53 protein-coding genes, 1 tRNA gene and 1 pseudogene (2 of these 55 cut by a window edge) are annotated in these 56,721 nt (G+C 58.4%); 19 read left to right on the plus strand and 36 right to left on the minus strand.

Annotation, left to right across the window (positions count from 1 at the left end):
• From B195_RS12295 to B195_RS12345, 10 genes are all read right to left on the minus strand, one after another.
• Positions 1-416, minus strand: partial view of a PQQ-dependent sugar dehydrogenase gene (locus B195_RS12295; RefSeq protein ID WP_003445769.1) — the start only. Its footprint begins 733 nt before the window's first position; only the first 416 of its 1,149 coding nucleotides appear in the window; the start codon lies at positions 414-416; its stop codon lies beyond the left edge, outside the window.
• 422 nt (positions 417-838) lie between these two features.
• The gene (locus B195_RS12305) at positions 839-1,345 is read right to left on the minus strand and encodes a hypothetical protein (RefSeq protein WP_003445772.1); all 507 of its coding nucleotides are present in this window, start codon (positions 1,343-1,345) and stop codon (positions 839-841) included.
• A 199-nt stretch (positions 1,346-1,544) separates the two neighbouring features.
• Positions 1,545-1,859 carry an acid-activated periplasmic chaperone HdeA gene (hdeA, locus tag B195_RS12310; protein WP_003445774.1) on the minus strand — a complete coding sequence of 105 codons (315 nt, stop codon included), beginning with the start codon at positions 1,857-1,859 and terminating at the stop codon, positions 1,545-1,547.
• Positions 1,860-2,125: 266 nt separating this feature from the next.
• Positions 2,126-3,163 (minus strand): zinc-dependent alcohol dehydrogenase family protein, encoded by a 1,038-nt coding sequence (locus tag B195_RS12315; protein WP_003445776.1) that lies wholly within the window; start codon positions 3,161-3,163, stop codon positions 2,126-2,128.
• A 159-nt stretch (positions 3,164-3,322) separates the two neighbouring features.
• Positions 3,323-3,676, minus strand: coding sequence for a hypothetical protein (locus tag B195_RS12320; RefSeq protein WP_003445777.1), 354 nt, complete (start codon positions 3,674-3,676; stop codon positions 3,323-3,325).
• 245 nt (positions 3,677-3,921) lie between these two features.
• Entirely contained in the window at positions 3,922-5,256 is a 1,335-nt protein-coding gene (locus B195_RS12325; protein ID WP_238143928.1) for an MFS transporter, read from the minus strand.
• 150 nt (positions 5,257-5,406) lie between these two features.
• On the minus strand, positions 5,407-6,747 hold the full coding sequence (locus B195_RS12330) for an amidase (protein WP_003445780.1): 1,341 nt from the start codon (positions 6,745-6,747) through the stop codon (positions 5,407-5,409).
• A 7-nt stretch (positions 6,748-6,754) separates the two neighbouring features.
• Positions 6,755-7,432: a DUF2848 domain-containing protein gene (locus tag B195_RS12335; RefSeq protein ID WP_003445790.1), complete on the minus strand. Its 678-nt coding sequence runs from the start codon at positions 7,430-7,432 to the stop codon at positions 6,755-6,757.
• A 23-nt stretch (positions 7,433-7,455) separates the two neighbouring features.
• Positions 7,456-8,145: a GntR family transcriptional regulator gene (locus tag B195_RS12340; protein ID WP_003445792.1), complete on the minus strand. Its 690-nt coding sequence runs from the start codon at positions 8,143-8,145 to the stop codon at positions 7,456-7,458.
• 215 nt (positions 8,146-8,360) lie between these two features.
• Complete coding sequence (locus B195_RS12345) at positions 8,361-8,636, minus strand: DUF2798 domain-containing protein (RefSeq protein ID WP_003445794.1); 276 nt, start codon at positions 8,634-8,636, stop codon at positions 8,361-8,363.
• Positions 8,637-8,767: 131 nt separating this feature from the next.
• Here B195_RS12345 and B195_RS12350 point away from each other — a divergent pair, with 131 nt between their 5' ends.
• Together B195_RS12350 and B195_RS12355 are read left to right on the plus strand one after the other, a co-directional pair.
• Positions 8,768-9,697 (plus strand): LysR family transcriptional regulator, encoded by a 930-nt coding sequence (locus B195_RS12350; protein WP_003445796.1) that lies wholly within the window; start codon positions 8,768-8,770, stop codon positions 9,695-9,697.
• Positions 9,698-9,904: 207 nt separating this feature from the next.
• Positions 9,905-10,351 (plus strand): SRPBCC family protein, encoded by a 447-nt coding sequence (locus tag B195_RS12355; RefSeq protein ID WP_003445798.1) that lies wholly within the window; start codon positions 9,905-9,907, stop codon positions 10,349-10,351.
• Between the two features lie 66 nt (positions 10,352-10,417).
• Here B195_RS12355 and B195_RS12360 read toward each other — a convergent pair whose 3' ends face one another.
• Positions 10,418-10,771: a hypothetical protein gene (locus B195_RS12360; RefSeq protein WP_003445800.1), complete on the minus strand. Its 354-nt coding sequence runs from the start codon at positions 10,769-10,771 to the stop codon at positions 10,418-10,420.
• 97 nt (positions 10,772-10,868) lie between these two features.
• Positions 10,869-11,636, minus strand: coding sequence for a transporter substrate-binding domain-containing protein (locus B195_RS12365; protein ID WP_029612844.1), 768 nt, complete (start codon positions 11,634-11,636; stop codon positions 10,869-10,871).
• 156 nt (positions 11,637-11,792) lie between these two features.
• Here B195_RS12365 and B195_RS12370 point away from each other — a divergent pair, with 156 nt between their 5' ends.
• Positions 11,793-12,329, plus strand: a complete 537-nt coding sequence (locus tag B195_RS12370) for a GNAT family N-acetyltransferase (protein ID WP_003445803.1) — start codon at positions 11,793-11,795, stop codon at positions 12,327-12,329.
• A 202-nt stretch (positions 12,330-12,531) separates the two neighbouring features.
• On the opposite strand, the gene B195_RS12375 is transcribed toward B195_RS12370, so the two are convergent.
• From B195_RS12375 to aroE, 4 genes are all read right to left on the minus strand, one after another.
• Complete coding sequence (locus B195_RS12375) at positions 12,532-13,788, minus strand: hypothetical protein (protein ID WP_003445808.1); 1,257 nt, start codon at positions 13,786-13,788, stop codon at positions 12,532-12,534.
• A gap of 332 nt (positions 13,789-14,120) precedes the next feature.
• Positions 14,121-14,816 carry a hypothetical protein gene (locus B195_RS12380; protein WP_003445809.1) on the minus strand — a complete coding sequence of 232 codons (696 nt, stop codon included), beginning with the start codon at positions 14,814-14,816 and terminating at the stop codon, positions 14,121-14,123.
• A gap of 134 nt (positions 14,817-14,950) precedes the next feature.
• Complete coding sequence (locus B195_RS12385; protein ID WP_003445810.1) at positions 14,951-16,387, minus strand: MFS transporter; 1,437 nt, start codon at positions 16,385-16,387, stop codon at positions 14,951-14,953.
• A gap of 56 nt (positions 16,388-16,443) precedes the next feature.
• Positions 16,444-17,259 (minus strand): shikimate dehydrogenase, encoded by an 816-nt coding sequence (gene aroE, locus B195_RS12390; RefSeq protein ID WP_003445811.1) that lies wholly within the window; start codon positions 17,257-17,259, stop codon positions 16,444-16,446.
• A 303-nt stretch (positions 17,260-17,562) separates the two neighbouring features.
• Between aroE and B195_RS23075 the strand changes: the two are divergent.
• The 3 genes and pseudogenes from B195_RS23075 to B195_RS12405 form a co-directional block, all read left to right on the plus strand.
• Positions 17,563-17,855 (plus strand): annotated as a pseudogene (locus B195_RS23075) (site-specific integrase); the annotation flags it as partial.
• Positions 17,856-17,867: 12 nt separating this feature from the next.
• Positions 17,868-19,454: an ABC-F family ATPase gene (locus B195_RS12400; RefSeq protein ID WP_003445814.1), complete on the plus strand. Its 1,587-nt coding sequence runs from the start codon at positions 17,868-17,870 to the stop codon at positions 19,452-19,454.
• 342 nt (positions 19,455-19,796) lie between these two features.
• A complete protein-coding gene (locus B195_RS12405; RefSeq protein WP_003445815.1) occupies positions 19,797-20,984 on the plus strand; it encodes an MFS transporter in 1,188 nt (395 codons plus the stop codon).
• A gap of 18 nt (positions 20,985-21,002) precedes the next feature.
• Here B195_RS12405 and B195_RS12410 read toward each other — a convergent pair whose 3' ends face one another.
• The gene (locus B195_RS12410; RefSeq protein ID WP_003445823.1) at positions 21,003-22,034 is read right to left on the minus strand and encodes a hypothetical protein; all 1,032 of its coding nucleotides are present in this window, start codon (positions 22,032-22,034) and stop codon (positions 21,003-21,005) included.
• 170 nt (positions 22,035-22,204) lie between these two features.
• Positions 22,205-22,816: an FMN-dependent NADH-azoreductase gene (locus tag B195_RS12415; protein WP_003445824.1), complete on the minus strand. Its 612-nt coding sequence runs from the start codon at positions 22,814-22,816 to the stop codon at positions 22,205-22,207.
• Between the two features lie 126 nt (positions 22,817-22,942).
• Here B195_RS12415 and B195_RS12420 point away from each other — a divergent pair, with 126 nt between their 5' ends.
• Positions 22,943-23,851, plus strand: coding sequence for a LysR substrate-binding domain-containing protein (locus B195_RS12420; protein ID WP_003445825.1), 909 nt, complete (start codon positions 22,943-22,945; stop codon positions 23,849-23,851).
• Between the two features lie 8 nt (positions 23,852-23,859).
• The gene (locus tag B195_RS12425) at positions 23,860-24,204 is read left to right on the plus strand and encodes an MmcQ/YjbR family DNA-binding protein (protein WP_003445826.1); all 345 of its coding nucleotides are present in this window, start codon (positions 23,860-23,862) and stop codon (positions 24,202-24,204) included.
• Between the two features lie 4 nt (positions 24,205-24,208).
• Here the strand turns inward: B195_RS12425 and B195_RS12430 are convergent, their stop codons facing one another.
• From B195_RS12430 to B195_RS12470, 8 genes are all read right to left on the minus strand, one after another.
• Complete coding sequence (locus B195_RS12430) at positions 24,209-24,607, minus strand: DUF1294 domain-containing protein (RefSeq protein WP_003445827.1); 399 nt, start codon at positions 24,605-24,607, stop codon at positions 24,209-24,211.
• A 35-nt stretch (positions 24,608-24,642) separates the two neighbouring features.
• Positions 24,643-25,473 carry an undecaprenyl-diphosphate phosphatase gene (locus tag B195_RS12435; RefSeq protein ID WP_003445828.1) on the minus strand — a complete coding sequence of 277 codons (831 nt, stop codon included), beginning with the start codon at positions 25,471-25,473 and terminating at the stop codon, positions 24,643-24,645.
• A 1,155-nt stretch (positions 25,474-26,628) separates the two neighbouring features.
• Positions 26,629-28,476, minus strand: a complete 1,848-nt coding sequence (locus tag B195_RS12445) for a hypothetical protein (protein WP_003445835.1) — start codon at positions 28,474-28,476, stop codon at positions 26,629-26,631.
• Positions 28,477-28,492: 16 nt separating this feature from the next.
• Positions 28,493-29,842, minus strand: a complete 1,350-nt coding sequence (locus tag B195_RS12450; protein WP_003445837.1) for a TolC family outer membrane protein — start codon at positions 29,840-29,842, stop codon at positions 28,493-28,495.
• Between the two features lie 13 nt (positions 29,843-29,855).
• Entirely contained in the window at positions 29,856-31,178 is a 1,323-nt protein-coding gene (locus B195_RS12455) for an HlyD family type I secretion periplasmic adaptor subunit (RefSeq protein WP_003445839.1), read from the minus strand.
• Entirely contained in the window at positions 31,175-32,899 is a 1,725-nt protein-coding gene (locus B195_RS12460) for a type I secretion system permease/ATPase (protein ID WP_003445841.1), read from the minus strand. The genes B195_RS12455 and B195_RS12460 overlap by 4 nt, the downstream gene beginning before the upstream one ends.
• Before the next feature lie 122 nt (positions 32,900-33,021).
• Complete coding sequence (locus B195_RS12465; RefSeq protein ID WP_003445843.1) at positions 33,022-33,414, minus strand: AprI/Inh family metalloprotease inhibitor; 393 nt, start codon at positions 33,412-33,414, stop codon at positions 33,022-33,024.
• Between the two features lie 57 nt (positions 33,415-33,471).
• Complete coding sequence (locus B195_RS12470; protein WP_003445844.1) at positions 33,472-34,914, minus strand: serralysin family metalloprotease; 1,443 nt, start codon at positions 34,912-34,914, stop codon at positions 33,472-33,474.
• Between the two features lie 727 nt (positions 34,915-35,641).
• Here B195_RS12470 and B195_RS12475 point away from each other — a divergent pair.
• From B195_RS12475 to B195_RS12495, 5 genes are all read left to right on the plus strand, one after another.
• The gene (locus tag B195_RS12475) at positions 35,642-36,667 is read left to right on the plus strand and encodes a LacI family DNA-binding transcriptional regulator (protein WP_003445845.1); all 1,026 of its coding nucleotides are present in this window, start codon (positions 35,642-35,644) and stop codon (positions 36,665-36,667) included.
• An 82-nt stretch (positions 36,668-36,749) separates the two neighbouring features.
• Positions 36,750-37,532 (plus strand): sugar phosphate isomerase/epimerase, encoded by a 783-nt coding sequence (locus B195_RS12480; protein WP_003445846.1) that lies wholly within the window; start codon positions 36,750-36,752, stop codon positions 37,530-37,532.
• On the plus strand, positions 37,525-38,478 hold the full coding sequence (locus B195_RS12485; RefSeq protein ID WP_003445848.1) for a sugar kinase: 954 nt from the start codon (positions 37,525-37,527) through the stop codon (positions 38,476-38,478). Before B195_RS12480 ends, B195_RS12485 begins: the two co-directional genes overlap by 8 nt.
• Positions 38,479-38,541: 63 nt before the next feature.
• Positions 38,542-39,837 (plus strand): MFS transporter, encoded by a 1,296-nt coding sequence (locus tag B195_RS12490; RefSeq protein WP_003445850.1) that lies wholly within the window; start codon positions 38,542-38,544, stop codon positions 39,835-39,837.
• Between the two features lie 20 nt (positions 39,838-39,857).
• A complete protein-coding gene (locus tag B195_RS12495; protein ID WP_037001812.1) occupies positions 39,858-40,832 on the plus strand; it encodes an NAD(P)-dependent oxidoreductase in 975 nt (324 codons plus the stop codon).
• On the opposite strand, the gene B195_RS12500 is transcribed toward B195_RS12495, so the two are convergent.
• From B195_RS12500 to B195_RS12515, 4 genes are all read right to left on the minus strand, one after another.
• The gene (locus tag B195_RS12500) at positions 40,833-41,912 is read right to left on the minus strand and encodes a polyamine ABC transporter substrate-binding protein (protein ID WP_003445852.1); all 1,080 of its coding nucleotides are present in this window, start codon (positions 41,910-41,912) and stop codon (positions 40,833-40,835) included. It abuts the gene before it with no gap.
• Positions 41,913-41,982: 70 nt separating this feature from the next.
• Positions 41,983-42,324, minus strand: a complete 342-nt coding sequence (locus B195_RS12505) for a cupin domain-containing protein (protein ID WP_003445853.1) — start codon at positions 42,322-42,324, stop codon at positions 41,983-41,985.
• 30 nt (positions 42,325-42,354) lie between these two features.
• On the minus strand, positions 42,355-43,761 hold the full coding sequence (locus B195_RS12510; RefSeq protein ID WP_003445854.1) for an FAD-binding oxidoreductase: 1,407 nt from the start codon (positions 43,759-43,761) through the stop codon (positions 42,355-42,357).
• 49 nt (positions 43,762-43,810) lie between these two features.
• Entirely contained in the window at positions 43,811-44,629 is an 819-nt protein-coding gene (locus B195_RS12515) for an AraC family transcriptional regulator (protein ID WP_003445855.1), read from the minus strand.
• 258 nt (positions 44,630-44,887) lie between these two features.
• Here B195_RS12515 and B195_RS12520 point away from each other — a divergent pair, with 258 nt between their 5' ends.
• Positions 44,888-45,166 carry a DUF1652 domain-containing protein gene (locus B195_RS12520; RefSeq protein ID WP_003445856.1) on the plus strand — a complete coding sequence of 93 codons (279 nt, stop codon included), beginning with the start codon at positions 44,888-44,890 and terminating at the stop codon, positions 45,164-45,166.
• A 512-nt stretch (positions 45,167-45,678) separates the two neighbouring features.
• Here B195_RS12520 and B195_RS12530 read toward each other — a convergent pair.
• Entirely contained in the window at positions 45,679-48,156 is a 2,478-nt protein-coding gene (locus tag B195_RS12530) for a UvrD-helicase domain-containing protein (protein ID WP_003445857.1), read from the minus strand.
• Between the two features lie 258 nt (positions 48,157-48,414).
• Here B195_RS12530 and B195_RS12535 point away from each other — a divergent pair, with 258 nt between their 5' ends.
• On the plus strand, positions 48,415-49,110 hold the full coding sequence (locus B195_RS12535; protein WP_003445858.1) for a pirin family protein: 696 nt from the start codon (positions 48,415-48,417) through the stop codon (positions 49,108-49,110).
• Positions 49,111-49,200: 90 nt separating this feature from the next.
• On the opposite strand, the gene B195_RS12540 is transcribed toward B195_RS12535, so the two are convergent.
• Both B195_RS12540 and punC read right to left on the minus strand, forming a co-directional pair.
• Positions 49,201-49,737 carry a hypothetical protein gene (locus B195_RS12540; RefSeq protein WP_003445860.1) on the minus strand — a complete coding sequence of 179 codons (537 nt, stop codon included), beginning with the start codon at positions 49,735-49,737 and terminating at the stop codon, positions 49,201-49,203.
• 57 nt (positions 49,738-49,794) lie between these two features.
• On the minus strand, positions 49,795-50,976 hold the full coding sequence (punC, locus tag B195_RS12545; RefSeq protein ID WP_003445861.1) for a purine nucleoside transporter PunC: 1,182 nt from the start codon (positions 50,974-50,976) through the stop codon (positions 49,795-49,797).
• Between the two features lie 117 nt (positions 50,977-51,093).
• Here punC and punR point away from each other — a divergent pair, with 117 nt between their 5' ends.
• Positions 51,094-52,017, plus strand: a complete 924-nt coding sequence (gene punR / locus B195_RS12550; protein WP_003445862.1) for a DNA-binding transcriptional activator PunR — start codon at positions 51,094-51,096, stop codon at positions 52,015-52,017.
• 211 nt (positions 52,018-52,228) lie between these two features.
• On the opposite strand, the gene B195_RS12555 is transcribed toward punR, so the two are convergent.
• From B195_RS12555 to B195_RS12565, 3 genes are all read right to left on the minus strand, one after another.
• Complete coding sequence (locus B195_RS12555) at positions 52,229-52,765, minus strand: DUF4174 domain-containing protein (RefSeq protein WP_003445863.1); 537 nt, start codon at positions 52,763-52,765, stop codon at positions 52,229-52,231.
• A 231-nt stretch (positions 52,766-52,996) separates the two neighbouring features.
• Positions 52,997-53,584: a DedA family protein gene (locus B195_RS12560; protein WP_003445864.1), complete on the minus strand. Its 588-nt coding sequence runs from the start codon at positions 53,582-53,584 to the stop codon at positions 52,997-52,999.
• Between the two features lie 69 nt (positions 53,585-53,653).
• Complete coding sequence (locus B195_RS12565; RefSeq protein ID WP_003445865.1) at positions 53,654-54,700, minus strand: DMT family transporter; 1,047 nt, start codon at positions 54,698-54,700, stop codon at positions 53,654-53,656.
• A gap of 343 nt (positions 54,701-55,043) precedes the next feature.
• Here B195_RS12565 and B195_RS12570 point away from each other — a divergent pair.
• The 3 genes from B195_RS12570 to B195_RS12580 form a co-directional block, all read left to right on the plus strand.
• Positions 55,044-55,130: transfer RNA gene (locus B195_RS12570), tRNA-Leu, on the plus strand.
• A 296-nt stretch (positions 55,131-55,426) separates the two neighbouring features.
• A complete protein-coding gene (locus tag B195_RS12575; protein WP_003445866.1) occupies positions 55,427-55,927 on the plus strand; it encodes a sigma-70 family RNA polymerase sigma factor in 501 nt (166 codons plus the stop codon).
• On the plus strand, positions 55,927-56,721 hold the 5' portion of the coding sequence (locus tag B195_RS12580; protein ID WP_003445867.1) for a FecR domain-containing protein. Its footprint extends 147 nt past the window's final position; only the first 795 of its 942 coding nucleotides appear in the window; the start codon lies at positions 55,927-55,929; the stop codon falls past the right edge of the window. The genes B195_RS12575 and B195_RS12580 overlap by 1 nt, the downstream gene beginning before the upstream one ends.

Raw genomic sequence — 56,721 nt, forward strand, 5'->3', positions numbered from 1 at the left:
GTCAGATCATCCGACAAGCGCCCGCGTCCAACCGTGGTCCCCGCTTTGCCGTCCTCACCACCCCCTTCGGCGTAGGACAGGTACACCAGGCGATCCTCGACAAAACTCGGCGACAGCACCACATCCAGCAGGCCGCCCTGCCCTTTGGCCCATACCTGGGGAACACCGGATAGCGGGGCAGACAGTTTGCCGGACGGGCTCACCACCCGCAGGTTGCCCGGAAGTTCGGTAACCAGCATGCCCTGCTTTTCCGGGAGAAAGGCCAGGGCCCAGGGATGTACAAGGCCTTCGACAACTGGCGTTGCAGTGACTGTTCCGGACTCGGAGGCAAAGGTCCGCTGGGCATCGGCATGGGCCATGACAGCCACATTGAGCAGCGAGGTGGCGCACAGCGTGGCCAGGGTTTTTCTCAACATTGGCTGATCCTTGTTCGATTAACGATTGTCCCGCGGCTGAAGCGATGGCGCCGTTGGCTTGATGGTCCGGGGTGGGGGCTGGCTACGCGGGTAGCCATTGCCGATTTGCCCGTTCTCAATGGACGGCTGGCGTATCACAGGGGCCGTCGACGGGCTTCGTACCGCTGGCGTTGCGGGGATCGTGCCCTGCCGGCTGTTGGGATTGATGCGTCGCAGCGTATTGTCTGCAGGCGCAGAATTGGGGCTCAGGGTGTTTTGCGCCACCCGCCCGGGCTCTGAAGTCAAAGAGGTGCCGGCCTGCGCCTGGGCGACAAGTACAGCCCCCAGGAGCAAGCATAGATAGCTGGACCGGATAATATTCATCTTCGCCCCCATGGTTTGTTCATCACATGGCTCCTGTGCGGGGCCGTTCACTGGCAGGCTCAGTCTTCAGGACCGATCTCGATGACCACTGATTCCCGGGCCTCCTCCAGCAACGCCTGACGGCAGACCTGATAGCAATCCTCGATATGGCCGTTGCCGACCATTTTCATCACCCCAAAACTGATGGTTGCGGCGACCGCCTGCCCCACAAACGGCACGAAGCGGATCACCGACTTGGTCGCCACCTTGGTGCCCATCTTGCGTACCAAGGACATGACCAGTGTCCGGCTGATGAATTTACCGATGACTTCACTGCCGATCCCGGAAACCGCCACCACAATCAGGCGCCTGGACCGCGAGTCCAGCCGCTCGATCTGCTGCGGGGTCAGTCCGAACTTGCTGTTGATCGCCGGCAGCATTTCCACCAGCAACGCCACATCAGTGCCTATGTCGAGCCCGGGAATAGGGATGGCCGCGGCGCCTGCCGATACGGCCGAGCGTTTGGTGACCATGGATTTGCACTCGTCACGAATGCGATCAAGTTCGGCCAGTGACCTGATTAACATAAGTTACCCCCCGCCAATTAAAAATAACGCGAACCTAGTCTACTACGGCCTTCAGACCGCCAAGGCAGCTCTGCTTTTGATGTAGAGGATAGATGGGGCGAGAAATTCACAAGGCTGGAAAAGGTTTTTCGCCACGAACGGGCTCAGGCAGGAACAGAGGGGGTAAGCCTGTACTCTTGTGAAGTACAGGCCTGGCGCATTACACGTCTTTTTTGACTTTGGCCCACTCGGACTTGATTTTTTGCACGAAGGATTCTTTCGGCGTTTCCTTGCAGGCAGTGATTACCAGTGGGGTGATTTTGGCAACGCCGTCCACGTCCAGAACAGCATCCTCAACCTGGCCTTTCTTGTTCACTGCTTCACCCAGACCAACGGCGATCGGCTGATAGGTTTCATCAACCGCCAGGAAATCCGCGCACGTCCATTGCGCAACAGGCTGCTTGGCATCAGCTTGTGCCAGGCCCGACAGTGCGACAAGACTGACAGCGCTCAACAGCAGAATGTGCTTCTTCATATGAATATTTCCCTATTATCAAAAAGAGTTGATGTGTTTCTACCTGCCGCCAAGAACATAGTAGTGAATGCATTAGCTGTCAAAAAATCACTACAACTTATTTATTCTTTTAGCGCCTGAAACACCAGGGTTTTACATTTAAAAGACACACTAAACCTGAACGGATATCGCGTTATCCGTTCAGTACCTTCAGCAACTAAGGTCCAAGTTTCGCAGGCTCCCGACACTGGGTAAGAATGCCTGCTGAATTGGCTATGGCGGGCCGTTTATTGAGAAAGAATGACCTTCATTGCCTTCTCCTTTGCCGCATTGCCGAACACCTCATAAGCCTGAAGAATGTCGTTGAGTGCGAATCGGTGGGTAATCAGCTGGCCGGCATCTACCTTGCCGGACTGCACCGTTTTCATGAGCATGGGCGTGGTGTTGGTATTGACCAGCCCGGTCGAAATGGTGACGTTCTGGATCCAGAGTTTTTCCAGGTGCAGCTCAACACTTTTGCCATGCACCCCCACGTTGGCAATGCTGCCTCCAGGGGCTACAACCGACTGGCAGGTATCGAAGGATGCCGGGATGCCCACCGCCTCAATCGCCACATCCACCCCTACCCCCTGGGTCAACTCGAAGATGCGTTCAACGGCATTCTGCGTGTTGATATCAATCACATGGGTCGCGCCAAAACGCTGCGCAACTTCAAGACGATTGGTGTCGCCATCAACCATGATCAGCAAGGCGGGCGAGTAAAATTGCGCCGTCAGCAAGGCGGCCATGCCCACAGGGCCCGCCCCGACTATCACCACACTGTCACCCGGCTTGACCTTGCCGGCGAGCACGCCGATCTCGAAGCCGGTAGGCAAAATGTCGCTGAGCATCACCAGCGCTTCTTCATCCGCGCCGGCGGGCACCGGGTACAGGCTGTTGTCGGCATGGGGAATACGCACATATTCGGCCTGGGTACCGTCAATCGTATGGCCCAGAATCCAGCCGCCGTCAGCGCAATGGGAGTACATCTGCCGCCGGCAGTTGGGGCAACTGCCGCATGAGGTGATGCATGAAATCAGCACATGATCACCGGGCTTGAAGTTGCGAATTGCCGGCCCTACGGCCTCGACCACTCCGACCCCTTCATGGCCCAGCACCGTACCTTTGGTGACCTCGGGTACATCGCCCTTGAGGATGTGCAGATCGGTACCACAGATAGTGGTGTGCAAAATACGGACTATGGCATCGGTCGGCTTGTCGATGACCGGTTTGGCGATATCAGACCAGGCTTTTGCGCCTGGCCCCTGATAGGTGAGCGCTTTCATATGGGCTTTCCTTAGTCAGATCAAAAAACAACAGCAACTGGCGTTGATGTGACTCAAGCGCCAGCCCCCAAAGTCGTTCGATGCAGTTAAGCAGCCTTTTCTCCATACACCCTTGCCGCAGGTCATAAAGCCCCGGGTTAAGCATGCGGTCTGTCGCCTCTAGCCTTTGGACGACACCGAGAAATCGGTTTCGCCCCTGGCGTCGGACCTGAGTTCAATCTTGTAAGTCTTGCTGGTGCCACAGCCGGACACCTGCCAGGTTTCAACCGCTTTGCTGATTGACCCGGTGGGCGATTGCTCAACACTGGCAATCGTGGTGTCCACATTGCTGATGGACCTGCATTGGGTCATTGCCGAGAACAGGCCCTGCACATTCACCAGCACATCCTTGCGCAGGACGGGGTCAGTGACCGACTGGCCGCTGAAGGGTGGGCTATGGGCGCAGCCCGTCAGGGTAGCGGCGGCGAAAACGATACTGATGAGGGCAAAGTGACACTTGTTCTTGATCTGCATATTCAATCCTTGAAACGGCTCCATGCCGTGCCTGAACCCGGCAGCCTAGCAGTATCGGAGCACCGCCGGTATCAGGCAGTGACCCTGCGCCATGAACTGAGCAGTGGCGACTCGCCCGGATAATATTATTCGGGCGAGTCGTGGCTTCGAAAAAGGCATGCAGTGGCACCGGAAGTTGAATACTCGGTGACAGTTTTTAAATATTCACCGCCCTTATCCATGGCCGGCTCTGCCATTAAGTAGCATTAAACTTTACTGACTTTTATACCTTTGAAAAACAGCAGCAGTAATACCCCCGCCAATATTTCAAAACCGGCCACCATATACAGGCCTGCCGCCAGGCTACCGGTCTGGGTTTTAAGCCAGCCGATCATATAAGGCGCGACGAACCCTGCCAGATTGCCGATGCAGTTGATCAGGGCGATGCCCCCTGCTGCTGCAGTACCTGCCAGAAATGCACCCGGAATTGACCAGAACACCGGAAAAGCCGCAAGAATGCCCATGGCTGCAACGGTCAAGGCGATAAGTGCCAGTACTGCGTTACCGATAAACAGGCCGGTGCAGACCAACCCCAGCCCTGCCAGGATCGCAGCCATGGCGCAATGGATGCGGCGCTCGGCGCTCTTGTCAGAATGGAAGCCGTTCCACAGCATCGCCACAGTCCCCAAAATAAAAGGGATTGAGGAAAGCAGCCCGATGTTCATGGTGTCATTCACACCCAGGGACTTGATGACCGATGGAGTCCAGAACGCAATGGTTGCGTTACCGCTCACCAGGCAGAAGTAGACCAGTGCACACAACCACAATTTGGGATAACGCAACAGAGTCCGCAGGTCGCTGTGTTTACCCGGCGCGCTGTCCTCGCGGGCAATGGTAGCGGACACCATTTTGCGCTGTGCCGCCGTCAGCCACTTGGCATTCGCCGGTTTTTCCGGAAGATAGCGCAGCACCAGGAAGCCGGCGATAACCGACGGAATACCTTCCAGGATAAACAGCCATTGCCAGTTGGCCAGACTGCCGACACCCACCATGCGACTCATGATGAAACCGGCCAGTGGCCCGCCGACGACCCCGGCAATTGCGAAAGAGGTCATGAACATGCCGTTGATCTTGGCCCGCTGGGCCGCTGGAAACCAGTAAGTGAGGTACAACACCACCCCCGGAAAGAAACCCGCTTCAAAGGCCCCCAGCAAAAACCGCAACACATAGAAGGACCAGGCACTTTCAACATAGGCCATGGCAATGGACGTCAGGCCCCACATGATGGTGATGCGCGCCAGGGTGCGGCGGGCACCGATTTTTTCCAGAAGCAGATTGCTCGGCACTTCAAAAAAGAAGTAGCCGATAAAGAAAATCCCCGCTCCCAGGCCGTAGACCGCCTCACTGAAGCCCAGGTCCTGCAACATGGAGAGTTTGGCGAAGCCGACATTCACCCGGTCGATCCAGGCCAGCACGAAGAGAAACACTAAAAACGGCAACAGGCGCCAGGCGATCTTTCGATAGACAGCACTGACTTCGGCCGCTACCGGGTCGAGGTCAAGCTCTGAAGCCATTGTTGTACTTGGGTTGCTTCGGTTCATAAGTCATCTCGTCAATACGTTGCGCAGTGAGCCGCCGCTGCCGATTTCCAGGCGAGCGTCGGCGCACGGTGGTTGGCCGTGGCGTTCCGGGAGCAAAGCAGTATTAAAAATCAGGCAGGCCGGGCCTGCCCTCCAGTTACGGGCAAGGCATCAGGCGACTCCCCGCAACAGAGCCTCAACCGCGCGCGACACTTGCAGCACCCGTGCGTCCTGCCCGTGCAGTCCCGCGATTGATAGCCCCACCGGCAACTCTTCAGCCAGCTGACAGGGCAAACTCAAGGCGCAACCGTCGAGAAAATTGATCACACTGGTATTGCGCAGCACCAGGCCATTGGCGGCGAAAAAGCTTTCGTCCGTGGCAAGGTCTGCCAGCTTCGGCGGTACCACGGCGACACTGGGCATCAGCCAGGCATCGGCATCGCCCAGACGCTCCCGGGCGATGGCAATCAAGCGCTGGCGTTCGACCTGGGTATCCAGGTAATCAGCTGCACCAATGGCCGCACCGCGCCGAATGCGCTGGGCGACACGGGCGTCGTACTGCTGTGCGTCGTCGCCTTCCAGCCACTGGCGATGGCCGTGCCAGGCTTCGGCGGCGGTCAGTCCGCCGGCAGCGTTGATACGGGGCAACTGGTGCAGCTCGGGAAAATCAAACCAGCGGATGCTGGCCCCGGCCTCGGCGAGCAGGCCCAAACTGCGCTCGAAAGCCACAGCCACGGTCTCATCCAGCTGATCGAGGACGAAATCCCGGGTCACCGCCAGACGCAGGCCGGCCAGGGACGGCATGGGGGTAGCGAGTTGCTCCCCCGAGAGAATCCGGTCCAGCAGGATGCTGTCGGCGACACTGCGGGTCAGAGCGCCAATGGAATCCAGGCTCGGCGCCAGGGGGAAGGTACCGGTTAGCGGGACGCGACTGGCACTGGGTTTGAACCCGGTCAGATTGCAGAAGGCCGCCGGAATCCTGATCGAGCCGCCGGTATCGGTGCCCAGCCCCGCGACCGCCATCTCGAGCGCCACACTGACCGCGGCGCCGGAGCTGGAGCCACCGGCAATGCGCTGTTCTGCACATGGGGTCAGCGGTGTGCCGTAATGAGGATTCAGTCCGAGACCGGAAAATGCAAACTCACTCATATTGGTTCGACCCAGCACAATTGCCCCCGCCGCTCTCAACCGCTCCACGACCACTGCATCGCGACTGGCCGCCGGTGCCTCGGCCAGCAGACTGGAGCCGCTGGCCGTGATCTGCCCGGCCACATCGAACAGGTCCTTGATCGAAACCGGCAGGCCGGCCAGGGCCGACGGCACATAGCCCGAAGACCGCGCCAGGTCGCTGGCACGGGCCGCCAGCAAGGCGCTGCTGGCATCAACGCTGATATAGGCCACTCCGCCTGCCTCGCGATGTGCCTCAATGCGGGCCAATGCCTGTTTGACCAGCGCCTCGCTGGTGGTACGACCCTCAGCCAGGTCCCGGGCGAGCTGTGCAATATCTTTCATTGTCTGTTCACTCCGCCACAGGCAGCGACTCGACACCGTACTGGTGACGCAGGCTGCGGTTAAGGACGGGGTCGAACAATTCCATTTCAAAGGCTTCGCCATAACCCAGTTCGCCAATCACCGATTGGGTGCCGCAGAACATCGCGGTATCAGCTGGCAATGCGCCGGCGCTGTTGAGTTTTCCCAACAGGGTTTGCGGCGCCAGCAAATTGGTCACCGGGCCTTGCTGATACAGCGCACGTTCGCCATCACGCACGCGCCAGGTACGCATTACCAGTTGATCCCAATGCGCCTCAACTTCGGCAAAGCGCCAGACCTGCTGCGCAATCGGCTTGTCGCACATCTGTTTCGACACCGTGACGTCGTAGCTTTCAACCTTGCGATCGGTGTGATCCGAGCCCAGGCCGATCAACAGCCCCTCCTCACTTGGAATCAATACAAACTCGGTCTCGCCGGAAGAGTCCTTACCCGGCACCTGGATGCTCTGCGCGGTGTTCAGCAGGCTGGCCGAAACCCGGTAGAAACACGGGATCTGCGTAGGACGGCGCACGCCAAGAGCTTCCAGTTCGGCAATATGGTGTTCCACCGCTTCACTGTTACGCCCTGCCCAGCCGGCAATGATCAAATGCTTGATGCTGGCCTGGTGCTCACCTTGGCCGACGACGTGGAAAGTCAATTGAGTCATGAAAGAGTGCTCCGGATCGATAATTAAAGGGTGCGCATGATGGCGCGACGGAAGTCGTCGATGTGGTGATGGATCGCTGCGACAGCGGCATCGCCGTCTCTCTGTTCCACCGCCTCGAGAATGTGCATGTGCTCGTCATAGATGCGCTGGCTGTGGTGGTTTTCCGACAGCGTCAGGTACCAGAAACGGGCCTGCTTTTCGTGCAGGTTGCGCAGCAGTTCAGCCAGGACGCGATTGTGTGCGGCGGCTGAAATCGACATATGAAATTGCAGATCCAGCGTCATGAGCCCGGTCACGTCGTGGTCCGCCAGCAATTGAGGGGTGCGCTCCAGAATGTCGCGCATGGCCTTGATATCAGTGTCGTGGGCACGTTCCACCGCCAGCTTGATACACAGCTGCTCGTTGGAAACACGCACCTCGATCATATCCAGCACATCGTTAAGTGACAGCGCGGTCACCATCACCCCCTTGCGCGGCATGATCGTGACCATGCCTTCTACTTCAAGGCGATGCAGCGCCTGGTGGATCGGCGTTCGGCCAAGCCCCAGCAGCGCTGCCAGCTGCGCCTCGTTGATGGCGTCGCCAGGGCGGAACTCGCAGCTGATGATCCGCTGCTTTATTTGCGCATACGCCAGCTCCCGCAGTTGGGCGGCGCTCTTGATGAGCGGCGGCGTGGACTGCTGATGGCTGGAAACATCAATGGATTTCGGCATTTTCACTCCTGATATTCATCTGATATATCAGATGAATATCAGACTAAGCAAAGCCTGTGCCAGACTCTGCGCAGTGACTGAAAACGCCGGTTTACAAGGGATCGGGGGAAACAAGGATGAGCGAAGGGAGGCTCCGGGGAATGTAACTTGTTACTTATTTGCCCGATTTAGTGCGCGCACGCGCTTTTTTTGTGCGCCATGCAGGGCAAGCATCCCTAGGGATGCCGGTGGACGGTGACAGCCACTAACCTGATCACAATGGGGCGAACCACAAGAATGCACAGGAATGCCACCGTCATGGCCAATCGATAGGCGCCCAGGGCATTGCTTAGATAATCCTCATTAATCCCGGAGTTGGCCGCCGTGATCACCAATGACATGAGAAAGGCCATGATTGCCGCCATATAGAACGCAAATACATAGGGAGCCATGGCGGCCGAGAGCTTCAATCGATTGTAAAAACGGATATTTGCAGAAGTCTTTGAATTCATGTCCAGCCCTTTTAAACACGGTTTCTTTGGGGAAACGCACCATATCAAGAACAAAAGTGCGCAACTAGACGGTAATTTCCGCTTACTTTATAAAGTAAAACTTACGAATAGCCCTTCTTTCAGGATTAGCCATGAATCTTCTTGCGGCCATCGCCAGCTTTACCAAGGTGGTTGAAACAGGCTCCATCGTGGGAGCGGCGAAAAACCTGGGGCTCAGTGCCGCAGCCGTCAGCCAGACCCTCAATCGCCTTGAGGAGCACCTGGGCACCCGCCTGCTGCAGCGCACCACGCGCAGCATGGCGTTAACCGAAAGCGGAGCCATCTACTACGCCAAAGTGCAGCGTATCGTTGCAGACCTGGAGGCCGCCCAATCGGCAATCAGTGAGCCCCATGCCGAACTTCAGGGCCGGCTGTGCATTGCCTCTACCGCTGCATTCGGGCGCCATGTGCTGGCCCCGCTGGTTGCAGGCTTCGCGGCCCGCCACCCGCGCCTGACCCTTGAGCTCAACACCAGCGATAGCAAGATCAATCATATTCAAGCCGGGATTGATCTGAGCCTGAGGATCAAGCCGCAACTGGAGGAAGGAATTATCGCGCGCAAGATTGTCTCAGTGCCCTTTATCGTTTGCGCCGCCCCCTCCTATCTTGAACGGGCCGGTCGGCCGGATTCGCCGGAGCAACTCCAGCAGCATGCATGCCTGGGCTTTCGCTACCCGCTGGACGGCCGCTTCCTGCGCTGGGGATTTATTCGCGACTCAGAACATTACTATGCGGCGCTCAATGTGACCGCCATGAGCGACGACATTGACACCCTGGCCCAAATGGCTGCCCATGGTGCTGGCATAGCCCGGCTGGCGGAGTTCGTGGCGGCGCCCTTTATCGAGTCCGGGCAACTGGTGCCCCTGCTTGAGAGCAGTCATGGGCCAAGGGAGTCCGCTACCGAACCGCTGGATATTTACGTCTGTGTCCAGGACCGCAGCGCCATGACGCCTAAGGTAAAAGCCTTTATCGATTACTTGAGTGCACACCTGGAACAGCGCTGGCCGCAGGCAAACCTTTGAGCCATGCCGTGATCCGCGCGCCCTTGTGCCGCAGGCCAGCCATGGGCATGGCAAAGCAGCGGCCTTTACGCCTGCGGGTTTCGGTGCTATCAAAAAACAGCATCTGGCAAGACATCCACCCGCTCGGGCCCAGTGATGACAAGCCAGACCGCTGAGCACCTGATCCTGTGCATGTCTGAAGGCCCGCCACTGATCTGAGGAGTCATCATGTCCACACATACCGTTCGACTTCATCGCGTCATCAAAGCCCCGCCCGAACGTGTCTATCGGGCCTTCCTGGAAGCCGATGCCCTGACCAGATGGCTGCCCCCCTACGGCTACACCGGCAAGGTCCAGCACATGGATGCGACAGTGGGGGGTGGTTACAAAATGTCGTTCAGCAATTTCAGCACGGGCGAAACTCACTCGTTCGGCGGGCAATACCTGGAACTGGTACCCCATGAACTGATTCGCTACAGCGACAGCTTCGATGATCCAAACCTGCCGGGCGTCATGCACACAACGGTAGCTCTGCGGGCGGTTTCCTGCGGGACCGAATTGAGCGTGGTTCAAGAAGGCATACCCGGGGTCATCCCGCCAGAGGCCTGTTACCTTGGCTGGCAGGACTCGCTCATACAGCTCGCCAGGCTGGTCGAAAGTGAAATTGCCGAGTGACTCAATGCAGTCCCGTGCCGCCTGTTTGCCGATCGTTTCCACAGACAGGCGGCACGGCAATAACAGTTACAGCGGCTTGCCCGGGCTGACAGGCCCCGCAGTATCTATGGATGCTTGAGCCAGGCTTTTACCGCTCAGGGTAAGAGGCCGAAACTTCGAATACAGCCACAGACCGCACACGCAAGCGCTGCCTAGAAGGGTGCCGAACAACAGCGCCAGGAACAGGCCAACCAAGGGCCCTACGATAATCCCGGCAACCCCGTGCACAGGCTCCCCGTTCCAGTTGACCGTATCGAAACCGAATACAGCCAGGATCCCGCTGACTAGTCCGATGATCCCGAGTGAAATGACCAGCCCGATAAAAAACAGTTTGTAGATCGAGCCGACGCTAAGCCTCTGCACTGCAAATGTTGAGAACATTCGAAGACCTTCTGTAGTTTTTATATACGCCAGGCGCTGCCTGCTCGTTGTGGCCTGACAAACGTCATAGCCTGCGTCTGTGCGGCAGCCTTCATGGCTACTCCGACATTTTCCATTGAGTGATCAGCCTGTTTCTGGATTCACCGGACAACAATGCATTCACCGCATCCAGCAAATGCTGGTTGTCCTTGTGCATCATATAAACTTTATCGCTGGCGGTTCCGGGCAGAATCTGGCGAGTGGAAACACAGAACACACCGGGTTCCTGGCTCTGGTAATAATCCCCTTCAATCAGGTCGGTAAACATGATGTCGGCCTGACCACTACGAATCCCCTGCAAGCTGGCGATATTGTCCTGGGCTCGGACGATCTGGGCATCCTTGATATGTTTGTCGACGTACTCCTGATTGGTACCGCCGGGGTTGACAGTCACCCGCACGCCCTTGCGATCAATCGCGTCCAATGACGCAAACTGAGCGACTTTGTCACACTGCGTCATGGCGATCTTGCCATTTTTGACCACCGGTGCAGAGAGCCCGAACTGGCTTTTTCTGGCCGGTGTATCGGTAATCCCGCCCATTGCGATATCGAACTTGTCTGCTGCCAGATCTGCAGACAGTGTTGGCCAGCTGCTGAGCACAAATCTGACATTGAGTTGCTGTTCATGTCCGAGGGCCTTAGCCATATCAATATCAAAACCGGCCAGATCACCTTGTTTGTCGTGAAACGCCAGCGGAGCATAATCGCCAGGAACGCCGACCCGCAGCTCGCCGCTTTGCTTGATCTCCTGCCAACTTCTGGCGACCGCGCTCTGAGCGCCTAGCAGTGATAGCAGGATCACACACCCATAAAACCTTCTATTCATTGTTCTCTACCTGGTTTTTTGAATTGTTTTTGTAAGGCCGCGGTGGTTGTGCCGCACAGGACCGCATAGCTGAATGTAATACCAGTAACGCCCCATACTGCCCGGAGCGTAGCCTGAGCCCCAAGCAATTTTCTGTTCTGATAACGGACCCTGCACATGAGAATTACCAGGGCGCCTGCCGTCCAATACCCGGGTGTTTCGCTTCGCCAGCTGGAAAGGTCAGATATACCGCAATGGTACGCGTACCTTTCACAACAAGCGGTTGTTCAACATACCAGCTGGAACCTGAGCTCAGAGCAAGACCTGTTACCCATGTTCGACGAGATGGACTCAACTCTTGCCACCTCCACAAGACGGCTGGCCATCACTGACGAACTGAATGGCGAGCTGATTGGAACCATTGGCTTTCATTCAATATCGCAAGTGAACCGTACGGCCGAAGTGGCTTATGATCTTGCGCCGCAATTCTGGGGCAAAGGCATTGCCAGCGCTGTCTGTACAGCGGTAACCCAATGGTCTTTTTTAAAGTACGGATGGGTGCGCGTACAAGGCACTGTGCTTGATACCAACCCCGGCTCAGCCCAGGTGCTGATAAACAGCGGATTCGAGTTCGAAGGAAGGTTGAGGTCATTGCGCATGGTCCGCGCAACACCACGCAACTTCGACCTGTATGCGCGCTTGAATACGGACTGACCTGATCAGGCCGAGGCTGACGCCAGGTAAACTGCAACGGCAACACTGAACCTGGGCCACTGTCGTCTCTGGCGTCGTCATGTCCTGTTGCCCAATAAAAAGCCCTGGATAACCAGGGCTTGAGCGTTTGTGTGTATCGACTGGACGCACGCCAGTGCAGATCGATTTTTGGCGATCCGCACCTTCAGTGGTTAGCTGTTGACTAACGGCGTTCCAGCGTCAGGTAATTGAAGGCAGGAATCAGCCCGACCCGAAGGTTGTGCGATGTACCATAAATATCAATGACGCTGAAATCGTGGGTCATTCGGTTTGGCACTTCTATATTGTTGGTCACCGATTGGTAGAAGTAAAAGTTCTCCTCCATAATGACTTGTCCAATCACCACTTCACCCTCGCGAGGGTATTTTATTTTACCTTCAATGCCCATGTGTCGGCCTAAATAAGTTAGCCACACGCCTGTGTACTCCCTGCTCAAGCCGTTTCTCATAATGCCGATATACTCGGGCTTGTTCGTCAACCTGGTCACTTGACTTCCAGGCAAGCCAAAGTAGGTGACGGTGCATTTGGACTTTCCGCTGCCATGGGCCGCCCAGACAACTCCGTTTTGAGAGGAGTAATTGGTTATCGTTTTAATGGGCAGGCTGCGACCGTTGGGCATTCGAATATTGACATGATGTTCAAATGCACGAAATTTTCCGGCAAAATCTCCATGGCCAATCGGGGTATCTTTCAAATAGCCGTTGGCGAGGCGATCGCCGTAGTTTTCCGATGGCAAGCGCGGAAAGGTAAGTGGTTCGACTTCAAACGATGAATTGAATTTTCCGCGCTTATCACCTTCTCCCGTATCGTCACCCACTTCACTGTAGTTGGTACGAAATACGGTACCGTCACTGTTATTGATACGAACGGCCAGTCGACGCAAGGTAGTTGCCGTGGTTCGCACATAAAACTGGACAGTCTGGTAGTCGGCCCTGGGTTGACTGAGCGCCTGGTTTTGCGTGTGCAACTCCAACCCTGGCTGCGCTTGCTCATGGGGCTGCAGCGGTACGCCCTCAAGGGCTTGATCCAAGGTAGGCGGGTCAATAGCAGCCTGTTCGAACAGCTTGGGCTGCTCCAGCCGCAAGCTGCGAATGGAGTCAAGGAAACCCCGATCCCACGCATAGCCCAGGTTAGTGAATGTGGTACACCATGGATGCAGTTGCTCACCCAAATAGATGATTTCCGAAGTGCCGTAATCAATCAGTCGGATGGTGGCCAGATCCGCTGGCGTTACAGTTACGAAGTTCCCCGATGCGTCCTTGGCCGCCAGACGCACAGTGACAAGTAATTGTTGATTGCCATTATTAAGAAGCGGGTAGCGCGAATTTTGCAAGTGACTGTCATTATTTACAAACACTTTAAAATAAGACAACTGGTTCCAGCCAGAGGCCTTTACATCTTGTACTTCAACTTCACTCATAGCGATTATCCTGAAGAGCGGTGACCGGGCAATGTTTAAAAGATCAACTCTCGAGACAGCGCATTTGCTATTAACTGCACCGGCAGACGGGTGGCGCCTGAAGAGTCAGACATCCTGCAGTATCCCGATAACATACCCGTGGCGCAGCCCTCTCACCTTGTCCACAGCGCATCTACAAAGACAGTCATGGAGGTATTACACATGCCCGGTTAAATATGCGAAAACCAACTCGTAAAGTAGTTGTGCTCTACAAACTGCCTTGAACAGGCTTGCCAGCCGAATATAACGCCCCTGTGCCACGGATCATTGCAGTAAAGGAATATGTGCCACTTTCAATGATGCGGCTCTTGCCAGGAATCGCTGTGCGACGCACTGCCACCCCCTGCACCATCGCCCCCGGCTCCCCCGCCCTTGCCAGCACTTCTGGAGTCGCCCTTATCACCTTTGCCGCCACCTGAAGAAGACGGGCGAACCGGCCCCTGCTTTGGAATCGAAAGCTCGGCGGGTACGGGATCAAGATCAAGCACGGCGCGAATGAAGTCACGAAGCGAGGTAACCAGTTCGGCGGTATGAATGGGACGCCCTGCCACCAGCTCCGTGGCTGCTACTGCCGCCATCCGGACCTGCTCCTCGGTACCCAGCAGAATGATATCGGACAGCGCCGCTTCAACCGCATCGCGTACCCGCCTTGAGCGGTCGCCATTGCCCTGCACGGCAACAGCTTGGGTCAGGGTCACGCTCTCGGCAGCCTGATCCGGGCTGGTGTTGGCAGTCGCAGTCCTGCGGCGCAAATCCCGCAGATGAGTGGGATCAACCTCAAGATTTCCGGTGAAGGAGCCACCCAGGGTTTTGTAGGCCGCGATGAGGGTACGCAAACGTTCATTGATCTGACGGTTTTCCCGCTCCCGCCGTTGCTGGATCGTATGCATAGCCAGCAGACGAATCCCGACCCCGATAACGGTGATCAGGACTAATCCTGCAAGCGTTGAGAGGATGGCCTCCCAGGAACTGAAATCCAGATTGCGCATGCTGACTCCAGGACTCGAAGGTGGTCCGGTTTAACCAGACTCCCGAACTGGAGACTCTAGCATCCTGCGCGGTCAGCATCTGTGAGCTGCCAGCCAGGGCTGCCCGTGGTAACAGGCAGCCTGGCCAGCGCGGATCAGGCAGTGCCTGTCGCGGTGCTGGAGCCGTTTGCCGGCGCTGTTGCAGGGTGGGCAATTTCCCAGGCATCACGGGGCTCGTCCAGGTCGCGATTGAGGGTTTCCGGGGTCTTGAAGGTTGTATAGAGGGTGATCAGTGTGAGCAGGGTCAGATAGCAGGCAATCGGCAGCCAGGCACCGACCCCGGCGCTGGCGTCGCCGTCATGGCTGGCCACGACCAGGGCGATAAGACCTGCACCGATCAGCGGTGCAATCCCCCCTGCAATCACTGCCGAGGCTTCCCGGGCGATCGACACCCCCATGTAGCGGTGGCGCGAGCCGAACAGTTCAGGCATCAGTGCCGCCTGGGTGCCGAACATACCCCATGTACCGATGCCCAGCGCGATGGAGATGGCGATGATGCTCGCTACCACGTTGCCCAGGCTCAGCACCCACCATACCGGGAAGGCCAGGGCCAGTTGCAGCAGGGCGAAGGCCCGGTAAACCACCACGCGTCCGAACCGGTCGCTGAGCATGCCGGCAACCGGTACGGTGAGCGCGCCGAGACTGGCGGCGCAGATAAGTGTCAGCACGCCCACCGGCCCTTGCAGACCTACCACGCCAACGATGTAGCTCACAGCCAGGGCCTGGTAAATCGATGAACCGCCGTTTTCCCCCAGGCGCAGGCCGATACCGATCAGCAAGCTGGGCCGGGAGTGTTTCATCGCACTTTTCAGCGGGTTGACGCTGACGCGCTTGAGCGCCTTGAGGCGGATGAAGGTCGGCGACTCCTTGAGAGACAGACGCATGTACAGCCCCAGCGCCACGATCACCACACTGCTGAAGAACGGCACGCGCCACAGCCCGCTCTCGATGACATCGTCATTGCCGCTGACCACCAGGAAATACACCACTGCCGCGAGGATGGTGCCCAGCTGGATGCCAAGGAACGGCAAGGCGGCATAGAAACCGCGCCGGCCCCGGGGTGCGTATTCGGTCATCATCACCGCCGCACCGGCCTGTTCGGCGCCTGCGCCCAGCCCTTGAAGCAGACGCAGAATCACCAGCAGTGCCGGTGCCAGATAACCGACCTGATGGAAACTTGGCAGGGCTCCGATCAGGGTGCTGGAAACGCCCATCAGCAGCACCGTCGACGTCAGCACGAACTTGCGCCCGACGCGGTCGCCGATCATGCCGAACAGCACGCCGCCCAGGGGCCGTACGGCAAAGCCCAGGAAATAGGTGCCGAAACTGGCGATCAGGCTCATGGCCCGGGTCTGCTCAGGAAAGAACAACGGCCCGAAGATCAGCGCCGAAGCCAGGGTATACAGCGCAAAGTCGTAGTACTCCAGGGCACTGCCCAGGGAGCAGGCCCAGGCGGCACGGTTCAGGTCTTGCTTGCGCGCCTGGCCGTCGGGGATCAAGGCGCTGTCGGATGGGGCGTTATCGAGAGACATAGGGGGACCTCCAGGTGCCTTTACGGCATCTTGTTATTGACCGGTGGTGGGGCTGGTTACAAGTTCAACCGTTGTATTTCCTGAAGCATGGCCTGCTCCATGATGTCGAGGGGCGCTTCTTTTGCGGTGTACAGCTCGATTTGCCGACAGGCTTGATGGACCAGCATCCGGGTGCCGGCCACGGTCGTGCAGCCCAGGGCTTTGGCTTGCTGCAGCAGAGCGGTGTGCACCGGCATGAACGCCACATCCATGACAATCAGATGGCTGGCCAGGCGCCCGTCCAGCGGGTTGCTGTCCGGCTGCTTGAAGCCCACCGAGGTGGCATTGATCACGATATCGAAGTTGCTGGCCGTGAATGCCTCGACGCTGCCCCCCCAGCGGGCCCCCAGATCCTCGGCCAGGGCAGTACCGCGTTCGGCAGTGCGGTTGAATAGCGTGACCCGGGCCGCCGCTTGCAAGCAGCCAAAGACCACCGCACGGGCGGCGCCGCCGGCACCGATCACGGCGATACGTTTGTCCCGCAGACCGGTAACCTCCTGCAGCGCGCGAATCGCCCCCAGGTAGTCGGTGTTGTAGCCGGTGAGCACCCCGTCGACATTGTTTATGGTGTTGACCGCGCCAATCACCCGGGCCGACTCGTCGATGGCATCCAGATGAGGCATCACCGCAGTTTTGTAGGGCATGGAGACATTCATGCCGCGCACCCCCAGAGCGCGAATGGCCGCCACGGCAGCAACCGGGTCTTCGACGCCAAAACAGACAAAGGTGTAGTCCAGCCCCAGGGCCCCATAGGCCGCGTTGTGGATCTTTGCCGAGAGTGAAAACGGCGACCCCATGATAGAGCCGCACAGCGTTGGCAGGGATTGAGGCATAGCAGAGTCCTTGGCGTGGGAGTCAGACGACGTGATTCAAGCCACCCTCGACGAACAGGGACTGGCGGCGAAAGCTGTCGATCATGTCCATCTCCTTCCCTGGATCGATGAGTGGGTCAATGCCGCCACTTTCAACCGCTACCTCCCCGGGACGCCAATCGTTTATGTTGATGCCGTGATCACCGCCCGTGATCACCAAAAACCGTCACCCTCCGGGAGCAAATCCCGCAGGCGTTCTGGCCGGTTCTGGATATGGGCGCCGGAGCGCGATTTGACGCAGGAAAACCAGCCGCCAGGGCGGCCCAGTACGTCCGCCAGCCCCCGGGACCGGCACAAACAATGGGAGGCCGGCGCCAGAGAAGCTGAAGACCCGTTATCGCCCGCCGTACAACTACCGTCATACTTATGCGACAATATGCGTAATGTCTGGCATGAATCCCGCCTTTATTGCCCAACAGCTTGGACACAGCGTCCAGATGCTGCTCTCGACTTATGCCCGCTGGTTGAACTCAAGCGGCGACTGGGGAGAGATGGATAAGCTCCAAAATGCCCCAGGAATGGCCCAAGCGCCAAATGCGCGGCCCGCAACCCATTGATAGGTAAAGTAATTGATCTCCACAGCTAACATCACGATGCAGTTCGGCGCAAAGCCGCTATTCGAGAACGTATCCGTAAAATTCAGCGCCGGTAACCGTTATGGTTTGATCGGTGCCAACGGTTGCGGCAAGTCCACCTTCATGAAAATCCTCGGCGGAGACCTTGAGCCGTCCGGCGGTCAGGTCATGCTGGAGCCGAACGTACGTCTGGGTAAATTGCGTCAGGACCAGTTCGCCTACGAAGAATTTACCGTGATCGATACCGTGATCATGGGCCACGAAGAGCTGTGGAAGGTCAAGGCTGAGCGCGACCGCATCTATTCCCTGCCGGAAATGACCGAAGAAGACGGTATGGCCGTGGCCGAACTCGAAACCGAGTTCGCCGAAATGGACGGCTACACCGCTGAATCCCGTGCCGGCGAATTGCTGCTGGGCCTGGGTATCGGTATCGAACAACACAACGGCCCGATGAGCGAAGTGTCGCCAGGCTGGAAGTTGCGGGTATTGCTGGCGCAGGCACTGTTTTCCGATCCTGAAGTACTGCTGCTCGACGAACCGACCAACCACCTGGATATCAACACCATCCGCTGGCTGGAAAACATTCTGACCCAGCGCAACAGCCTGATGATCATCATCTCCCACGACCGGCACTTCCTGAACAGTGTCTGTACCCACATGGCTGACCTTGACTACGGCGAGCTGCGCCTGTTCCCGGGCAACTATGACGAGTACATGACGGTTGCGACCCAGTCGCGCGAGCAACTGCTGTCGGAAAACGCCAAGAAAAAGGCCCAGATCAACGAGCTGCAATCGTTCGTCAGCCGTTTCTCGGCCAACGCCTCGAAATCCAAGCAAGCCAGCTCCCGTGCCAAGCAGATCGACAAGATCACCCTGGCCGAGGTCAAGCCTTCGAGCCGTGTCAGCCCGTTCATTCGTTTCGAACAGAACAAAAAGCTGCACCGCCAGGCGGTCATCGTCGAGAATATGGCCAAGGGCTTCGACGGCAAGACCCTGTTCAAGGACTTCAGCTTTACCGTTGAAGCCGGTGAGCGCGTAGCGATCATTGGTCCGAACGGTATCGGCAAAACCACACTGTTGCGCACCCTGGTCAATGAACTGACCCCGGATGCAGGTACGGTCAAGTGGACTGAAGCGGCAGAACTGGGCTACTACGCCCAGGATCACGCCCACGACTTCGAAGACGACTACACCCTGTTCGACTGGATGGGCCAGTGGACCCAGGGCGAGCAAATGGTACGTGGCACTCTGGGCCGCATGCTGTTCTCCAACGATGACATCCTCAAGTCGGTGAAAGTGATTTCCGGTGGTGAGCAAGGTCGCATGCTGTTCGGCAAGCTGATCCTGCAAAAGCCGAACGTGTTGATCATGGACGAACCGACCAACCACCTTGACATGGAATCCATCGAAGCACTGAACCTGGCGCTCGAGAACTACCCTGGCACCCTGGTCTTCGTCAGCCATGACCGTGAATTCGTATCCTCGCTGGCCACTCGTATTATCGAGCTGAGCCCAAGCGGCGTGATCGACTTCAGCGGTACTTACGATGACTACCTGCGCAGCCAGGGCGTTGTGTTCTGATATCGGACACTGCGCATCGCTGAACAAAGCGTCATAACGAAAACCCCGTCACACTGACGCAATGCTGCTCACATAAGTAAACCCTGCCTTTGCAGGAGCGAGCTTGTCTCGCGATGATTGTTAACGAGAATGCGTGTTACAGATTGAACACAGCGCCCTCGAGCACATCGCGATACAAGCTCGCTCCCACCGTTGAGACAGCAGTCGTTTACGTGACCGGCATTGCGCCCGCTGACGGGGTTTTTCGTTTCTGCCAGACCACGAATATCGTTAGCCTGCTTTCTTTTGTCCCGGGGCCACGCCATGATGCCGGTCTACGACTGACAGCCGGACACTCTGCTTATGCCTGCGCAACATCCCTCCCCCGCGAGCTCGCTGTCGGTCACGCTGCAAATTCTGTCAATCGTGTTCTACACCTTCATCGCCTTCATCTGCATCGGCCTGCCGATTGCCGTATTACCGGGCTATGTCCATGACCAGCTGGGTTTCAGCGCCGTGGTTGCAGGCCTGGCCATAGCGTCGCAGTACCTGGCCACCTTACTCAGCCGACCCGGGGCCGGACGTCTGGTGGACAGCCGCGGGACCAAGCCCGCCATCGTTTATGGCCTGACCGGAATCGCCATCAGTGGCGCTCTGACGTTGCTGGCAGTGATGCTCCAGGACTGGCCATTGCTGAGCCTGGGGGTCTTGATTGTCGGGCGGATTTTCCTGGGCATCGCCCAGGGGCTGATAGGTGTCGGCACTATTGTCTGGGGTATTGGCCAGGTTGGCGCCGAGCACACTGCCCGGGCAATCGGCTGGAACGGCATCGCTTCCTACGGTGCCATTGCCATAGGTGCGCCGCTGGGGGTGGTGATGATCGACCGCCTTGGCTTCCTCAGCCTGGGCATCGCCCTGCTAGTGCTGGCGGTGCTGGCACTGCTGCTGATACGCAACAAGCCTTCGATCCCGGTGGTTCGCGGCGTCCCACTGCCCTTCTGGTCAGTGTTCAGCCTGATTGCCCCGTACGGCATCAGCCTGACTCTGGCCTCCATTGGCTATGGCACCCTCACCACATTCATCACCCTGTTTTATATCGACCGCGGCTGGTTCGGCGCAGCCTATTGCCTGTCGGTATTCGGTGTGTGCTTTATCCTGGCGCGGCTGTTATTCACTAACAGCATCAATCGCTTTGGCGGCTACAGCGTGGCGATCGCCTGCATGACCATCGAAACCGTCGGTCTTGGATTGCTGTGGCTGGCCCCCTCAACCGGCTATGCCCTTGCGGGTGCGGGGCTGGCGGGGTTTGGCCTGTCCCTGGTGTACCCGGCCCTTGGCGTAGAAGCCGTCAAACAGGTGCCCCTCACCAGCCGCGGCGCGGGGTTAAGCGCCTATGCCGTGTTCTTCGATCTGGCGCTGGCCATTGCCGGGCCGATCATGGGCGCCATTGCCTTGAACATGGGCTACCCATGGATCTTTTTCAGTGCAGCACTTTTGAGTGTTCTGGGCTTGACCCTGACGGTCGGGCTATCCCTGCGCAAAGCCCGCTAGCGCCTCGAACAACAGCCCTTACGGACCTGTTGCGACCGTACTCGTGGTTGGCGATGAGCCCAGGGTTTTGCTGAAAAACCGCCCGGCCTCGTAAATCAGATCGCGATGGACATTCTCGCGATCGACCCCCAGGGCATCCGTACACAAACCGGGCATTACCGCCTTTTGTGCATCGGTACAGGGCGCCATGAACACAAAATGCCCGGCACCGGGGATCACCTTGAACTCAGGCTCCACCGGCAGTTTGCGCGCCAGGGCATCGGCGTTTTTATCGGGGTACACCAGCTTGTCGTTATCGCCGCTGTAGAGCAGCACGGGCACATGCACTTGCGCCAGGGTTTCACGCCCGAACATCAGGCTCAACGGCGCCATCAATAACAGCGCACGCACCCTTGGATCGGCTACCGGCACCAGATCATCGCGGTCGGCGGTCAACTCGCCCTTGGTGGTGCACGCATCATGATCATCCGGGCGTTCCTGACAGTAACGGCGCAGGCGGTCCAGATCGGGCTGGGCTCCGGCCAGGATCAGAGCCGTTTCGCCGCCTGCGGAATAGCCGATGACTCCCACCTCATCGTCATGCACATAGGCCGAGAGTTCGGGGTCGGCCAGCACAGCGCTGATGGCCGCCGAAATCTGCATCGGGCGGCCGTAAAGATTACTCAAGGTGCCCAAACGGCTATGGTCCTTATAGTTATCTCCGGGGTGCAGTACCGCCACCACCACAAACCCCTTGCGCGCCAGCGATGTAGCCAGATCGTGCAGGGCCAGCGGCGTCCCCGTGTTGCCATGGGACAACAGCAGCAGCGGGTAATGGCCCATGGCGATTTTGGCCTCTTCGGTGGCCTCGATCTCATAACCGCCGATTTTGCTTATGCCTTCGGCATCAGTGGACGGATAAAAGGCAATGGCATGCATCGGCTGTTCATCCAGCGGATCGAGAAAACTCAGGCGATGAAACCCCGCACTCCAGTGCACCGCGGGCTCGGCCTGCGCCATGACGGGGCAAGTTGCCAACAACAAAACCAGTACTGCCCACAGACGCATCATCGATGCTCACCTTGAATGACGCCCGGTTAATACCAGCGCTGCCAGGACCTTGATCCAGAGGCTTTGCATAACCCGAGCCAGAGGCTAAGGCCAGACGTAAAAAACTCCGTACCCTGGCCACTTCAAGCGCCCAGAATACAGAGTTTAGTAGGTGTAACGATTTAGATAACTTACGCCGCGCTGAACAGATCCTGCTTAATTTGCGCCTGTGCATCGTTCATGGCTTTGCTGCGAACTTCATCACCATAGGCAAGGCCATGGGCCCGTACGAACTCAACATCGGTGATCCCCAGAAAGCCCAACAGCACCTTCAGATAATCGTCGTGGGCTGCGCCAGTGGCTTGCCCGGCGTGCATGCCGCCGGAAGTCGAAACCACGATGACTTTCTTGTTGCCGCACAGGCCCTGGGGGCCGGCTTCGGTGTAGCGGAACGTCTGGCCGGCCACTGCGATCCGGTCGATCCAGGCCTTGAGCTGAGTTGGAATGGTGAAGTTGTACATCGGAGCAGCAATCACCACTGCGTCCGCTTCCAGAAATTGTGCCAGGGTTGCAGCGCTCAACTCGGCTTCGTGCTTTTGCGCCGCATCGCGCAATTCGGCCGGGGTACCGGCGGCCACCAGAGTCGCTGCCGAGAAGTGATTAATGGCCTCGCTGGCCAGGTCACGATAACTCACTTCAACCCCTGGCTCTGCCGCTTGCCAGGCCTTGACCACTTCGCGGCTCAACTGACGCGAAGCCGAGTTGTCGCCCAGAATGCTCGAATCGATATGCAATAGTTTCATGGTGATCTCCAAGTGAGGACCGCCACTGGGCGATCAAGTGAGGTAGATGCTATCAATGAAAGCAATCGACGATAAGACTGCCAACATGCGATAGTTCGTCCCACCTGTAGGACAGTGAGCCCAGCCATGCAAGATCTTAACGATCTCTATTACTTTGCCAAGGTGGTCGAAGCCGGTGGTTTCGCTGCTGCCGGCCGTTTGCTCGGCATTCCAAAATCGCGTTTGTCGCGACGTGTGGCCGAACTTGAGGAACGTCTCGGGGCGCGCCTGCTGCAGCGCACCACGCGTCAGTTGAAGCTGACCGCCGTCGGCGAGCGCTACCTGAGCCATTGCCAGGCCATGTTGCTGCAGGCCGAGATGGCAGACGAAGCTGTCGCCAGCATGTCCAGCGAGCCGCGGGGGCGCTTGCGGGTGTCCTGCCCGGTGGGGCTGGCCCATGAATTCATGCCCGGAGTCATCAGCTCTTTTCTGAGTGCCTACCCTCACGTACAGCTGGAAGTGATTTTGCTCAACCGGCGCGTCGACCTGATCACCGAGGGCATTGATGTGGCCTTGCGCGTGCGCGAACTGGGGGATGAAGACCCGTTGCTGGTCACCCGCCGCTTACGTCAGGCCCAGACGGTAATGGTTGCCAGCCCGGAATTTGCCCGCCAGTGGCCGATCAATAGTCCTGACGACCTGAAAAACGTGCCACTGCTGGGCGCACTTGAAGCTGACCGCATGGTCCATCTGCGGATGCTCGATGAACAGGGCAAAGCCAGCGACCTGGTACTGGAAGCACGGCTTGGCATTGATGATTTTGTGGTACGCAAAGCCTGCGCACTGTCCGGTCTTGGTTTTACCGTGCTGCCCATGATGTATTGCGAACAGGAACTGCAAAGTGGCCAGCTGGTACAGCTACTGCCCAAGTGGTCACTGCCCGGCGGCTGGCTGCATGCCGTATATCCCCATCGACGCGGGGTGATGCCGGCCGTGCGGGCCTGGATCGATCACCTGGCCGAAACGTTCAACCGTTGTGGAGACAAATTGCTATGAACCAGGCCATGACCAAGCAACAGGTAGCCGACTTCTGCCGCAGCTTGCCCGGGGTCAAGGAGGATGTGAAATGGGGCGGGGTCGAGGTGTTCTACATCGACCAGAGCAAGATGTTTGCCCTGTTCAACCTCAACAGCAACGGACTGTCGTTCAAGGTCGAGAAAGACTTGTTCCTGGGCTACGTGGACCGCCCGGGGATACGCCCGTCACCGTATCTGGCGCGGGCGTACTGGATCAATATGCAGGCGCCCTACCCCATGGGCGCCGCAGAGTTACAAGACCTGCTGCGCCGCTCCCACCAGCTGGTGGTCGGCAAACTGCCGAAAAAACGGCAGATCGGCTTGCTCCTCTGATGGCTTACAGATCCGCGAAGGTCAGCTTCAGGAACAGCACATCAATCCACAGCGCCTGATGCACGGCCACGATCAGCCAGAACCACAGCTGATAGGAGAGTTTGCGGGTTTTATGGCGAAACAGCTGTTGCGCCACCAGCGCCCCGGGCCAGCCGCCCAGCAACTCGACCCCGTGCAAGACCTTCTCCGGGGTGCGCCACTGACCGGCTTTGGCCTGTTGCTTGTCGTACCAGTACAGAGCAAACGCCAGGCAGCTTGCCAGGCCATAGACCAGTAACGGTACGCGGCTGATGCCGGTGAGCAACAGACTCACCGAACCGCCCAGGGGCAACGCGCAGACTGCTACAAACACCAGCAGCTTGATCTTCAGGCCACGAATCGGCGCGCCGTTTTTATCGGGCATCCCTCCATGGCCCGCACCTTCCTTCGCTGCTTTTCTCACGCAGAAGCTGCCGACCAGTTGATCCAGCCAAACTGCCAGGTCGCCAGAATCAGCAGACCGAATGCAATCCGGTACCAGGCGAACGCGGCATAACTATGGTTCGAAATGAACTTGAGCAAGGCCCGTACTGCGATCATCGCGAAGATAAACGAGGTCACAAAACCAATCGCGAACACCGGCAAATCGTCCGGCTGGAACAGGTGACGGTATTTGTAACCCGAATACACCGCCGCACCGACCATGGTCGGCATTGCCAGGAAGAACGAGAACTCGGTAGCCGCCTTGCGCGACAGGCCAAACAGCAGGCCGCCGATAATTGTGGAACCCGAACGCGACGTGCCCGGGATCATGGCCAGACATTGCGCAAAACCGATTTTCACTGCGTCTTTCCAGGTCATGTCGTCTACGGTTTCAGCACGGATCACATGCTGGCGACGTTCGGCCCAGAGCATGATCACACCGCCCACCACCAATGCCGTGGCCACAGTAATGGGGTTGAACAGGTACTCATGAATCACGTCGGCAAAAATCACCCCCAGCACCACCGCCGGCATTACCGCGATGATCAGGTTGACAGTAAAGCGCCGGGCTTGTGGTTGAGTTGGCAGACCGACGACAACGTCGATGATCTTGCGGCGAAATTCCCAGACCACGGCCAGAATCGCACCCAGCTGAATAATGATATTGAACGCCATGGCGCGTTCGCCGCCGAAGTTCAGCAAGTCCGCCACAATGATTTGGTGGCCGGTACTCGAGATCGGCAAGAATTCCGTAAGGCCTTCTACTACACCCAGTATCAACGCCTGTGCGGCAGTCCAAAGATCCATCGTTCCCCCATAAGGCCCTGCGTCTTGCAGAGCGGATTAATCAAAAATCGAGATGTGAGTGCAACCGCTGCCGCGGGGGTGGGTTACAGCCGTGTCATTTTCACCAAGGTGATGTGAAATAACTGTCGGAAATCAATAAATATCCGGCGTTGGAATTCCGGCCGAGATCCTATCAGACGCGTTCCAGTTTGGCTGCTATGACATCGAGAGGGGGGGCCAGATCAAAACGATCCAGTAGTCGCTGTTTTGCTTTTTGCTTGTTGCTTTTAAAAACGATGTCCCTGCCGCCACTGGATAGTCGAAGCGACGCGGATGCCCATCACAGGAGGCCGAACGCAGGTGCTGTTGTGGGGGCGAAACCTGTATTTCAGATAAACGCCTGTGCCGGATATGTACTCGGTAGATCTATAAATCCCACCGTGTGCATATCCGTTTGATGTATCACGGTTTTCTACGGGTTCCGCCCTTACGGCGGCTCACTTTTGTCAAACAGCCGAGTGTCGGACCACCACAAAAATAAGCAAAAAGGCCTTGCCCCAGCGTACGGCCTTCGCTGCGGTCCCGCTCCGTGGCCACGCCGTGACGGGCCATCCATGGCCCAACACGGCTCTCCCGGCATCCATGCCGGGAGGACCACTACGCAGAACCTCCTCTCAGCCTCCCGAAGGGGCCAGTAGATCAAGATCAAAAACAAATCAAAAGCAGATCAAAAGCAGATCAAAAACGACCTTGTAGGCGCTGTTTTGCTTTTTGCTTTTAAAGACGATGCCCCTGCCGCCACTCGATAGCCGGAACGACGCGGATGCCCATCACAGGAGGCCGAACGCAGGTGCTGATGTGGGGGTGGCGAGGCAGGACGCCGAGCCAGCCGTGCCGGGCCATGGATGGCCCGTCACGGCGTGCCCCCACAACAGCGCCGGAGTGAGGGTAACGGGCGAGCCTAGGCGAGCTCGGCCGTATGGTAGGGCGCAGACCTTTTGGGTACTTTTGGGGCGTTTGCCAAAAGTGCCTCGCCGTAAGGGCGAAACCCGTAAAAAGTCGTGATACATAAAACGGATATGTACCTGGTTCAAGCAACTGGAATACCGCACACATATCCATGTGCTGTATCACGGCTTTCTATGGCTGCGGCTACCGCCGGGAGCAGGCTCGGCCCTAAGCGATAACGATATCGCTACCCACCAGCGAGGCCAGTCCCACACCAACCAGAGTCACCGAGTCACTGCCAAAACTCAGCACGGTGTCATTGCCGGACACACTGGCATGGGCCCGGTAATCGGCCTCATGACCACCCTCCACGCCCAGGAAAACCAGGCGGTCGGAGGGCTGATAGCCCAGCAAGGTGTCGTTGCCGAAATGCCCGCTGAAGACAAAGGTATTGCTACCACCCACCGATTCCAGCAGGTCATCACCAGCGCCACCGATAAACACATCATTACCCGCCGATCCAAGCAAATGATCGTTGCCGCCCTGACCCAGCAGCCAGTCACCGTGATCACCGGCCTTGAGGATGCTGTCGCCCGGCCCTGCGTTCACCGAATGGGTGTAGTCCGTGCGGCTATTGCCGGCCCATAGACCGTCATCGGCAACCCGATGGCTGACCGCCTTGCTTAGCCCCAGCCAGCCGGGCTCATCGCTGACTAACAGGCTGATATCCCGGGCAAGGGTGATACCGCCATGGTTGTCGCGCACATACAAAGTGCCCTGTCCGTCATTGACTACATCTACCCGGTTCAGGGACTGCTGCAGGTCCAGAGTATTGACCCCCTTGCCCCCCAGAATGATGTTGTAACCACCGCTGTCGCGAAAGCTGTCATTGCCATCGCGACCTTCGAGAAAGTCATTGCCTCGCCCGCCCTGGATCAGGTCGTTACCCTCACTGCCGATGATCAAGGTAGTGCCCGTGTGCTTCTCGGCGTTGCGGTTCAGATCCTGTACCCAGTTATTTTCCCGCGCCGGGTTGGACAGGTTGGCCACCACGATGGTCGAGTCCTTGTGCGTCAGGTCATAGAAGGCCGAATCAAGAATACGGTTCATCCCGCTTTCGTAGCCGCTGGGCAAGTGAGTGACCCAGGTCGAGACATTGGCGATGGAAAACGGCATCAGGTTCCACGCCACAGATGCGTAGTGATCGTTGAAACTCACAATGTTGTTGGTGGCAGACGCTTGATTGGCGTCATGCACTCCCAGGGATGACAGGCTGAAGTCCGACCCGTTGAGGGCGCGGAACACCGGATCGTTCTCATAGCCGATATTCAGCACATTGGAGGTAACGGTACTTTGCGTCGGCGAGGCAAAGGCAATGTAGCTGGCATCACGATAAAACCCTGACCAATGATCGCCACTCAAGTCAGCCAGACTATTGACGGCCAGCCCGCCCAGGCTATGGCCGCTGACCAGCACATCCTTGCCTGCCAGACCCTGGCTGCCGGCAAAGGCCGCGACCTTGCCCAATAAGCTGTCAAAGGCGTTGCCGGTGTAATTTTTGGCGTAATCGGCAGGCCCGATGGCGGCTAGCAAATCACTGATGGCATCACCGATGGAATCACTAATCAAGGATTCACGTGGCCCGCTGGTGCCGCGAAAACCGATACCGATAGCGGTCAGTTGCCCATCGGCGTCGTACTTGCCGAGGATCTCCACTTGGGCGCTGTCATAGCCCGGCTTTTCACCGAAAAATGTCCCGCGCTGATCGACTTTGCCTGCATAACCCAGCTGCTGCGCGCTAATGGGGCTCCAGCCGGCTTTTTCCACCGCTTCCCGGGCCAGTTTTTCCGAGTCCGGGTTCCACGGGATACCCGGCACCACCCCCTGTGAATCCACGCCGCCGAGCACGGCCTTGACCAGGGTGGCCGGCAGACCGGTACCCATGCCATTTTTCTGGTAGCCCACGGCAAAGCCATTATCGAGGTTGTGGTAGCTATAAAGCGTGATCGCCAATGCATCTTTAAACAGTGCCGCAGACACGTTTGACCCTACATCCTTGTAGTCAAAAACTGCCATGGTTTTACTCTCCTGATTAATCAAACGGACGCACAAAGGCCTCATCGACCCGTGCCAGATCCTGCTCGCCCAGCGTGCCGGCGTAAAAGTGCAATTTGGTCCACGCCAATAAATAGTCGTAGCGGGTTTGTGCCAGATCCCGGCGCGTGGTGTAGAGCTGTTGCTCGGCGTTCAAGGCATCAAGATTGACCCGCTCGCCCCCCAGAATGCTTTGCCGGGTAGAGACCACCAGCGCTTGCGCCGAGGTCAGGGCTTTTTGATAGGCACGCAACTTGTTCCCCCCCGACAGACAGGCGTTGAACTGGCGCCTCAGTTCGATCAGGGTTTCCCGGGTTTTACCTTCCAGTTCATATTCCACCCGGGCCAGATTGCTGCCGGCCTGACGCACCGACGCCGACACCCCGCCCCCTGAATAGAGCGGCAGGCTGACTTCAATGCCGATGGTGTTGGTGTCATAGCGCTGGTTATAGGTGTTACCGCTGTCGGACTCCATCTTGCGCACGCTGGCATAGGCATTGAGTTTGGGCAGATGGCCGGCGCGGTTGCGCTCGACCTCATAGCGCGCCACCTCCAGTGCCTCGCGTTGCGACGCCAGCTCCGGGTTGTTGGCCAGGGCCATGGCATGCCAGGTGGCGAAGTTGGCCGGCTCCAGCGGTAACGGGTTGAAGGCCGCCGCCAGCGGCTGCAACTGCTCGATGCTCACCGACTCAGTGCCAATCAACGCCCCCAGCTCGCGCAAGGCGGCGTCCTGCTCATCAATGGCCTGGATCTCCTCGGCCGTGGCCAGTTCGTAGCGCGACTCGGCTTCAAGGATGTCGGTGCGGGTGCCCTCGCCCTGTTGAAACATCTGCTGGTTTTGCCGGAACTGCTGTTCGTAGGCTTTTTTCTTGGCGCGGGCGATATCGATCTGATCCTGGGCAAACAGGGCCTGGGTGTAGTGCGTCAGCACACGCACCAACAACTCCTGACTCTTGCTGCGAAAACTTTCATCGGCAAACAGGGCCTGGGCCACACCTTTGCGGTAGTTGGCGTAGGCCTCGTAGTCGATCAGTGGCTGCTGCACCATAAAGGTCGAGCCATAGCTGTTGTAGTTGCGGTCCTCATGGGTGTTACCGCGTTCGTTCAAATAAGTGGCCTGGGAGTTGTTGCGCCCCTTGTTGTAGCTATAGGACAACCTGGGTAGCAGGCCGGCGCGGCCAATAATCCGGTTTTCCAGCCCCGCGTCGCGCTCCTTCATGGCCCCGAGAAAGGTCGGATCATTGCGCAGCGCCTGTTCGTATACCTCAAAAGGTCCCATCGCCTGGGCGCTGGCACCCAGGCTTAACCACAGCGCAGCAGCCAGGCTCACTTTAAAAACTGTTTTCATCGGTCGCAGCATCCTATCGCTCAGTCAACGCAGAACCTGCGCGATCCAGCAGCGGTTTGAACAAGTAGTTGAGCAGCGAGCGTTCGCCGGTGCGCACAAACATCTCGGCCGGCATCCCGGGTTTGATCACCAGTCCGTTGAGCTTTTCCAGCGCCTGGTCACTGACCGTACTGCGCAGCACGTAGTACGGCATGCCGGTTTTCTCGTCGAGCATCTGGTCGGCCGACACCAGGCTGACTTCACCCGATACCCGCGGCGTAGTGCTCTGATTGAATGCGGTAAACAGAATGTCCACCGCCAGTGCGCTACCCACCCGGTCCACCAGGTTCACCGGCAGACGCCCTTCCACCTCCAGACGTGCGTCCTGGGGCACAATTTCCAGCAAGGTTTCCCCTGCCCGCACCACGGCGCCCTCGGTATGCACCCCCAGGTTGACCGCAATGCCATCCGCCGGTGCGGTGATTTCACTGTGTTGCAGATCAAAGCTGGCCGACGCCAGTTGCTGCTCCAGGGTCAGGCTTTTGAGCCGGGCATCGGCCAACTGGCTGCGGACCTCCTTCTGGTACTCATCAATGTGCTGCGCCAGTTTGAGCCGTGACTCCAGAATGCCCTGCTCGATGCGTCCGCTTTCGCCGCTGTTTTGCGCAAGATCCTGCTGAATCTGCGACAGCTGCCGTTCGTACTCCAGCAAGCGGTTACGCGGGATGTAGCCGTTTTCTGCCAGCGGTCGCAGATTGCTCAACTGCTGACGCAAGGAGTCGGCCTGGGCCAATTGATCTCCCCGTGCCCGGCGCATGCCCGACAGCTGCTGCGCAGCCCCTTCAATGCTGGCCTTGAGCCCCGCCTGCTCGCGGGCAAAGGCCTCCCGACGGCTGCTGAACAATTGCTGCTGACCTTCGAGCACCAGGGCCAGTCGCGGGTCGGGATCGAGACTCAACTCGGGGCCGAAATTCACCCGCTGCAAGTTGTCGCGCTCGCTTTGCCAGCGGGCAACGCTGGCCCGGGCCATGCGGTATTGCGCGCGCAGCGATTGCACATCGGCCTCGACCTGGGTGGGGTCCAGTTGAAACAACGGTTGCCCCTGATGCACCGCCTGCCCTTCGTGCACCAGAATCTGAGTCACCACCCCGGCCCCCAATGACTGCACGGCCTTGCGCTTGCCCGACACCACCACCGTGCCTTGCACGGCAAGCCCCTCGTCCAGCGGCGCCAGGCTGGCCCACAGAAAGAAACTGCCCGCACCGACGATGGTCAGGACCCAGCCCATTCGTACGTAAAAGCCTGCACCCCGTGCTGGCTGATGGTTATCACTCATGATCGGAGCGTCCTTGCTCATGCGCCTGCACTCTGGCGGTTAAGGCTGGTGGGTTTCTGGGCACCGGCCAATGCCTTGAGCACCTCGGCCGTGGGCCCGAACGCCTGGGTCCGGCCTTCATTGAGGACCAGCAATTTGTCGGTCTGGGCCAACGATGAGGAACGATGGGTCACCAGCACCACCGTGCGCCCGTCAGCCTTGAGTTGGGCAATGGCACGGCTCAGCGCTGCATCGCCCACCGTATCGAGATTGGAATTGGGTTCGTCCAGCACCACCAGGCAGGGGCTGCCATACAAGGCCCGGGCCAGCGCCACCCGTTGTTTCTGACCGCCGGACAGACCACTGCCTGCATCCCCCAGCAGCGTGTCGTACCCCTGGGGCAGGCGCAGGATCATTTCGTGCACCCCGGCCTGGCGCGCCGCTTCAACCACTAGCTGCGCATCGGCCTCGCGGAAACGCGCGATGTTTTCGGCAATACTGCCACTGAACAGCTCGATGTCCTGGGGCAAATAACCGAGGTGGGGGCCGAGCTGGTCGCGATTCCACTGATGGATATCGGCAGCGTCCAGGCGCACGGTGCCGGCCAGCGTTGGCCATACACCCACCAGCACCCGGGCCAGCGTCGACTTGCCGGAACCGGAAGCTCCCAGCACGCCCAGCACTTCCCCGGGGTTGAGGCTGAAACTGACCTGCTGCAAGGTCGCCAGCCGCTTGCCCGGCGGCGCGGCACTGACCTGCTCGAAGCTCACCTGCCCCTTGGGCGCAGGCAATGTCATGTTGTCCTGGGTGACCGGATGCTGGCCAAGCAGGCTGTCCAGTCGCTGGTAGGCAAGTCGTGCCGAACTCCATTGTTTCCACACGCCAATCAACTGATCGATGGGGCTCAATACCCGGCCCATCAGGATGGAACCGGCAATCATCATCCCGGCGCTCATCTGGCCCTCAATCACCAGCCAGGCGCCAAGGCCGAGCACCAGCGATTGCAGGCATAAACGCAATGTTTTGCTGATGGAGCCGATCACGGCCCCGGTGTCACTGGCCTTGTTCTGTTCAGCCAGAAACCGCGAATGCAGGTTGAACCAGCGCTTGCGCAACACACTCAGCATGCCCATTGCCTGAATGGTCTCGGCGTTGTGCAGATGGCTGCTGGCCAGTTGGCTGGATTGCTGGGAGTAGACGCTGGCCCGGGCCAGAGACTGGCGGGTCATGAGTTCGTTGATGCACGCCAGGCCAATTAACAGCACGGCACCGGCCGTGGCCAGCACCCCAAGCCAGAGATTGAACCCATAGATCACAAACAGATAAATCGGAAACCACGGCGCATCGAAGAACGCAAACAGCGCGGGGCCAGTGACAAATTGACGAATCAGGGTCAGATCACCCAGCGCCTGGCCGGCCTGGGCCTGACCGTTGAGCAGGTTGCGTTCGAATGCCGCCCGGTACACCTGTTGGTTGAAGCGGCGCTCCAACTGACTACCGATGCGGATAACAATAAAACTACGGACCGTTTCAAGCATCCCGATAAAGATAAAAAAACCCACGACCATTAATGACAACATGGCCAGCGTCGTGGTGTTTTGCGAAGACAAAACCCGGTCATACACCTGCAACATATAAATGGACGGCACCAGCATTAATATATTGATCAAGGCCGTAAAACAGCCGACGCTGATCAAAATACTTTTATAGTCAGCCAGCGCATGTATTAACGGTGCGACAGGCGTATTGTTCAGCCGCTTCATGCATCTTCCTTGATGAATAAATCAGGTAGTACCCAAACACGTAAAACTGCTACGCAGATTAAACCAGCCACTGATCTGCCCACGCAGCGCTTTACGATTTTTAATAAATGCTTGCGCCCGCTTTATTCAGGCAACCGTTTCATCATCAGAACTTTGCTCCCCGCCAGTTGCGCTTCATAAAGACCGGGTTCAATACGATCCATATGCACCAGATCCGTGCCGTCCTTGCCCATCAGAAATATCCCGTCCGGGGTCGCAGACCAGCTCGCGGGCGCTTGCCCCAGCCAGACTTCAAGACATTTGATTTCAGGGCTGAAGGTTTTGTCGGCAACCAGTTGCACCTGACAGGCCTGTGTGGCGTCATCCTGGGGGTAAAAGGTCCAGCTGCCCGCCAGTTGCGCAGGGCTCAGTAACAACAGGGAATTGGCCATGGCGCTCTCTATGGTGAAGGTCAGCAATGCGGCGACATAGCCCGTTGCCTTGAAAAACCTGAATGCTCTTCGCGTGTTGTGCATGGGTGTGGAATTCCAGGCAAAAGGCAGCGCTTGCGCGCTGCCCATCCAGCGGCTGACTTAAACGACGATGTCGTACGTTGCCATTTGGCCCACGGTGTTCACCAGGAAATCGGCCACAGCGTGACCGCTGAAGTCGACGGCAAAGTGCCCCAGATTACTGGCCTGGTCGTAGCTGACGATCGCTTCACCGGCATGGCCGGTGAAGGTATCGACAAAATTCAGAGCGGCCAGGTTGCTGATGGCCGAGACGTCAATTTTGTCGATACCGGACTGGAAGTCCATGATGATGTCGGCTGCCTGCGGCGCTGAGTCTGACACCGCTGCGAACACAAACACATCGGCCCCTGTGCCGCCCCACAAGGTGTCGGCACCACCGGCGCCGTAGATGATGTCGTTACCGGCACCGCCCTTGAGCACGTTATCGGCGCTGTTACCGATCAACAGGTCGTTGCCCGCGCCGCCAATGGCGTTTTCGATAATTACGCCCTGGGCAATCGAGACGTTACCGGTCATGCCACCGACGTCGGAGAACGAACCGGCAGTGAGGTTGATCTTCTGGTTCTGGCTGAAACCCGAGAAGTCCAGGGTGTCGTTGCCGCCGCCATCCCACACCGAGAAAATCAGCTTGTCGCTGGCTGAAGTTGCGCTGTAGTGATCACGGTCCGCCGTGGAGTTGAAGCCATAAACGGTGTCCTCGGCACGGGTTTGCAGGTTGGCACCGTACAGCTTCTGGATGGCTGCAATATCATCCATCTGCGGTGCTGATGCGTAGGCACCTTCACCGCTGTTGGTGAAGTGCTGACCGGTTTTACTTTCACTCCAGTAGCTCATCACGCTGTAGGCACGGGTGTCTTCGCCATAGACCGCATCGCGATAGGTGGGGTTGCCATTACCCGCGTTGTAGTCACCCGGGTGCGACAACCCCAGGGTGTGCCCGATTTCATGGGTCAGGGTTTGACGGCCGTAGTTGCCCTCGCCCGGTGTCTTGTTGACCTCATAGTCCTTGTTGATCAGATACCACGACTCGCCTTTGCGGGCGCTGTTTGGCAGGTAGGCAAAGGCCGCGCCGCCATTGCTGGCACTGAAATTGGCAAAGGTCATATGGCCGTCATCGCCACGGGCAGCCGGCCCTTCGGTGAAGGTCACTTTGGCCACGTCGGCCCAGGATTCCAGCGACAGCTTGGCCTGTTCCTTTTGCAGCGCCGAGAATTGGCCGAACGTGCCCAGGCCACGGGTGGCATAGCCCACAGGTGGCGCTGTGAGGAAGCTGTAGCTGAGGTTGATCACACCGTCGCCGTTAAGGTCATGCCAACTGGTACCGGAACGCGTCAGCTGATCAGCCGCCTGATCGGTGGTCAACGAAGGCTTGCCGTTGACCAGATGATCGCCGCGGTCATAGAAGTGACTGAAGTTATCAATCTGGGTAAAAGCGGAACTGCTGCTGATTGCGGCCTGACTCTGGCCAACCGACAGTAACGCTTTCTCTTTAAGTTTCGACATGTAAACACTTCCTTGTTTAACAGTAGAAAATTTTGACAGACCACGACGACCCCATGGCGAGATCGTCCTATCACTCGCCGTTTATGGCCGGGCGAAACTGACACAAGTCGAAATATTTAGTCCAGTGTTTTTTTGCCATCAAAACTCCAGAGCCGGATAAACAACAGCAAACATTGAACACCCCGGGAAATATTTTTTTCAGTCATCGAATATTAGAATCATCATATTCACTTGAGGAATAACAATAGCGATTTTGTCGATAATGGCCTTTTGCAACATGACTGACCGGTCAGCACTTTTTTATTTAAATAAACCTGTCGCCAGTTCGTCTTTATATAGGGTTTTTAATTAACCAAAATACAGCAGGCACCCCACACCTCACATTCCACACTTGTGGGAGCGGGCTTGCCCGCGATGGCATCACCACGATCCTGCAGGTATGCCCCGTCGCCTGCATCGCGAGGCAAGCTCGCTCCTACAGCAGACACCCCACACCCACACCCCACCACTGTGGGAGCGGGCTTGCCCGCGATGGCATCAGCGCGATCCTGCAGGTATGCCCCGTCGCCTGCATCGCGAGGCAAAATCGCTCCCTGCAACCCAGGTCCAGGGCACCGATATTACAAACGGCACTTGACTCGAACCGGTGATTTGAGTTTCCCTGAAACCGGTTTCAGCGCCCTCACGCGAAATCGCCTGCGATAACTCAAATAAAAGGTTTCAGGCCGTGAACAGTTTTTCTGCCGCCCAGCGCACCCGCGTGACCATGCTTGATGTTGCCCGACTTGCCGGTGTATCCAAGGCCAGCGTGTCGCGTTTTATCGGCGAAGACCGCGCCTTGCTGTCCGAAGCCATCAGCCAGCGTATCGAACGGGCAATCAACGAGCTGGGCTACCGGCCCAATCAAATGGCCCGCGGCTTGAAACGCGGACGCACCCGGCTGATCGGCATGCTGGTGGCCGATATCCGCAACCCCTACTCGATTGCAGTAATGCATGGGGTCGAAACCGCCTGCCGGCAGCACGGTTACAACCTGGTTGTGTGCAACACCGACCGCAACGATGAACAGGAGCGCCAGCATCTCGCTGCCCTGCGCTCTTACAATATCGAAGGCCTGATCCTTAACACCCTCGGCCATGATCCTGTGGCCCTGCAACAGCTGCATCAGGAAATGCCCATCGTCCTGATCGATCGCAAGGTCGAGCAACTGCAAACCGATCTGGTCGGCCTCGATAACGCCCATGCCGTGCGCATTGCCCTTGACCACCTTGAGCAACAGGGCTACCGCGATCTGTTGCTGGTCAGCGAGCCCGTTGATGGCACCAGCTCACGGATCGAGCGCATTCACAGCTTCACCACGCAACTGGCTGCACGCCCGGCATTGCGTGGTGCCGTGGTGCAAACCGGTACGCAACTGCGGGCCGACATCCAGTCCTTCCTGCAAACCCCCGGCAACGGCCCCAAGGCACTGTTTTGTGCCAATGGCGTGGCCGCGCTGGCCTGCACCCATATCTTGCGCGAGTTGAACTGTCGCTTGTTCGAGGATGCCGGCCTGATCGCCCTGGATGACCTGGAATGGTTCCCTCTGGTCGGCAGCGGTATCACAGCCCTCGCCCAACCCACGCAACAGATTGGCGCCAGCGCTTTTGACTGCCTGCTCAGACGCCTCAAGGGCGACAAGGCACCCGCTCGGGTCCTGGATTTTGCTGCAAGCCTGATCAAGCGCGGCTCCACCCAACGCCCTGCTACCTGACGCTTTATTGCCGCCGGTTGCCTGTTTAAGCCTGCGGCACTTCCTAACAACAAAATGAAACCGGTTTCAGAGATTAATGACAATGACCACATTTCCCGTATCCATCAGCCTGTCGAGCTACGGCGCCGACCTGGTTCGCCAGCGCGGACAACACAGCTTCATCGAGGTACTGGCCAATGCCGGTGCAACCCGCATCGAGCTGCGGGAAGAATTGCTCACCGGCGAAGACCCGGTAGCCTTCAGCCAGGCCGTGCAGCAGCACGGACTTGAGTGCGTGTTCTCTTCGCCAATGGAGCTGTGGGAAGCCGGGCAGTCGCGCCCCAATCCACAATTGATCGCCACCCTGCAGCGGGCCCATGCCTTCGGTGCGAAATGGCTGAAAGTCTCACTGGGCTATTTCACCGAACACTGCGATCTGCAAAACCTGGCTGCCTGCCTGAACCAGCAGTCCGTGAAATTGCTGGTAGAAAACGACCAGACGTCCCAGGGCGGGCGGATCGAGCCAATGCAGCGTTTCTTCGACAAGGTCGATCAACAGCAAGCCCCGATCAGCATGACCTTCGACATTGGTAACTGGCAGTGGCAGGACCAGTCAGCCGGCACCGCCGCCCGCCTGCTCGGCCGTTATGTCAGCTACCTGCACTGCAAAGGCGTGGCCCGGCGCCCGGACGGCAAGCTGATTGCCATAGCACCAACCGTCACCGACCTGCAAATGTGGCAGCAACTGATGACCCACATGCCCCATGGCCTGACCCGCGCCGTCGAATATCCGCTGCAGGGCAGCGACCTCGACCGGCTGACCAAAGAGCATGTCGCGGTACTGGCCAAACTGAGCCAACAGCAACAGGAGCTGAGCCATGTCTAAGTTTGATGTGTTGTCGTTTGGCGAAACCATGGCCATGTGGGTGGCTGAACACTGCGGCGATCTGGACCAGGTCGAGCTGTTTCACAAACGTATTGCCGGGGCCGACAGCAACGTCGCCATCGGCCTGGCCCGCCTGGGTTTCAATGTTAAATGGCTGAGCCGCGTAGGCAACGATTCCCTCGGCCGTTTCGTGCGCAACACCCTGCAAGCCGAAGGGCTGGACTGCCAGCACGTGGCCATCGACCCGCAGCACCCCACCGGTTTTCAACTCAAGTCACGGGTAGATGACGGCAGCGATCCGCAAGTGGAGTATTTCCGCCGCGGTTCGGCCGCCAGTCATCTGGGCCTCGACGCCATTACCCCGCAATTGCTCGATGCCCGCCATTTGCACGCCACCGGCATTCCTCCAGCCCTCTCGGCCAGTTGCAATGAATTGTCCTTTGAGCTGATGAAGTCCATGCGCAAAGCCGGCAACAGTGTGTCGTTCGATCCCAACCTGCGACCGTCGCTATGGGCCAGCGAGCAGCAAATGATTCGCGACATCAACGCCCTAGCCGCCCACGCCGACTGGGTACTGCCAGGGCTGAGCGAGGGCCGGTTGCTGACTGGCTACGACGATCCGGGCGACATCGCTGCGTTCTACCTCGACCAAGGAGCAGAAGCGGTGATCATCAAGCTGGGAGCCAAGGGCGCTTACTGGCGCACCGCCGAGCTTGAACAATTCGTGCCCGCCGTACCGGTTGCCCAGGTGATTGACACCGTTGGCGCCGGCGATGGCTTTGCTGTGGGCGTCATCAGTGCCTTGCTGGAAAACCTCGACTTTGCCGAAGCCGTGCAGCGTGGCAACTGGGTTGGCAGCCGTGCCGTGCAAAGCCGTGGCGATATGGAAGGGCTACCGACCCGGGCCGAACTGACGCACCACAACGCGCAGACTGCGCCCGAATAAACACCGTGATTTTGCTGCACCCGTTACCTGCTGCGACAAAAAAACAAGCTCAGGAGCACCACCATGCACTCGTTAAAACTCGCCGCCCGTCGTTGGTGGTACATCATGCCGATCGTATTTATCACCTACAGCCTGGCCTACCTGGACCGGGCTAACTACGGGTTTGCTGCGGCCTCCGGCATGGCCGAAGACCTCAACATCACTCCCGGGCTGTCGTCGTTGCTCGGCGCCCTGTTCTTCCTCGGGTATTTCTTCTTCCAGGTCCCGGGGGCGATTTATGCGCAGAAAAACAGCGTCAAGAAACTGATATTCGTCAGCCTGATCCTCTGGGGCAGCCTGGCGACCCTGACCGGCGTGGTGTCCAACGCCTACAGCCTGATTGCCATTCGCTTCATGCTCGGAGTGGTTGAAGCCGCAGTCATGCCGGCAATGCTGGTGTACCTGTGCCACTGGTTCACCCGTGCCGAACGCTCGCGCGCCAACACCTTCCTGATTCTCGGCAACCCGGTCACCATGCTCTGGATGTCGGTGGTCTCGGGCTACCTGGTGCAGCATTACAGCTGGCGCTGGATGTTTATCGTCGAGGGCCTGCCTGCTGTGCTCTGGGCATTTATCTGGTGGCGCCTGGCCGATGACCGTCCAAGCGAAGCCAAATGGCTCAGCACTCAAGAGAAACACGACCTGCAAAGCGCGCTGGATGCCGAACAGGTCGGAATGAAACCGGTAAAAAACTACGCTGCGGCCTTCCGCTCGCCAAAAGTGATCCTGCTGTCCTTGCAGTTCTTCTGCTGGAGCATCGGGGTGTACGGTTTTGTCCTGTGGCTGCCGTCGATTCTCAAACACGGCGCGCAGATGGACATGATCGAGGCCGGCTGGCTCTCGGCCCTGCCCTATCTGGCTGCAGTGATCGCGATGCTCGTGGTGTCGTGGGGCTCGGACAAACTGCAAAAACGCAAACGCTTCGTCTGGCCGCCGCTGCTGATCGCCTCCATCGCCTTCTACGGCTCCTACGTGCTGGGTGCGGAACACTTCTGGTGGTCCTACAGCCTGCTGGTGATTGCCGGTGCCTGCATGTATGCACCCTACGGTCCGTTTTTCGCCATCATCCCGGAAATACTGCCGTCCAACGTGGCCGGGGGCGCCATGGCGCTGATTAACAGCATGGGGGCCCTGGGTTCGTTTGCCGGCTCCTATCTGGTCGGATACCTGAACAGCGAGACCGGTTCACCGGGAGCTTCCTTCCTGTTGATGAGCGGCGCGCTGATGATTTCCGTGCTGCTGACCCTGATGCTCAAACCCACGGTCAATGACACCCCTGCGCCCAAGCAATTGGCTACGCAGGGTCTGGCCCACTCTTGATTTCAACGTCGGTGAATACCTTGAAAAAGAATGTCGTGCTGTACAAAGAACTGTCCGCGCCCCTGATGCAACGCCTGGAAGATCAGGTCAATGTCACCCTGATCAAGCGCCTTGATGCCCAGGGCCTGGAGCAACTGCGGGCGGCCCTGCCCCAGGCCCAGGGATTGCTGGGGGCCAGCCTCAGGCTGGATGCGCAGCTGCTGGATCTGGCACCGGCACTGGAGGCCGTGGCCAGCGTTTCGGTGGGGGTTGATAACTACGACATCGACTACCTGACCGAGCGCAAAGTCCTGCTCACCAACACCCCCGACGTGCTCACCGAAACCACGGCCGACACCGGTTTCGCCCTGATTCTGGCCAGCGCCCGGCGCGTGGTGGAGCTGGCCAACCTGGTGCGCAATGGCCAGTGGCAAAAAAACGTCGGCCCCGAGCAGTTCGGCACCGACGTGCATGGCAAAACCCTGGGCATCATTGGCATGGGCCGCATCGGCGAAGCCCTGGCCCAGCGCGGCCACTTTGGCTTCGGCATGCCGGTGATCTACCACAGCAATTCGCCAAAACCTGCAGTAGAGGCACGCTTCAACGCGCAGTACCGCAGCCTCGATGAACTGTTGCAGCAAGCCGACTTTATCTGCCTGACCCTGCCCCTGACCGCGCAAACCGAAGGCTTGATCGGCGCAGAGCAATTTGCCCTGATGCGCCCCGAGAGCATCTTTATCAATATCTCCCGGGGCAAGGTGGTGGACGAAGCGGCACTGATTCAGGCCTTGCAAGAGGGCCAGATTCGCGCAGCCGGGCTGGATGTGTTCGAGCGCGAACCGCTGGAGCTGACCTCGCCGCTACGGCAGCTGGATAACGTGGTGGCCACCCCGCACATAGGTTCGGCCACCCACGAAACCCGCGAAGCCATGGCCCGCTGTGCGGTCGATAATCTGCTGGCGGCACTGGCCGGTGAACGCCCGGCCAACCTGGTTAACCCACAAGCACTGGGCTGATCATTCACCGGCCTTGATTTTGGTCCATAGCCGCGTGCGGATGCGGTCGATATTCAACGGCATGGCCTGGAGGGCAAACAGCTTGTCCATCATCGCCGCCGTTGGATAGACCTTGGTGTCAGCCTTGATCTCGGGGCTGACCAGGGCATCGGCCTGTTCGTTGCCATTGGCGTAATGCACATAGTTGGTGATACCGGCCATCACGTCCGGGCGCAGCAAGTAGTTCATGAAGCTGTAAGCGGCCTTCTCGTCCGGCGCGTCGACGGGCATGGCCACCATATCAAACCAGATCGCCGCACCTTCCTTAGGTATCGAATAACCGATATCCACCCCGTTACTGGCCTCTTTGGCCCGGGTTTCGGCCTGCAGAATGTCTCCTGAAAAGCCTACCGCCACACAAATATTGCCGTTGGCCAGGTCGCTGGTGTACTTGGACGAGTGAAAGTAGCTGATATAGGGCCGCACTTTCATCAGCAGCGCTTCGGCTTTTTTGTAGTCCTGCGGGTTCTTGCTGTGATGGGGCAAGCCCAGGTAATTCAGCGCCGCGGGCAGCACTTCCGGACCGTTGTCCAGTATCGCGACCCCGCATTTACTGAGCTTTTCCATGTTTTCAGGCTTGAAAATCAGGTCCCAGGAATCCACCGGGGCATTCTCGCCCAGCACCGCTTTGACCTTGGCCACGTTGTAGCCGATACCGGTACTGCCCCACAGGTACGGAAAACCGTGCTGGTTCCCCGGATCGTTGACCTCCAGCGCCTTGAGCAGCACCGGGTTGAGGTTTTTCCAGTTGGGCAACTGGCTTCTGTCGAGCTTCTTCAGGGCCCCGCCCTGAATCTGCCGGGCCATAAAGTGGTTGGATGGAAACACCACGTCATACCCGGAATTGCCGGTCATCAACCTGCCGTCCAGGGTCTCGTTGCTGTCAAACAGGTCGTAGGTAAACGCAACTCCGGAATCACGGGAAAAGTTCTTCATCGTGTCGGGTGCGATGTAGTCGGACCAGTTATAGACCTTCACGGTCTCGGCGGCCTGACACAAAGTCCCGGCCAACATCAGGGGCAACAGGGTCATACGGATCATGATTCGATTCCTTGCATGTTCTGGCAGCTTTTTTATAGGCAGGTATCGGCAGTTTTAAGTGAGCAAAGGCTTACAGGATCAGGACATAGGTCTTGCGCACGGTCTCCTGAATGTCCCAGATGCCGGTGCTGTTGGCAGGCAACATCAGTGCATCCCCTGCTTCTATGGTCAGGGTTTCTCCGTCATCCGGAGTAAAGGTGCAGCGCCCTTGAATGAAGTGACAAAACTCTTGCGCCACAATCTGTCGGCGCCAGCGACCCGGCGTGCATTCCCAGATGCCGGTTTCGACCCCGTCGTTACGCTCGACACAGGTGACCGAGGTGATAGCCACCGGCGTACCCAGCGGCACGGCCACCGGGAAGGACTCTGTTAGCGGTACCAGGGCCGTGTTTTTGAATTGAGTGATGCTCATGAAATGCTTCCTGATCAAGACGACGTTTAATTACTGCATGAAACCTTCCATAAACCCGGCCACGCGGCTGGCCAGGCGCCGACGCAAGGGCGAGCTGTGGGGGTTGGCCAGGGTTTGGTCTTCGTAGACGAAGCTGCGGATAATTGCGTTGTAACCCAGCCAGCGGCAGGGCTCCGGCTCCCAGGCCTTGAGCGCAGCGAGTCCGCCTTCGGTCAACACCCAGGGCTGTTTCACCTCGAGGGTGTCGCGTTGCAAAATCAGGTCGGCCAGGGTGCGGCCGCCCAGATGACTGGCGCCTACCCCTTCGCCGCCATACCCGCCGGCCAGGGCGATGCCTTGCTGGCGATCACAGAGCATGTGTGGCTGAAACCGCCGCGACATGCCCAGATTGCCGCCCCAGGCATGGCTGATACGCACGTCTTTAAGCTGCGGGAACAGTTCGCCAAACAAATAACGGCGCAGTTCAATTTCGCTTTCGCTGAGGTCGAAATTGCCTCGCAGGCGTCCGCCAAACTGATAACCGCCCCGCGCACCGAACACCAGGCGGTTATCCACCGTGCGCTGGCCGTAAGTGACCTGACGGCTGCTCTCGCTGAAGGCCTGGCCCCGGGACAGTCCGATCTCGTCCCACACGGCCTGGGACAAAGGCTCTGTGGCCACCAGCAGGCTCTGTACCGGCAGTTGATAGCGGCCCAGGGTTGGCAGGGTATTGGCGTAGCCTTCCACGGCCGGCACCACCCAACGGCTGCGCACCCGGGCTTTGGCTGTGACCACCTGGCCCGACTGCCATTGCGTGACCGGGCTTTGCTCGAATATCTGCACCCCCATGCGCTCAACGGCGCGGGCCAGGCCGCGTACCAGTCTGGCCGGGTGAATGGTTGCAACATGGGGAGTGAAGATGCCGCCATAGGGCCTGGCGACGCGGATCTGTTGCGCCAGTTCGCCCGGGCTCAGCCAGCGGTAGTCGGATTCGTTCAAGCCCTGGGCGTAGAGGCTGGCCAGATAACTGCGCAGACTGGCTTCTTGCTCGGGGTAACGGGCCGCGCAATACAAAGCGCCCCCTTTGCGGTAATCGCAGTCGATGCCTTCACGATCGATGACGTTTTTCACTTCATCAGGTATGCCGTGCAGCAAATCGAAGGAGGCCCGACGCTGCTCGGCAGACAAGCCCGCCAGCAACCGGTCCTCGCCCAGCAAATTGCCCATCAGCCAGCCGCCGTTGCGACCGGAGGCGCCAAAGCCCGCCGTTTGCGCTTCAACAATGGCAATGTTCAGTTGCGGCGCATGGCGCTTGAGGTAGTACGCGGTCCAGAGCCCGGTGTAACCGGCGCCGATGATGGCCACATCGACGTCCAGGTCGTGTTCGAGCGCCGGTCGGGGAGCAAGCTCATCCCCGAGCTGGTCCATCCATAAACTGATTGAGCGCCATGCTGGCATCACCGACTCCACACTGCTTCAAAGAATGGGTCGACCCTACCTCCTGGCGTCAGGAAAAGTCTTGCGCGCGTGCCCGCAAAGAAATTTGTCTGGCGTAAGCCTTGGGTGACTGGCCGGTGTGCTGGCGAAAACAGCTGTAGAACGCCGAGATCGAATTGAACCCGGCCGAGAACGCCACCTCATCGACTTTGACCGGCGACACCGCAGCATCCATTGCCGCCAGTACATGCCGCAGCCGTGCCTGATTCACATAGCGGTAAAAGCTTTGTCCCAATACCTGGTTGAGCAAATACGACATCTGGTTACGTGTATAGCCGCAGGCACTGGCCACTTGCTGCAGATCGAGCTCAGGGTCGAGATAGGGTTGTTGGCGCTCGAAGTAGCTTTGCAGGTCCCGGGCCATGAAACTCAATTGCCGCGCCGAGAGCCCAAGACGGCTGACGGCCGGTCTCAATGAGGGTTTGAGCGCCGGATTGATCGCGGTTTCATGGACCAGGGATGCGTACTCATTGACCCGCCAGATCAGCCCGTCGCGCACCGTAATCGCCTCACTGGCGCGGAATGACACCAGCCCCTGGCTGCCACGCAGGGTCATGCGATATTGAATGAACGCCGTATTGCCATCCAGACGGATACGATCGCTATGCTCCAGCGCTTCATCCGGCTCCCTTGGCATGGAAAGACGCACGTACTCGCGCAGTTCGTCGAGGGCCATGACCCGATTCTGAAAAAAATCGTGATAGCACACGTCCGGGTGATAAAGCGCCATCACCCCGTCCAGGTCACGGTGCTTCCAGCACAAGTGGTAACGCATCACGGTCTGACCGGTAGCGCGGGTCTGTTCGGGGCCGTCATCGGGGTCTGACATGGAACGCTCGTAGGCAAAAAGAGCAGAGAGTGCCGAGTTTGTGCGTTGGCAGCAATGGCCAGGTGCAGGGGTAAACGGCTTAAAAAACGCTTCAGGGCTTGATGTGCATCAAAACCGGATTAAACAGTCTATCGGTATGTAACAAAAGGCTTAGCGCCACAGAATATGGATGGTAGGTTTAAACACGAAACACTCGCTAAAACATCTGCCGGAGATTGTTCTCTGGCTGTTTAAATTCAGAGCAAAAGGAAGTGCTCCATGAACAAAACACGCGACATGCACAAGGTTACCTTCCCTAATGCCTGCCAGCTGATGCGCTGGCATTTTCATCCAATGGGCTTCGAGGCGACCATGGATGCGCCGGGGAGCCTGGTTGCCCGCCTGTTTGATCGTGCCAGTGGCGAAACCCTGATCGCCATCGCCGGCATCCCCTGCGCAACCACCATGACCCCGGGTCAGGTGAGCAATATCATCCAGGCGGTGGAAGACGAACTCGAAAGCTTCGTCCCGCCGATGACCTGGCAGGCGCAGGCCTGACCGCGCCGCCTGCATCGCTGGCAAGCCAGCTCCCACAGTAAATCTCACCGGCACATGACTTTGTGGGGGTGGACTTGCCAGCTCCTACAGTAAATCTGAGTGGCACATGACTTTGTGGGGCTGGACTTGCCCCTGCAGTAAATCTGACTGGCGCGTGACTTTGTGGGAGTGGGCTTGCCCGCGATGGCATCGACCCGGTCTACCCACCTGACCTTGCCGCCTCAATCGCTGGCAAGCCAGCTCCCACAAGAAATCTGACCGGCCCATGACTCTGTGGGAGTGGGCAAGCCTGCTCCTACAGTAAATCAGAGTGGCACCTGCCACCTGTGGGAGCGGGCTTGCCCGCGATGGCATCGACCCGGTCTACCCACCTGACCTTGCCGCCTGAATCGCTGGCAAGCCAGCTCCCACAAGAAATCTGACCGGTGCATGACTCTTTGGGAGTGGGCAAGCCAGCTCCCACAATAAATCTCACCGGCCCATGAATCTGCAAGCCAGTTCCTGCAAAAGGTCTATCCGGCGGGCTCAGATACCTTGCGCAGATCCTCAAAGAATACCTTGCCCCGAGGGATGCGGTCTGAGGCCCTGGGGATGTTCGGACCCTGGGCATCCGGGTTTTCCAGATACCAGTAACAATGCGTCACCGCCCGGGTAATGCCCACATAGGCCAGGCGCAGGATTTCATCCTTCTGCGCCGTGTCGTAAGGGTCCGGGTCGCCATCCTTGCCCAGGCCCGCCATGCGATAGACCTGGTTTTTATACGGCGAAGACGTCAGGTGCTGACAGTCACCCAACAGGAACACCGCATCAGCCTGCAAGCCCTTGGAGCTGTGATAGGTCAGTTGCTTGAGCCGACGGTCTTCAGGCGCCAACCTAGAATCCACATTAACTACCGACTGAATATCCTTCTCAATCAACAACTTATCGCTGCTTTTTCGATACAACATTAAGACGCTATCCCCAGCGTTGTAATGTTCGATCAACCGCGCTGCCAAAGCCTGGTCATCGCGGCTCAATACATTCACCGGTACTGGCACCTTGGGCTCACCACTGGCTTTGGCCCGTTTGCCGGCAATCGAAGGGGCTGCCCGCACGATATGCTCGGCAGCATCGATGATGTGCTGATGGCTACGAAAGTTGTCGCTGAGCATCACCCGGGTGGTGGCGGGCGACGGGAATTCCTTGTTGAACTCCATGAAGTACTTGGGCGAACTGCCGCGCCAGCCATAGATCGACTGCCAGTCATCACCCACACAGAGTAACGATGAACGCTGGGCACCACGCCCGACATGCATCGCCGGGCCTCGACTGCGGATTTCCCGCAGGCTGGCCCTTAACCAGGAAACGATTTGCGGCGAAACGTCCTGGAACTCATCGATCATCAAATGCGACAGCGGGCGCAGTTGCTCATGGCTCAGCAATTTGAAGTTTTGCGGGGTGTTCTCGCCGAACAGCGAAAACATTCGGTTATAGGTCATCACCGGCGGCGACTGTGCCAGCAAGTGATCTTCCAGCGCGCGCCAGTACAGGCTCAGGGCCTCGAAGAAAAACCGGTCCGGATCATCGGCGGCAAATGCCATGTCCCCCACGGCCGCGGCAACGTCCAGCCCCAGGTTCTCTATAAAGCTGGCAGCCGCGACAAAACAGTCCAGCAACGGCGCCGAACTCAGTTCGCCCTTGAGCTTGTAATCAAAACCCGGACCCGCACTGGCATCACCCGCCAGCGAGGTAATAACACGCTTTGCAGCATCATAGCTTTCCAGCCAAATCAAAGGCTTACTGCAAAAAGCTCGAAACAGAGTGCGCTTTACTGCCCATTCGGCGCGCACGCTCAACTTGGCCCCCGGCCTGCAGATTTGCGGGTTTTCCCGCGGATCAAACCCGAGCACCACCCACGCATCCAGTTGCGGCACATACCCGTGACAATGGAACTGCGCACCATTGATCTGCACGGTTTCCCGGCTCGGCTCAATGCCCTGGATCGGCCAGGCGCCCGCGGCAAACCACAGGTCTTCGAGGGTGTCGCACAGCTCTTCGTCGCGCTTGGCGGCCAGCTCGGTCACTGCCATGCGTTTTTGCACATCCGGGTGATCGCGTTCCAGCTCCTTGAGTTGCAGGGCATGCCGGCAGAGGGGTGCCAGGGTCTCGCGAAAACGCTGATCCCGGGTGTAAAGCCCGTGATAGCAGGCATTCAGTTGCTGGCGCTGGGCATCATTGATCCGCAGGTCAAACGGGTTGCTGTCGCTGTCATCGTCATTGAGCAAAGTGCGCGTGCTCAGGGTCTCGAATGCCTGCAACTGGCTGTAGCCGGGCAAGCTGCGGACCATGGGCAAGATCCGCGAATGGAAAGTGCGCACCACATCCCGCGCTTCCTTGAGGCTCAGGGTGCGGCCCCACAAGGCAAAAATGGATTGCAGTTTGCTGATGAAGTCCTTGCGCGACTCGCGGGTGAAGGTCACCACCGTCATCGAACCGAGTTCAAAACCCAGGTAATGGCTGAGCAGCAGAATACGCAGCACCAGCGATGTCGACTTGCCAGCGCCGGCCCCGGCAACCACCGAGGTCGAAGGTGTATCGCTGAGGATCATCTTCCACTGGGCGGCACTGGGCTGTGCCTGTTCGGGCAGGATCGCCGCAACATCGGCCTTGATCCGCTTTTTCAGCTCGGCGGTCAGCGGCAGGCGCCAGTCATCGAACAGGTTATCGTCGATGCCCGGCGCACGCAGCACCTGCGGGCGGGTATCACTGATGAACAATACTTGCCGGCCTTGTTCCAGCCCCTCGGCATGCCCTTCTTCAAAGCCATAATCCACCCCGGCGCTGTGCCCGCTACGAAACCCGTCGGCCTGACCCTGCAACCAGGAGGCGGCATGTTGCGCACGCAAATGGTTCAGGCCGCTGCCAAAGAGTCTGGCGGCCAGGCGCTTGAGCAAGGGTAATCGGGTTAGAGGGGCGAGTTCTTCGGGCAAATCGGGAATGTGTTGCGGCACGCTGACTCCAGGGTGTGAGGCTGTCCGGGCGGATGGGCTATGGTCGCTGCATTGCGCCAAGATATCTAGGAGCATCAGCTCTTTAGAGCATTTTATGAAAGTAGGCAGGGATGTGTTGACGGAAAAATACATCTAACAAATAGATAGTTTTAAAGCATATTTTCAGCTTTTTATCGATATGTTCTTGATGGAAAATCACTCCATCAGCAACCGGGTAACCGTCCACAGCGCACGGGCCACCTGAACAGGAGAAGCATCATGCTTGAACTCAGACCCTTCAACACCCTGGGCGGCGCAAACCACGGCTGGCTGGACGCTCACCATCACTTTTCGTTCGCCGAATACTACGATCCGACCCGGATGAACTGGGGCAACCTGCGGGTGTGGAACGACGATGTGATTGCCCCCGGTACAGGTTTCCCGAAACACCCCCACCGCGACATGGAGATCATCACCTATGTCCGCGAAGGCGCCATCAGCCATGAAGACAACCTGGGCAACAAAGGCCGGACTGAAGCCGGTGATGTGCAAGTCATGAGCGCAGGCACCGGGATTGCCCACAGCGAATACAACATGGAGTCGACGCCGAGCAAAATCTTCCAGATCTGGATCATTCCCAATCAGCAAGGTGACGCACCGGCCTGGGGCGCCAGACCCTTCCCCAAAGGCCGGCGCGAAGGCTTTGTAACCCTGGCCAGTGGCAAGGACGGCGATGACCAAAGCTTGCGCATCCGCGCCGATGCACGCCTGGTGGCGGCCAACCTGAAGGCCGGGGAAACAGCGGAGTATGCACTGGACAGCGGCCGCCGGGCGTATCTGGTGCCTGCCACCGGGGTGATTGAAGTCAACGGCTTGCGCGCCGGCGCCCGGGATGGAGTGGCCGTGGTTGATGAGACCCGGTTGCGAGTCACGGCCATAGAAGATAGCGAGATCGTGCTGGTGGATATCGCCTGATTGATGACTTGAAAAAAGGCCGGCACCTTCACGGGTGTCCGGCCTTTTTTATAGCCTGCACGCTTGCGCCGGCCGTTCAGGCGACAGGCTTCAGCTCAGGGGATTGTCGATCTGGATGTAGAGAGAAAATGCACCCAGCACCAGCCAGAAACAGGCGAACAACCAAGGCGAGCGCACGGAAAACATCAAGGATTTTTTATAACCCTTGTGGGTGGACTCCATCTCGCAAAACAACGGTGATTCATCGTAGGCCATGCCCATGACCGGCTGACTGCTGAGCAGTTCGCTCTGTTTGAAGTGCCAGTGATCGATGATGTCGTAGGCCGCCCGGATCCCCGGCCACGCATTAAGTGAGATCAGTATCCCGAGCACCGCCAGCATGGGCGGTACTGTGAGGGTGAAAAACTTGCCCCACTCCGGGTTGAGGTTAGCCATGCAGGATGCAAAGGCGATCACCAGAAATGACTGGGCCGCCAGATACGCATCGGTGCGGTGGGACAGGATGCTGGTCTCGTACTGGATTTCACGCCGGTAGAAATCCAGCCGGTCCTTGGGCGAGCCGAACATTTTGGCATCGTGCTCGCTCTGAATCTGTAACTCACTGTGCGACGTAATTATTTTGCTCATCCGCAGCGCCCGGGCAATGTCTCGAACACTGTTGGATAGACCCGTCCATTACAAAGTTCAGCCTGTGACACAGCTCGCTGCAGGTGATTTGCGGCGCTGGATCAGATACCCCAACACAGCTAGGGGAGCCGTGGCCAACATCACCTCAACGGTGATCTGCAGGGGCTCGGTGATAAAACCCGACACCAGCAGGCTACCGAGAAAACACAGACCCAGTTGCAGGGTGTTTTGCAAAGCGGCGGCCTTGCCCGAATTTTCCGAAAACGGCATCAGAGCATGGGCCACGACGATGGGGTAGCTCGCGCCGTTGACCAATGCCATCAAACAAAACGGGATCAGCAACGTGGTCAAGGTCGGCTCGGTCATTGTGGCAACGCAGTACAGGCCCACCATGCTGATGCAATACGCCAGCAACAGCCACGGCAATAGCGTGTGGCCCTTGATCCGCTGCAAGGCACTGCGGCAGCTGTAACCGCCGATCATGAAGGCCAGGGTCGGAAACGCGTAGCTCAAGCCGATATCGCTGGGGCTGTAGCCCATATCGCCAAGGATGAAAGGAGAAGCCGTCAACCAGGCAAAGAAACTGGCCGAGCAGGCGGCAAAGATCATCACGTTGCCGCTGAAACCGGGCGAGCGCAGCAGCTGCCAATAGCTCACTTTAGAGATGACGATTGTTGCCGGGGCGCGGGCTTTTTCTTTGAGCAACAGGGTCGGCACTATCAACAGCACCGCCAAACCGAGCAACACACTGAAAATCGCCTGCCAGCCCAAATGGCTCAGCACCACAGCCCCCAACAGCGGTGCCAGCGCAGGCGACAAGGCCATCAACGGCATGATGCTGGCAAATACCCGATTGGCTTTATCGGCCGGGAAGCGATCGATTACCAATGCTTGCCAGGTCACAGCCGCCGCGCAGATGCCGATCGCCTGGATAAACCGCAGGCTCAGGAGCAACACACTGTTATCGACCCACAACATCCCCAGGCACCCCAGGGCAAACATCGACAGCCCCGCCAGCAGCACCGGCTTGCGACCCAGGCGGTCAGACAGCGGTCCCCAGAGCAATTGGCCAAAGGCAAAACCGGCCAGAAAGATGCTGAGACTGGCGCCAACCGCGCCGGAAGACAGCCCCAGCTCGCTGCGCAACGTGCCGAAGGCCGGCAAGTACATATCCATGGCCAGGTAGCCCAGCATGCTGAGCCCCGCGAGGTAACAGGTAAAACCAAAAGAGTTTTTCATGGGCTTCCAAAACTTGCCATCAAACAATTTGTTGACTGGCGTGCATTATCCAGCTGCACATTTGCTTGTGAAGCGATAATAATTGCCTAATGACATCAATTATTTTGAAGGCAAGCCATGTGGTCTGAATACTCGCTGGACGTAATCGATGCCGTCGCCCGCCACGGCAGCTTCAGCGGTGCCGCCCAGGAGCTGCACCGTGTGCCTTCGGCCATCAGCTACACAGTGCGCCAACTGGAGCAGTGGCTGGCCGTACCCCTGTTTGTGCGTCGCCATCGCGATGTCGAACTGACCCCGGCCGGACAGGTGTTTGTCAAAGAAGCCCGTGATGTGATGAAGAAAATGCTCGGCACCCGGCGCCTGTGCCAACAGGTCGCCAATGGCTGGAGCGGCCAGTTGCGGGTGAGCGTGGACTCGATCATCAAACACCCGCGCTGCCGGCAAATGGTGATCGACTTTTATCGGCACTTTCCCGATGTGGAGCTGATTGTTCAGTACGAGGTATACAACGGAGTGTGGGATGCGCTGGTGGATGGCCGTACCGACCTGGTCATCGGCGCCACCAGGGCAGTGCCGGTGGCAGGCAGTTTTGCCTTTCGCGACATGGGCTTTCTGCACTGGCTGTGCGTGGTCAGCCCGCAGCATCCACTGGCCCGGGTTGACGGCTTGCTCGGCGACGAGCAACTGCGCCCCTACCCTTCACTGTGCATGGACGATACCTCGCGCAACCTGCCCAAACGTGACACCTGGACCCTGGATAACCAGCGCCGGATGATGGTGCCCGACTGGACTACAGGGCTGGCCTGCCTTAGCGATGGACTGTGCGTGGGCATGGTGCCTGCTCACCTGGCCCAACCCCTGATCGAGCAAGGCCGATTGCAGGCACTGCATCTGCAACGCCCTTTCCCGGCCAGCCCGTCATGCTTAGCCTGGGTACAGAACAATCATTCTCCGGCGATGAACTGGTTGCTGGAATATTTGGGGGACACGCCCACCCTGAGCCAGGAATGGCTTAATGATGCGGGCGCTGAGGAGTCATGAACGAACAGGCCGGGGGCTGAGCCCGGGCCATCATCAGGGCCGTGCAGGCCGGATCTGAAATCGTCATAAATTGAGAATTAATTGCGTTTTGCCTACATGCTTTTCACGCCACTTTCACATCGACTGGCCTAGATTGGATCCACTCCTTTTGTGAATCCCATTTGGCCCGCTCCCCTCAGCGGGCCTTTTTTTTGCCCTGATTTAACAGGCCTCAATCATCCAGCTGTGCAGGAGCCTTGACCGGTTTTGCAGCCTTGCCCGGCTTGCCGGCCGGCGCTGTTTTATCCGGCGTCACCACCTCGGCCTGGGCCTGAATCTGGTTTTCGGCAGCGGGCAAGGCGTCTACGGTTTTGAACAACTCAGCGAGATTTGCATCACCCTCGGTTTCGAGCTTCTTTTCGCCATCCTTGCCAATCAGAATCACTTTGGCCTTGTCGATAATCATCCCCGGCTTGAGTCCGCGAATCAGCGACATCGTGCTCTGGGGTTCAAGGTCTTTGCCATCACGTTTGCCGGTAATGCCAACAATCGTATAGAGCACCATGTTGCGCTCTTCGAAGCCCTTCTGATTGGCCGGATCGGCCAGCGCTTGCTTGAGTGTGGTCAGGGTTGGATCGACTTCTGTACGAGCGACGATGATCAATGGGCGAAATTTGCCGCGATCCTGTTCAAGGGGGCTTGGAACTTCAACAGCCTGCGCCATGCCAGTCACCAGCAGGCCGGTAAGGATCAATAAACGGATAAACATCCAGAACTCCTTTTATTAGCGGACCGGGTTCGTGGGTGTGCTGCCAATACCTTGAAACCCGTGGCGTTGAGCTTGTCATTCAAAGCGTAGGCCACGGGCTTGATCACGCAACCGGGTACCCGGACTTTGCCTTTCAAGCCTGTTTTTTGCAACAGCATCCGGATCTGTCGCCCATGGCGAAATGCTCACCACAAGCCATGCCCGGCAACCAGAAACCTGGCGCCCCAAGGCTCAAAGCGATTTAGCCGGCGACCGGTTTTTCGCCCTGAAGTGACGCACCAGGGCTACCACCACCATCAATACGATAACGCCCAGGGCAATCGGCAAACGATAGGGTTTGAGATCCCCCAGCAAGCCCTCGAGAAACTCTCCGGCCCAGTACCCGCCGCTGGCGAACAGCGTCGCCCATACCGCCGCGCCCACCAGGTTGATGCAGGTAAACTTGACCGGTGAAACCTGGCTTGCACCAATGACCATCGGCCCCACCAGACGCATGCCATACAGAAAGCGCACGGAGAAAATCGACGCCGTAGGGTACTTGTTGATCAACTGCGTCACCCGCTCGATGGCGGCTTGATGCTTGTGCAGTTTGGGCAACAGCCGGGCACCGAAGTAGCGACCGGTCCAGAACAGCAACTGGTCACCCAGCATCCCGGCCAGACTCGCATACATAATGACCGGCAACAGCTTGAGCACATGTTGATGGGCTGCCATGCCCCCCAGAATCAGGATGGTTTCACCTTCCAGCAAACAGCCGATAAAGATGGCCAGGTAACCATAGGTCGCCAGCAAGTAGTTGAAATCGATGTGTTCAAACATGTGCACTCTGTAGCTCCATTGGAAGAGAGTATTGCTGCATCCAGCCGGCGCAATCTAACACGCAGCCAGTCAGTGCCGGTGCCTGTGGTGAATATCCGGAAAGTGCGGATGGCTATGCCGAACGGGAGAATGCACATGCCCATGGCTGTGGGCGGCACCCGGCGGTACATCCTCGGCATGCTCATGCTGATGGTGCTCATCGTGGGTATGGCGATGGGTGTGCTGCAGCGGCTGGTGTTGATGCATATGCTCGTGCCGCTCGGTGAGGTGCAGCCAGACCCCGAACAGCATAAACGCGGCGGCCAGCCAGAACAGCAGCGAGACTGATTCCCCCAGCAGCACAATTGCAATCGCAGCGCCCAGAAAAGGCGCGGTCGAGAAGTACGCCCCCGTGCGCGCCGCACCCAGTCCGCGCAAGGCCAGCACAAACAGCACCAGGCTCACGCCGTAGCCCAGAAAACCGATCAATAAAGTGGGCGTCAGCGCCACCAGAGGCGGGATTTTGGCCCCCAGGGTCAATCCGATCGCGCAGTTGACCAGCCCTGCAAACAACCCTTTTACCCCGGCAATAAAGAGCGCATCGCAAGCCGATACCTTGCGCGTCAGATTGTTGTCCACCGCCCAGCACAAACAGGCAAACGCCACGGCCAAGGGCCCAAGCCAGGATTGCGCGACACCCGCTGCCTGGCCGGACGGCCACGACAAAACAATGCCCCCGGCAATAATTGCCAGCATCCCCACGACAATCCTGCGGTCTGCATTTTCCTTGAACACCACCCACGCCAGCACGGCAGTCAGCACGGGTTCCAGATTGAGCATCAATGACGCCGTGGCGGCACTGGTCAGAGTCAGCCCCACCATCAGTGCGACCGGGCCAAGAATCCCGCCGAACACAACCGCCCCGACCAGCCACGGCCACTCGCTGACACTCAGCCCGGACCTTTTCCAGCCCCGATCGCGAAGCAAACGCAGCAACACCAGGCCTGTGCCGCTGCCCAGATACAACAGCCCGGCCAACAGCACTGGCGGGATTTCTGTGCCCAGCAACTTGGCCAGCGGGGTACTGGCCCCGAACAGCGCCGCCGCCGCCAAGGCATAAATCACACTTGTATTCATCACATCCACTTCTGTTTCAGTCGTGCAAGCAGCCTAGACCAGCGCGCAGGCAAAGCGACCTGAATCAGCAGCAGCCAGCGGCAGCACTTGGCATTACCCCTTGGTACCCACGGCTTTCTGGCAATGGACGAGCCATATCCCCCCTCAAACCCCCACTGGTTACCTAGCCCTATGATTTTTCGACGGTTTTATTAAGCCAAGGAGCAAAAAAAACTCACTCAATCAGCACTAACCAACTTGCCTCATCGGTGCAGGCTCTATATATTCGTCCACCTGTCACGCAGGCTCTTGAGTACTTTGATCCCGAAGCACCTTCCTTCCTGACCCGCTTTATAGCGCTACCGCCCGAATGGCGAAATTGGTAGACGCATGGGACTTAAAATCCCCCGTTCGAAAGGACGTGCCGGTTCGATTCCGGCTTCGGGCACCAAACAAATCAAGGGCTTGCATGAGATTCTTCGTGCAGGCCCTTTGTTTTTTGTTCCGCAATTCTGAAAGCTGTTCCGCAATTCTCGATTTTTGCCTCTCCCCTTGGCGTCCTGCCGAATGAACACAAACCCGAAATAACTCATGTCCACTACAACGGATTTGCAATCCGAGCTGGAAGTCTTTTAAAGCCGTGGTCTGGAGCCTGCTTGGCGTTCCATTAGCACCGACATTGCGCAAATCTGGAGCAACAAGGATAATGCTAATCATTATCAATTGTTGCTATTGGTTTGTCCTCTCATGCCTGCTCCCGATTATTATGCCCTGCATCTAATGTACAGCGAACATAACGGCTGGCTCAAAAGCTGGTTGCGCGCCCGCATGGGCAACGCCGCCGATGCAGCAGACCTGGCCCAGGATACCTTTGTGCGTCTGCTGACTTCCCGCGACGTCGAACAGATTCGCGAACCGCGCACCTACCTGAGCGCTATCGCCCGGGCACTGATGATCGACAAATTCCGTCGCCGCGCCTTGGAGCAGGCTTACCTCGAAGTCCTGGCCCTGCGCTCGGAACCGCTGGATATCTCACCTGAAACACGCCTGATGATTCTCGAAACCCTGGTAGCCATCGACACCATGCTTGATGGCCTGGGCGAGCGTACGCGGCAGATATTCCTCGCCGTGCAATTGGAAGGCCTGAGTTATGTGGCCACTGGCGAACGCCTGGGCGTTTCGGTGACCACCGTCAAGAAACACGTGATCCGCGCAATGACCCATTGCCTGCTGCTTACGGAGGACTGATGGCTGCGCCCCTGGATCTGCTCACCCTCGAAGCCGCAGCCACCTGGTATGTGCGCCTTAACAGCATGCCGCCCACAGAGGCTGATCAACAGGCCTGGCGCCACTGGCTGGCCGCCAACCCACAGCACGCGCGAGCGTGGGCACGCGTAGAAAAACTGCAAAGTCAATGGGCTCGGTTGCCCGCAGACGTGTCACTGCCGACGCTGGCCGGGGTAAAGGCCCGCCGCCGCGCTGTGCTCAAGACCCTTGGACTGTTGCTCGCCGTGGGCGGCAGTGGCTGGCTGGCCACCGAGCATCTGCCCTACCTGGCGATGCTTGCCGATCAACGCACCGCCACCGGCCAGCGTCGGCACATGCGTCTGGACGACGGTAGCCAACTGGACCTCAATACCGACAGCGCCGTAGACATTGCCTTCAGCGCCGACTTGCGTCTGATCCGCCTGCACCGCGGCGAAATCCTGGTAGACACAGCCAGCGATAGTCGCCCGTTTATCGTCGAAGCACCCCAAGGCTCGGTGCGTGCCCTGGGCACGCGTTTTGTCGTGCGTTGCGGGCCGACGTTCACCGATGTGTGCGTGCTGGATAAGGCGGTAGAGCTACGCCCTCTGAATCATCCTTCACGGGTTCAGCGCCTGAATGCCGGCCAGCAGGCCCACTTCGACCGCGACCAGATCAGCGCCGTGACCCCCTCCCCGGCAGGTGTCGGTGCCTGGAGCCAAGGCATGTTGACTGTCATCGAGTGGCGCCTGGGGGATTTTATCGCCGAGCTCAGCCGTTACCGTCGCGGCGTGCTG

It is taken from the genome of Pseudomonas sp. Lz4W (assembly GCF_000346225.2).
In the GTDB taxonomy this organism is placed as follows: Bacteria; Pseudomonadota; Gammaproteobacteria; order Pseudomonadales; family Pseudomonadaceae; genus Aquipseudomonas; species Aquipseudomonas paraversuta.

What these genes read in the sequence shown, in the direction of transcription:
- B195_RS12455 (WP_003445839.1), bottom strand. Translation starts at nt 31,178, where the DNA reads ATGAGCAAGGACGCTCCGATCATGAGTGATAACCATCAGCCAGCACGG.
- B195_RS12510 (WP_003445854.1), bottom strand. Translation starts at nt 43,761, where the DNA reads ATGCCAGCATGGCGCTCAATCAGTTTATGGATGGACCAGCTCGGGGAT.
- B195_RS12330 (WP_003445780.1), bottom strand. Translation starts at nt 6,747, where the DNA reads ATGAAAGATATTGCACAGCTCGCCCGGGACCTGGCTGAGGGTCGTACC.
- B195_RS12375 (WP_003445808.1), bottom strand. Translation starts at nt 13,788, where the DNA reads ATGAGTGAAGTTGAAGTACAAGATGTAAAGGCCTCTGGCTGGAACCAG.
- B195_RS12315 (WP_003445776.1), bottom strand. Translation starts at nt 3,163, where the DNA reads ATGAAAGCGCTCACCTATCAGGGGCCAGGCGCAAAAGCCTGGTCTGAT.
- aroE (WP_003445811.1), bottom strand. Translation starts at nt 17,259, where the DNA reads ATGCCTCAATCCCTGCCAACGCTGTGCGGCTCTATCATGGGGTCGCCG.
- B195_RS12405 (WP_003445815.1), top strand. Translation starts at nt 19,797, where the DNA reads ATGCCTGCGCAACATCCCTCCCCCGCGAGCTCGCTGTCGGTCACGCTG.
- B195_RS12560 (WP_003445864.1), bottom strand. Translation starts at nt 53,584, where the DNA reads ATGTTTGAACACATCGATTTCAACTACTTGCTGGCGACCTATGGTTAC.
- B195_RS12305 (WP_003445772.1), bottom strand. Translation starts at nt 1,345, where the DNA reads ATGTTAATCAGGTCACTGGCCGAACTTGATCGCATTCGTGACGAGTGC.
- B195_RS12485 (WP_003445848.1), top strand. Translation starts at nt 37,525, where the DNA reads ATGTCTAAGTTTGATGTGTTGTCGTTTGGCGAAACCATGGCCATGTGG.
- B195_RS12445 (WP_003445835.1), bottom strand. Translation starts at nt 28,476, where the DNA reads ATGGCAGTTTTTGACTACAAGGATGTAGGGTCAAACGTGTCTGCGGCA.
- B195_RS12490 (WP_003445850.1), top strand. Translation starts at nt 38,542, where the DNA reads ATGCACTCGTTAAAACTCGCCGCCCGTCGTTGGTGGTACATCATGCCG.
- B195_RS12420 (WP_003445825.1), top strand. Translation starts at nt 22,943, where the DNA reads ATGCAAGATCTTAACGATCTCTATTACTTTGCCAAGGTGGTCGAAGCC.
- B195_RS12345 (WP_003445794.1), bottom strand. Translation starts at nt 8,636, where the DNA reads ATGAATTCAAAGACTTCTGCAAATATCCGTTTTTACAATCGATTGAAG.
- B195_RS12540 (WP_003445860.1), bottom strand. Translation starts at nt 49,737, where the DNA reads ATGAGCAAAATAATTACGTCGCACAGTGAGTTACAGATTCAGAGCGAG.
- B195_RS12500 (WP_003445852.1), bottom strand. Translation starts at nt 41,912, where the DNA reads ATGATCCGTATGACCCTGTTGCCCCTGATGTTGGCCGGGACTTTGTGT.
- hdeA (WP_003445774.1), bottom strand. Translation starts at nt 1,859, where the DNA reads ATGAAGAAGCACATTCTGCTGTTGAGCGCTGTCAGTCTTGTCGCACTG.
- B195_RS12325 (WP_238143928.1), bottom strand. Translation starts at nt 5,256, where the DNA reads ATGAACCGAAGCAACCCAAGTACAACAATGGCTTCAGAGCTTGACCTC.
- B195_RS12515 (WP_003445855.1), bottom strand. Translation starts at nt 44,629, where the DNA reads ATGTCAGACCCCGATGACGGCCCCGAACAGACCCGCGCTACCGGTCAG.
- B195_RS12360 (WP_003445800.1), bottom strand. Translation starts at nt 10,771, where the DNA reads ATGTTCTCAACATTTGCAGTGCAGAGGCTTAGCGTCGGCTCGATCTAC.
- B195_RS12320 (WP_003445777.1), bottom strand. Translation starts at nt 3,676, where the DNA reads ATGCAGATCAAGAACAAGTGTCACTTTGCCCTCATCAGTATCGTTTTC.
- B195_RS12410 (WP_003445823.1), bottom strand. Translation starts at nt 22,034, where the DNA reads ATGATGCGTCTGTGGGCAGTACTGGTTTTGTTGTTGGCAACTTGCCCC.
- B195_RS12350 (WP_003445796.1), top strand. Translation starts at nt 8,768, where the DNA reads ATGAATCTTCTTGCGGCCATCGCCAGCTTTACCAAGGTGGTTGAAACA.
- B195_RS12355 (WP_003445798.1), top strand. Translation starts at nt 9,905, where the DNA reads ATGTCCACACATACCGTTCGACTTCATCGCGTCATCAAAGCCCCGCCC.
- B195_RS12460 (WP_003445841.1), bottom strand. Translation starts at nt 32,899, where the DNA reads ATGAAGCGGCTGAACAATACGCCTGTCGCACCGTTAATACATGCGCTG.
- B195_RS12520 (WP_003445856.1), top strand. Translation starts at nt 44,888, where the DNA reads ATGAACAAAACACGCGACATGCACAAGGTTACCTTCCCTAATGCCTGC.
- B195_RS12535 (WP_003445858.1), top strand. Translation starts at nt 48,415, where the DNA reads ATGCTTGAACTCAGACCCTTCAACACCCTGGGCGGCGCAAACCACGGC.
- B195_RS12555 (WP_003445863.1), bottom strand. Translation starts at nt 52,765, where the DNA reads ATGTTTATCCGTTTATTGATCCTTACCGGCCTGCTGGTGACTGGCATG.
- B195_RS12370 (WP_003445803.1), top strand. Translation starts at nt 11,793, where the DNA reads ATGAGAATTACCAGGGCGCCTGCCGTCCAATACCCGGGTGTTTCGCTT.
- B195_RS12575 (WP_003445866.1), top strand. Translation starts at nt 55,427, where the DNA reads ATGCCTGCTCCCGATTATTATGCCCTGCATCTAATGTACAGCGAACAT.
- B195_RS12425 (WP_003445826.1), top strand. Translation starts at nt 23,860, where the DNA reads ATGACCAAGCAACAGGTAGCCGACTTCTGCCGCAGCTTGCCCGGGGTC.
- B195_RS12465 (WP_003445843.1), bottom strand. Translation starts at nt 33,414, where the DNA reads ATGCACAACACGCGAAGAGCATTCAGGTTTTTCAAGGCAACGGGCTAT.
- B195_RS12565 (WP_003445865.1), bottom strand. Translation starts at nt 54,700, where the DNA reads ATGAATACAAGTGTGATTTATGCCTTGGCGGCGGCGGCGCTGTTCGGG.
- B195_RS12335 (WP_003445790.1), bottom strand. Translation starts at nt 7,432, where the DNA reads ATGACTCAATTGACTTTCCACGTCGTCGGCCAAGGTGAGCACCAGGCC.
- B195_RS12450 (WP_003445837.1), bottom strand. Translation starts at nt 29,842, where the DNA reads ATGAAAACAGTTTTTAAAGTGAGCCTGGCTGCTGCGCTGTGGTTAAGC.
- B195_RS12470 (WP_003445844.1), bottom strand. Translation starts at nt 34,914, where the DNA reads ATGTCGAAACTTAAAGAGAAAGCGTTACTGTCGGTTGGCCAGAGTCAG.
- B195_RS12415 (WP_003445824.1), bottom strand. Translation starts at nt 22,816, where the DNA reads ATGAAACTATTGCATATCGATTCGAGCATTCTGGGCGACAACTCGGCT.
- punR (WP_003445862.1), top strand. Translation starts at nt 51,094, where the DNA reads ATGTGGTCTGAATACTCGCTGGACGTAATCGATGCCGTCGCCCGCCAC.
- B195_RS12380 (WP_003445809.1), bottom strand. Translation starts at nt 14,816, where the DNA reads ATGCGCAATCTGGATTTCAGTTCCTGGGAGGCCATCCTCTCAACGCTT.
- B195_RS12385 (WP_003445810.1), bottom strand. Translation starts at nt 16,387, where the DNA reads ATGTCTCTCGATAACGCCCCATCCGACAGCGCCTTGATCCCCGACGGC.
- B195_RS12435 (WP_003445828.1), bottom strand. Translation starts at nt 25,473, where the DNA reads ATGGATCTTTGGACTGCCGCACAGGCGTTGATACTGGGTGTAGTAGAA.
- B195_RS12480 (WP_003445846.1), top strand. Translation starts at nt 36,750, where the DNA reads ATGACCACATTTCCCGTATCCATCAGCCTGTCGAGCTACGGCGCCGAC.
- punC (WP_003445861.1), bottom strand. Translation starts at nt 50,976, where the DNA reads ATGAAAAACTCTTTTGGTTTTACCTGTTACCTCGCGGGGCTCAGCATG.
- B195_RS12430 (WP_003445827.1), bottom strand. Translation starts at nt 24,607, where the DNA reads ATGCCCGATAAAAACGGCGCGCCGATTCGTGGCCTGAAGATCAAGCTG.
- B195_RS12365 (WP_029612844.1), bottom strand. Translation starts at nt 11,636, where the DNA reads ATGAATAGAAGGTTTTATGGGTGTGTGATCCTGCTATCACTGCTAGGC.
- B195_RS12340 (WP_003445792.1), bottom strand. Translation starts at nt 8,145, where the DNA reads ATGCCGAAATCCATTGATGTTTCCAGCCATCAGCAGTCCACGCCGCCG.
- B195_RS12505 (WP_003445853.1), bottom strand. Translation starts at nt 42,324, where the DNA reads ATGAGCATCACTCAATTCAAAAACACGGCCCTGGTACCGCTAACAGAG.